The 57671-nt window shown below is 56.4% G+C and carries 45 protein-coding genes (2 of these 45 running past the window's edge); 32 read left to right on the plus strand and 13 right to left on the minus strand.

Features of this window, described 5'->3' with window-relative positions; genetic code table 11:
- The 3 genes from nuoL to nuoN all read left to right on the plus strand — a co-directional run.
- Positions 1-1403: the 3' portion of an NADH-quinone oxidoreductase subunit L gene (gene nuoL, locus E3U32_RS04405; RefSeq protein WP_134347781.1), read on the plus strand. 439 nt of this gene lie to the left of the window's left edge; only the last 1403 of its 1842 coding nucleotides appear in the window; its start codon lies off the left edge, out of view; the stop codon is at positions 1401-1403.
- A 76-nt stretch (positions 1404-1479) separates the two neighbouring features.
- Complete coding sequence (gene nuoM, locus E3U32_RS04410; RefSeq protein ID WP_134347782.1) at positions 1480-3009, plus strand: NADH-quinone oxidoreductase subunit M; 1530 nt, start codon at positions 1480-1482, stop codon at positions 3007-3009.
- A 6-nt stretch (positions 3010-3015) separates the two neighbouring features.
- Positions 3016-4473, plus strand: coding sequence for an NADH-quinone oxidoreductase subunit NuoN (gene nuoN / locus E3U32_RS04415; protein WP_029740937.1), 1458 nt, complete (start codon positions 3016-3018; stop codon positions 4471-4473).
- 100 nt (positions 4474-4573) lie between these two features.
- On the opposite strand, the gene E3U32_RS04420 is transcribed toward nuoN, so the two are convergent.
- Both E3U32_RS04420 and rbn read right to left on the minus strand, forming a co-directional pair.
- A complete protein-coding gene (locus E3U32_RS04420; RefSeq protein ID WP_032643418.1) occupies positions 4574-5578 on the minus strand; it encodes a chemotaxis protein in 1005 nt (334 codons plus the stop codon).
- A gap of 64 nt (positions 5579-5642) precedes the next feature.
- Positions 5643-6560 (minus strand): ribonuclease BN, encoded by a 918-nt coding sequence (gene rbn, locus E3U32_RS04425; protein WP_134347783.1) that lies wholly within the window; start codon positions 6558-6560, stop codon positions 5643-5645.
- A 71-nt stretch (positions 6561-6631) separates the two neighbouring features.
- Here rbn and E3U32_RS04430 point away from each other — a divergent pair, with 71 nt between their 5' ends.
- The 10 genes from E3U32_RS04430 (at position 6632) to E3U32_RS04475 (ending at position 16506) form a co-directional block, all read left to right on the plus strand.
- Positions 6632-7093 carry a GNAT family N-acetyltransferase gene (locus tag E3U32_RS04430; protein WP_134347784.1) on the plus strand — a complete coding sequence of 154 codons (462 nt, stop codon included), beginning with the start codon at positions 6632-6634 and terminating at the stop codon, positions 7091-7093.
- Positions 7094-7146: 53 nt separating this feature from the next.
- Positions 7147-7452: a stress response protein ElaB gene (gene elaB / locus E3U32_RS04435; RefSeq protein WP_008500219.1), complete on the plus strand. Its 306-nt coding sequence runs from the start codon at positions 7147-7149 to the stop codon at positions 7450-7452.
- Positions 7453-7547: 95 nt separating this feature from the next.
- Complete coding sequence (menF, locus tag E3U32_RS04440) at positions 7548-8843, plus strand: isochorismate synthase MenF (protein WP_134347785.1); 1296 nt, start codon at positions 7548-7550, stop codon at positions 8841-8843.
- 88 nt (positions 8844-8931) lie between these two features.
- A complete protein-coding gene (menD, locus tag E3U32_RS04445) occupies positions 8932-10602 on the plus strand; it encodes a 2-succinyl-5-enolpyruvyl-6-hydroxy-3-cyclohexene-1-carboxylic-acid synthase (protein ID WP_134347786.1) in 1671 nt (556 codons plus the stop codon).
- A complete protein-coding gene (gene menH, locus E3U32_RS04450; protein ID WP_134347787.1) occupies positions 10599-11375 on the plus strand; it encodes a 2-succinyl-6-hydroxy-2,4-cyclohexadiene-1-carboxylate synthase in 777 nt (258 codons plus the stop codon). Before menD ends, menH begins: the two co-directional genes overlap by 4 nt.
- Entirely contained in the window at positions 11372-12229 is an 858-nt protein-coding gene (menB, locus tag E3U32_RS04455) for a 1,4-dihydroxy-2-naphthoyl-CoA synthase (RefSeq protein ID WP_023312524.1), read from the plus strand. The genes menH and menB overlap by 4 nt, the downstream gene beginning before the upstream one ends.
- Positions 12229-13194: an o-succinylbenzoate synthase gene (gene menC, locus E3U32_RS04460; RefSeq protein WP_134347788.1), complete on the plus strand. Its 966-nt coding sequence runs from the start codon at positions 12229-12231 to the stop codon at positions 13192-13194. The genes menB and menC overlap by 1 nt, the downstream gene beginning before the upstream one ends.
- Positions 13191-14552 carry an o-succinylbenzoate--CoA ligase gene (menE, locus tag E3U32_RS04465; RefSeq protein WP_134347789.1) on the plus strand — a complete coding sequence of 454 codons (1362 nt, stop codon included), beginning with the start codon at positions 13191-13193 and terminating at the stop codon, positions 14550-14552. Before menC ends, menE begins: the two co-directional genes overlap by 4 nt.
- A 121-nt stretch (positions 14553-14673) precedes the next feature.
- Positions 14674-15213, plus strand: coding sequence for a YfaZ family outer membrane protein (locus E3U32_RS04470; RefSeq protein ID WP_134347790.1), 540 nt, complete (start codon positions 14674-14676; stop codon positions 15211-15213).
- Positions 15214-15306: 93 nt separating this feature from the next.
- Positions 15307-16506: a nicotinamide mononucleotide deamidase-related protein YfaY gene (locus E3U32_RS04475; RefSeq protein WP_134347791.1), complete on the plus strand. Its 1200-nt coding sequence runs from the start codon at positions 15307-15309 to the stop codon at positions 16504-16506.
- Positions 16507-16539: 33 nt separating this feature from the next.
- Here the strand turns inward: E3U32_RS04475 and glpC are convergent, their stop codons facing one another.
- Genes glpC through glpA form a run of 3 tightly spaced genes read right to left on the minus strand, consistent with a single transcriptional unit; the run spans position 16540 to position 20562 of the window.
- The gene (gene glpC, locus E3U32_RS04480) at positions 16540-17730 is read right to left on the minus strand and encodes an anaerobic glycerol-3-phosphate dehydrogenase subunit GlpC (protein WP_134347792.1); all 1191 of its coding nucleotides are present in this window, start codon (positions 17728-17730) and stop codon (positions 16540-16542) included.
- Complete coding sequence (gene glpB / locus E3U32_RS04485; protein ID WP_134347793.1) at positions 17727-18944, minus strand: glycerol-3-phosphate dehydrogenase subunit GlpB; 1218 nt, start codon at positions 18942-18944, stop codon at positions 17727-17729. The genes glpC and glpB overlap by 4 nt, the downstream gene beginning before the upstream one ends.
- Positions 18934-20562, minus strand: coding sequence for an anaerobic glycerol-3-phosphate dehydrogenase subunit A (gene glpA, locus E3U32_RS04490; RefSeq protein ID WP_134347794.1), 1629 nt, complete (start codon positions 20560-20562; stop codon positions 18934-18936). The genes glpB and glpA overlap by 11 nt, the downstream gene beginning before the upstream one ends.
- Before the next feature lie 251 nt (positions 20563-20813).
- Here glpA and glpT point away from each other — a divergent pair, with 251 nt between their 5' ends.
- Both glpT and glpQ read left to right on the plus strand, forming a co-directional pair.
- The gene (glpT, locus tag E3U32_RS04495; protein WP_134347795.1) at positions 20814-22166 is read left to right on the plus strand and encodes a glycerol-3-phosphate transporter; all 1353 of its coding nucleotides are present in this window, start codon (positions 20814-20816) and stop codon (positions 22164-22166) included.
- Positions 22167-22177: 11 nt separating this feature from the next.
- The gene (gene glpQ, locus E3U32_RS04500; RefSeq protein ID WP_134347796.1) at positions 22178-23239 is read left to right on the plus strand and encodes a glycerophosphodiester phosphodiesterase; all 1062 of its coding nucleotides are present in this window, start codon (positions 22178-22180) and stop codon (positions 23237-23239) included.
- Positions 23240-23322: 83 nt separating this feature from the next.
- Here the strand turns inward: glpQ and yfaE are convergent, their stop codons facing one another.
- The 4 genes from yfaE to ubiG all read right to left on the minus strand — a co-directional run bounded on the left by yfaE (position 23323) and on the right by ubiG (position 28170).
- Positions 23323-23577 (minus strand): class I ribonucleotide reductase maintenance protein YfaE, encoded by a 255-nt coding sequence (gene yfaE, locus E3U32_RS04505; RefSeq protein WP_025757202.1) that lies wholly within the window; start codon positions 23575-23577, stop codon positions 23323-23325.
- Positions 23577-24707 (minus strand): class Ia ribonucleoside-diphosphate reductase subunit beta, encoded by a 1131-nt coding sequence (nrdB, locus tag E3U32_RS04510; protein ID WP_134347797.1) that lies wholly within the window; start codon positions 24705-24707, stop codon positions 23577-23579. Before nrdB ends, yfaE begins: the two co-directional genes overlap by 1 nt.
- A gap of 100 nt (positions 24708-24807) precedes the next feature.
- Complete coding sequence (gene nrdA, locus E3U32_RS04515) at positions 24808-27093, minus strand: class 1a ribonucleoside-diphosphate reductase subunit alpha (RefSeq protein WP_063143748.1); 2286 nt, start codon at positions 27091-27093, stop codon at positions 24808-24810.
- Between the two features lie 348 nt (positions 27094-27441).
- Positions 27442-28170: a bifunctional 2-polyprenyl-6-hydroxyphenol methylase/3-demethylubiquinol 3-O-methyltransferase UbiG gene (gene ubiG / locus E3U32_RS04520; protein WP_134347798.1), complete on the minus strand. Its 729-nt coding sequence runs from the start codon at positions 28168-28170 to the stop codon at positions 27442-27444.
- A gap of 146 nt (positions 28171-28316) precedes the next feature.
- Here ubiG and gyrA point away from each other — a divergent pair, with 146 nt between their 5' ends.
- Positions 28317-30953: a DNA topoisomerase (ATP-hydrolyzing) subunit A gene (gyrA, locus tag E3U32_RS04525; RefSeq protein ID WP_134347799.1), complete on the plus strand. Its 2637-nt coding sequence runs from the start codon at positions 28317-28319 to the stop codon at positions 30951-30953.
- A 135-nt stretch (positions 30954-31088) separates the two neighbouring features.
- Positions 31089-33935, plus strand: a complete 2847-nt coding sequence (gene rcsC, locus E3U32_RS04530; protein WP_134347800.1) for a two-component system sensor histidine kinase RcsC — start codon at positions 31089-31091, stop codon at positions 33933-33935.
- 112 nt (positions 33936-34047) lie between these two features.
- Here rcsC and rcsB read toward each other — a convergent pair whose 3' ends face one another.
- Complete coding sequence (gene rcsB, locus E3U32_RS04535; RefSeq protein WP_003859405.1) at positions 34048-34698, minus strand: response regulator transcription factor RcsB; 651 nt, start codon at positions 34696-34698, stop codon at positions 34048-34050.
- Positions 34699-34714: 16 nt separating this feature from the next.
- On the minus strand, positions 34715-37387 hold the full coding sequence (rcsD, locus tag E3U32_RS04540) for a phosphotransferase RcsD (RefSeq protein ID WP_134347801.1): 2673 nt from the start codon (positions 37385-37387) through the stop codon (positions 34715-34717).
- Positions 37388-38130: 743 nt separating this feature from the next.
- On the opposite strand from rcsD, the gene E3U32_RS04545 reads away from it, so the two are divergent.
- The 6 genes from E3U32_RS04545 (at position 38131) to mgtE (ending at position 45546) form a co-directional block, all read left to right on the plus strand.
- Positions 38131-39246, plus strand: coding sequence for a porin OmpC (locus E3U32_RS04545; protein WP_047346595.1), 1116 nt, complete (start codon positions 38131-38133; stop codon positions 39244-39246).
- Positions 39247-39361: 115 nt separating this feature from the next.
- Positions 39362-40417, plus strand: a complete 1056-nt coding sequence (gene apbE, locus E3U32_RS04550) for an FAD:protein FMN transferase ApbE (protein ID WP_134347802.1) — start codon at positions 39362-39364, stop codon at positions 40415-40417.
- Positions 40418-40489: 72 nt separating this feature from the next.
- Entirely contained in the window at positions 40490-41548 is a 1059-nt protein-coding gene (ada, locus tag E3U32_RS04555) for a bifunctional DNA-binding transcriptional regulator/O6-methylguanine-DNA methyltransferase Ada (protein WP_134347803.1), read from the plus strand.
- Positions 41548-42204, plus strand: coding sequence for a DNA oxidative demethylase AlkB (gene alkB / locus E3U32_RS04560; protein ID WP_134347804.1), 657 nt, complete (start codon positions 41548-41550; stop codon positions 42202-42204). The genes ada and alkB overlap by 1 nt, the downstream gene beginning before the upstream one ends.
- A gap of 69 nt (positions 42205-42273) precedes the next feature.
- On the plus strand, positions 42274-43917 hold the full coding sequence (locus tag E3U32_RS04565; protein ID WP_134347805.1) for a multidrug ABC transporter permease/ATP-binding protein: 1644 nt from the start codon (positions 42274-42276) through the stop codon (positions 43915-43917).
- 192 nt (positions 43918-44109) lie between these two features.
- Positions 44110-45546: a magnesium transporter gene (gene mgtE / locus E3U32_RS04570; RefSeq protein WP_134347806.1), complete on the plus strand. Its 1437-nt coding sequence runs from the start codon at positions 44110-44112 to the stop codon at positions 45544-45546.
- Here mgtE and E3U32_RS04575 read toward each other — a convergent pair.
- Positions 45509-46798: a SulP family inorganic anion transporter gene (locus tag E3U32_RS04575; RefSeq protein ID WP_134347807.1), complete on the minus strand. Its 1290-nt coding sequence runs from the start codon at positions 46796-46798 to the stop codon at positions 45509-45511. The two genes, mgtE and E3U32_RS04575, sit on opposite strands and share 38 nt — an antisense overlap.
- A gap of 187 nt (positions 46799-46985) precedes the next feature.
- Between E3U32_RS04575 and mqo the strand changes: the two genes are divergently transcribed.
- A complete protein-coding gene (gene mqo, locus E3U32_RS04580) occupies positions 46986-48635 on the plus strand; it encodes a malate dehydrogenase (quinone) (RefSeq protein WP_134347808.1) in 1650 nt (549 codons plus the stop codon).
- 93 nt (positions 48636-48728) lie between these two features.
- Here mqo and eco read toward each other — a convergent pair whose 3' ends face one another.
- Positions 48729-49232, minus strand: coding sequence for a serine protease inhibitor ecotin (gene eco / locus E3U32_RS04585; RefSeq protein WP_134347809.1), 504 nt, complete (start codon positions 49230-49232; stop codon positions 48729-48731).
- A gap of 209 nt (positions 49233-49441) precedes the next feature.
- On the opposite strand from eco, the gene E3U32_RS04590 reads away from it, so the two are divergent.
- The 8 genes from E3U32_RS04590 to hcp form a co-directional block, all read left to right on the plus strand.
- Complete coding sequence (locus tag E3U32_RS04590; protein WP_008500962.1) at positions 49442-49702, plus strand: DUF2534 family protein; 261 nt, start codon at positions 49442-49444, stop codon at positions 49700-49702.
- 125 nt (positions 49703-49827) lie between these two features.
- Positions 49828-51015 (plus strand): MFS transporter, encoded by a 1188-nt coding sequence (locus tag E3U32_RS04595; RefSeq protein WP_134347810.1) that lies wholly within the window; start codon positions 49828-49830, stop codon positions 51013-51015.
- A gap of 537 nt (positions 51016-51552) precedes the next feature.
- Positions 51553-52044, plus strand: a complete 492-nt coding sequence (gene tssB / locus E3U32_RS04600; RefSeq protein WP_063428854.1) for a type VI secretion system contractile sheath small subunit — start codon at positions 51553-51555, stop codon at positions 52042-52044.
- 40 nt (positions 52045-52084) lie between these two features.
- A complete protein-coding gene (tssC, locus tag E3U32_RS04605) occupies positions 52085-53620 on the plus strand; it encodes a type VI secretion system contractile sheath large subunit (RefSeq protein WP_134347811.1) in 1536 nt (511 codons plus the stop codon).
- Positions 53621-53633: 13 nt separating this feature from the next.
- Positions 53634-54974, plus strand: coding sequence for a type VI secretion system baseplate subunit TssK (gene tssK, locus E3U32_RS04610; RefSeq protein WP_134347812.1), 1341 nt, complete (start codon positions 53634-53636; stop codon positions 54972-54974).
- Complete coding sequence (gene tssL, locus E3U32_RS04615) at positions 54971-55624, plus strand: type VI secretion system protein TssL, short form (protein WP_134347813.1); 654 nt, start codon at positions 54971-54973, stop codon at positions 55622-55624. Before tssK ends, tssL begins: the two co-directional genes overlap by 4 nt.
- A 3-nt stretch (positions 55625-55627) precedes the next feature.
- Entirely contained in the window at positions 55628-57346 is a 1719-nt protein-coding gene (locus E3U32_RS04620; RefSeq protein ID WP_134347814.1) for an OmpA family protein, read from the plus strand.
- A 5-nt stretch (positions 57347-57351) separates the two neighbouring features.
- Positions 57352-57671, plus strand: partial view of a type VI secretion system effector Hcp gene (hcp, locus tag E3U32_RS04625; protein WP_029883904.1) — the 5' portion only. It continues 172 nt past the right edge of the window; the window shows 320 of its 492 coding nt (coding positions 1-320); it begins with the start codon at positions 57352-57354; its stop codon lies off the right edge, out of view.

Raw genomic sequence — 57671 nt, forward strand, 5'->3', positions numbered from 1 at the left:
GTCTGTGTTCTTACCTGCTGATCGGTTTCTACTATACCGATCCGAAGAATGGCGCAGCGGCCATGAAAGCGTTCGTCGTCACCCGCGTGGGTGACGTGTTCCTCGCTTTTGCGCTGTTCATTCTTTACAACGAACTGGGCACGCTGAACTTCCGCGAAATGGTGGAACTGGCGCCGGCGCACTTCGCCGCAGGCAACAACATGCTGTGGTGGGCAACGCTGATGCTGCTGGGTGGTGCCGTGGGTAAATCCGCGCAGCTGCCGTTGCAGACCTGGCTGGCCGACGCGATGGCGGGTCCTACGCCTGTCTCCGCGCTGATCCACGCCGCGACCATGGTAACCGCAGGTGTCTACCTGATTGCGCGTACCCATGGCCTGTTCCTGATGACGCCGGAAATTCTGCATCTGGTGGGTATCGTTGGTGCGGTTACGCTGGTGCTGGCAGGCTTTGCCGCGCTGGTGCAGACCGACATCAAACGCGTTCTCGCGTATTCCACCATGAGCCAGATTGGTTACATGTTCCTCGCGCTGGGCGTTCAGGCGTGGGACGCGGCCATTTTCCACCTGATGACGCACGCGTTCTTTAAAGCGCTGCTGTTCCTCTCATCCGGTTCTGTGATCCTGGCCTGCCATCACGAGCAGAACATCTTCAAGATGGGCGGACTGCGTAAGTCTATCCCGCTGGTGTATGTCTGCTTCCTGGTGGGCGGCGCGGCGCTGGCGGCACTGCCGCTGATTACCGCGGGCTTCTTCAGTAAGGACGAAATCCTTGCGGGTGCCATGGCGAATGGCCATATCAATCTGATGGTTGCGGGTCTGGTCGGTGCGTTCATGACCTCCCTGTATACCTTCCGTATGATTTTCATCGTATTCCACGGTAAAGAACAAATTCACGCTCACGCAGGGAAGGGGATTACCCACCACCTGCCGCTGATTGTGCTGCTGGTACTGTCCACCTTCGTTGGCGCGATGATTGTGCCACCGCTGCAGGGCGTACTGCCAGACACCACCGAGCTTGAGCACGGTCGCGTTCTGACGCTTGAAATCACCTCCGGTGTGGTCGCTATCGCGGGCATCCTGATTGCTGCATGGCTGTGGCTGGGTAAACGTACGCTGGTGACTGCCGTTGCCAACAGTGCGCCAGGCCGTCTGCTGGGCACCTGGTGGTACAACGCGTGGGGCTTCGACTGGCTGTACGACATGATCTTCGTTAAGCCGTTCTTGGGCATTGCGTGGCTGGTGAAGCGCGACCCACTGAACAGCCTGATGAATATCCCGGCGATCCTTTCCCGCTTTGCAGGTAAAGGCCTGCTGTACAGCGAGAACGGTTATCTGCGCTGGTATGTGGCGTCCATGAGCATCGGTGCGGTTGTCGTGCTGGCGCTGCTGATGGTGTTGCGTTGATCGTTAAGTGAATTTTATTCGAATTCGTTGAAAATCAGGCCCCTGCTGGGGGCCTTAAAAAGGAATGTAAATCGCCATGTTACTACCCTGGCTAATATTAATTCCCTTCATCGGCGGCTTCCTGTGCTGGCAGACTGAACGCTTTGGCGTGAAGATGCCGCGCTGGATCGCGCTGATCACCATGGGATTGACGCTCGCGCTTGGTCTGCAACTCTGGTTGCAGGGTGGCTACTCTCTGACCCAGTCTGCGGGCATTCCGCAGTGGCAGTCTGAGTTTATCCTGCCGTGGATCCCGCGTTTCGGCATTACGATCCACCTGGCGATTGACGGTCTGTCGCTGCTGATGGTGGTGCTGACCGGTCTGCTCGGCGTTCTGGCGGTACTTTGCTCCTGGCGAGAAATCGAAAAATACCAGGGCTTCTTCCACCTGAACCTGATGTGGATCCTGGGCGGCGTTATCGGCGTGTTCCTTGCCATCGACATGTTCCTGTTCTTCTTCTTCTGGGAGATGATGCTGGTGCCGATGTACTTCCTGATCGCGCTGTGGGGCCACAAGGCGTCCGACGGTAAAACGCGTATCACGGCGGCAACCAAGTTCTTCATCTATACCCAGGCGAGTGGTCTGGTGATGCTGATTGCCATTCTGGCGCTGGTTTTTGTTCACCACAGTGCGACCGGCACCTGGACCTTCAACTACGAAGACCTGCTGAAGACCCCGATGTCGCACGGCGTTGAATACCTGCTGATGCTGGGCTTCTTCATCGCGTTCGCGGTGAAAATGCCGGTGGTTCCGCTGCACGGCTGGCTGCCTGACGCGCACTCTCAGGCGCCAACGGCGGGTTCCGTTGACCTGGCGGGCATCTTGCTGAAAACGGCGGCCTATGGTCTGCTGCGTTTCGCACTGCCGCTGTTCCCGAATGCCTCCGCTGAGTTCGCACCGATTGCCATGTGGCTGGGTGTCATTGGTATCTTCTACGGTGCCTGGATGGCCTTCACGCAGTACGACATCAAACGTCTGATTGCGTACACCTCCGTTTCCCACATGGGCTTCGTGCTGATTGCTATCTACACCGGCAGCCAGCTGGCGTACCAGGGCGCGGTGATCCAGATGATTGCGCACGGTCTGTCCGCAGCCGGCCTCTTCATCCTGTGCGGACAGCTATACGAACGTCTGCATACCCGCGACATGCGTATGATGGGCGGCCTGTGGGGCAAAATGAAATGGTTGCCAGCGCTGTCCATGTTCTTCGCGGTTGCCACCCTGGGGATGCCAGGTACCGGTAACTTCGTCGGCGAATTTATGATTCTGTTCGGCAGCTTCAAAGTGGTACCGGTGATTACCGTGATCTCCACCTTTGGTCTGGTGTTCGCTTCCGTGTACTCGCTGGCGATGCTGCACCGCGCTTACTTCGGTAAAGCGAAGAGCGAAATTGCTGCACAAGAACTGCCGGGGATGTCGCTGCGTGAGCTGTTCATCATCCTGCTGCTGGTCGTACTGCTGGTGCTGCTGGGCTTCTTCCCGCAGCCGATTCTGGATACCTCGCATAGCGCGATGGGTAACATCCAGCAGTGGTTTGTTAATTCTGCTTCTACTACAAGGCCGTAATTCGCCATGACAATAACTCCACAACAACTGATCGCGCTGCTACCGCTGCTGATCGTCGGATTGACGGTGGTGGTTGTGATGCTCTCCATTGCGTGGCGACGCAATCACTTCCTGAATGCCACGCTGTCGGTCATCGGCCTGAACGCCGCGTTAGTCTCTCTCTGGTTTGTTGGCCAGGGTGGGGCGATGGACGTCACCCCGCTGATGCGCGTTGACGGTTACGCCATGCTGTATACCGGTCTGGTTCTGCTGGCGAGCCTGGCAACCTGTACCTTTGCGTATCCTTGGCTCGAAGGCTACAACGACAATAAAGAAGAGTTTTACCTGCTGGTTCTGATTGCCGCGCTGGGCGGTATTCTGCTGGCGAACGCGAACCACCTGGCTGCGCTGTTCCTCGGCATTGAGCTGATCTCTCTGCCGCTGTTCGGTCTGATTGGTTACGCCTTCCGTCAGAAGCGCTCTCTGGAAGCAAGCATCAAGTACACCATCCTGTCTGCGGCGGCGTCCTCGTTCCTGCTGTTTGGTATTGCGCTGCTGTACGCACAGTCCGGTAATCTCTCCTTCATGGCGCTCGGCAAGAGCCTCGGTGACGGCATGCTGCATGAGCCGCTGCTGCTGGCGGGTCTGGGCATGATGATTGTTGGCCTTGGCTTCAAACTCTCTCTGGTTCCGTTCCACCTGTGGACGCCAGACGTATACCAGGGCGCTCCGGCTCCGGTTTCTACCTTCCTGGCGACGGCGAGCAAGATCGCTATCTTCGGGGTGGTGATGCGTCTGTTCCTGTACGCACCGGTGGGTGACAGCGAAGCGGTTCGCGTGGTGCTGGGCATCATCGCGTTCGTCTCCATCATCTTCGGTAACCTGATGGCGCTGAGCCAGACCAACATCAAACGTCTGCTGGGCTACTCGTCTATCTCTCATCTGGGCTACCTGATGGTGGCGCTGATTGCGCTGCAGAGCGGTGAGATGTCGATGGAAGCCGTAGGCGTGTATCTGGCCGGTTACCTGTTCAGCAGCCTCGGCGCGTTCGGCGTGGTGAGCCTGATGTCCAGCCCGTACCGTGGTCCGGATGCCGATTCACTGTTCTCCTACCGTGGTCTGTTCTGGCACCGTCCAATTCTGTCCGCGGTGATGACCGTGATGATGCTCTCTCTGGCGGGTATCCCGATGACGCTGGGCTTCATCGGCAAATTCTACGTGCTGGCCGTCGGTGTGCAGGCGCACCTGTGGTGGCTGACCGCGGGCGTGGTTATCGGCTCCGCGATTGGTCTGTACTACTACCTGCGTGTGGCAGTGAGTCTGTACCTGAGTGCGCCTCAGCAGCTCAACCGTGATGCCCCAACCAACTGGCAGTACAGCGCCGGCGGTATTGTGGTACTCATCTCCGCGCTGCTGGTGCTGATCTTCGGTATCTATCCGCAGCCGCTGATTGATATCGTGCAGCGCGCGATGCCGCTGATGTAAAAGCAAAAAACCCGCCTTGGCGGGTTTTTTTATTGTCCAGCGGCGCTACGCTTGCAGGGCCTACGGATTTTGTAGGTCGGGTAAGCGAAGCGCCACCCGACTAAGCCAACTGCTTGCGACTAATCAGTGGCCCGTCAATCTTCTTCATCGAGCGGTCCAGCACTTCCTCAATCACCGACGACAGCTCGTTCAGCTCAAACTTCGCCACGTAACCGTCCGCCTTCACCTTACGAATATGATCTTCGTTGGCGTTGCCGGAAAGGGAAGAGTGGATCACCACCGGAATGTCCTTCAGGAACGGGTCGGTTTTGATTTTGCGCGTCAGCGTAAAGCCGTCCATCTCCGGCATTTCCAGGTCGGTCAGCACCAGAGCGATCTTATCGGTGATGGGCACCCCTTCTGCCTGCGCCTGTGCTGCCAGCACGCCAATTTTTTCCCACGCCTCTTTACCGGTGATATGCAGCTGTGCGGGGATCTCCATCGCCTGCAGGCCTTTCTCCAGCATCGAACGCGCCACTTTGGAATCTTCTGCGACGATGGCGACAGCGCCTGGCTTGATATGGAATTTGGTGGTCTTCAGATTTGTGGCGTGAAGGTCGTGGTTGGCCGGGGTGATGTCATACAGGATCTGCTCAACGTCCAGCACCATCGCCAGATCGTTGGTATCGGTCTTCTCGTCCAGGCAGGCAATACTGGTGATGTAGCGTCCGCTGACGGCGGTTTCCGCCGCGTGAACCTGCTTCCAGTCCAGACGCATAATGTTCTCAACCGATTCCACGGCAAACGCCTGCACGCTACGCGCATACTCGGTGATCAGCAGGATGTTCAGGCCGGTTGTTGGCTTACAGCCCGCCACGGCGGCGAGGTCAATCACCGGAATCACCTGATCGCGAATGTTCACCATCCCCATCAGCGGTGATTTCATTCCTGCGGGTTTGGTGAACTCCGGCATTGGCACGATTTCACGCAGCTTAAAGACGTTAATGCCAAACAGCTCGGATTTATTTTCGTTCAGAGAGGTGCCAAGACGAAACAGCAACAGTTCAAAACGGTTCGACAGGGTGAGATTCGCCCTGTCATCAATATCTTTCTGGAAATTATCCATTCTACCCTCGAGAGAAATGCTGACCTTTTAATCGTTATCGGCATTCTGAGGGAAAAATGAAGGACTAAACGCTGACCTGAGCGAAATCTTCGGCCAGCTCACATTCCGGGAACAGCGCGCGGCACTCTGCCAGCAGGCTTGCACATCCCCGCGCATCGTAGCGCGAGCTGACATGGGTGATGATGAGCCTCCCGACGCCCGCGTCACGGGCAAGCTGCGCCGCCTGACGCGTGGAGCTATGGCCACGGCTGTTGGCTTTCTCTTCCATTGCCGTTTCAAGCGTGGCTTCATGCACCATCACGTTCACGCCCTGAGCCAGGCTCAATGCCGCCGGGCACGGGGCCGTGTCGCCAAAAATCGCCAGCTTCTTGCCGGGCTGCGGTGCAGCGAGATAATCCTGGCCGTTGATGACGCGCCCGTCCTCCAGCGTGACGGTCTCTCCGTGCTTCAGGCGCTGGAACAGCGGTCCGGGTTTTACGCCATCCGCCATTAGCGCGGCGGCATCCAGCGCGCCAGGTTTGTCATGCGCCTCAATGCGGTAGCCATAGCACTCCACGGGATGATTGAGCGGGTGGGCGGTGACGTTATAATCCCCGTCATCGAAAACCAGACCGTCGCTAATCTCAACGATCTCCAGCGGATAATCGGTCCACGACCCGCTCAGACGCAGCGTAGTGTTAACAAACTCACGCACACCCGCCGGCCCGTAAATCGTCAGCGGGTTGGCATTACCGGCCATTGAGCGGCTGCACAGCAGGCCGGGCAGGCCAAAAAGATGGTCGCCATGCAGGTGAGTGATAAAGATTTTATCCAGCTTGCCCGGGTGATATGAGGTATGTAGCAGCTGATGCTGCGTCCCTTCACCACAGTCAAACAGCCACAGCCCGCCGCGGGTTGGGTGTTTGAGATCCAGCAGAATCGCCGTCACATTTCGTGAGCGGGTTGGCACGCCAGCGGACGTACCCAGAAAAAACAGTTCCATAACGCAATCAGCCCTTTGCCGAACGGGGAGGGGTTTAGTATAACGTGATGAACCCCAGGAAGGAGACTGACATGATCCAGTGGCAAGATTTACACCATAGCGACCTCACCGTTCATTCGCTCTACGCGCTGCTTAAACTGCGCTGTGAAGTATTTGTGGTTGAGCAGACCTGCCCGTATCAGGACATCGATGGCGATGACCTTGTCGGCGAGAACCGTCATATTCTCGGCTGGCGCGATGACGAGCTGGTAGCGTATGCGAGGATTCTGAAAAGCGACGACGATTTTGAGCCTGTTGTGATTGGCCGCGTCATCATCAGCGGTAACGCACGGGGTGAAAAACTGGGCTATCAGCTGATGGAAAAAACGCTGGAGGCGTGCCAGAAACAGTGGCCGGATAAGGCGTTATACCTGGGCGCGCAGGCACACCTGCAGTCCTTCTATGGCCATTTTGGGTTTGCCCCGGTGACGGAGGTCTACGACGAAGATGGCATCCCACACATCGGCATGGCGCGGGAAGTGAAACAGGCGTAATGGCATCTCGTTGGCTATAGTTAGCGGACTGGTGTACTAACATGGAGAAAAATATGTCATTTCAATCCTGGGATACCCGTATCGACGACGACCTGGCCTTACTGAGCGAAACGCTGGAAGAGGTGTTACGTTCCTCGGGCGACCCTGCCGATCAGAAATATATTGAGCTGAAAGCCCGTGCCGAGCAGGCGCTGCATGAAGTGAAAAACCGCGTCAGTCATGCGTCTGATACTTACTACTACCGCGCCAAAAAAGCGGTGTATCGTGCCGATGATTACGTGCATGAAAAACCGTGGCAGGGTATTGGGGTGGGGGCAGCCGTGGGGCTGGTACTGGGGCTGCTCTTAGCCCGTCGTTAACAGCGTTTAAAACGGTTAACCACTCCCTATACGTGGGTACTGATATTTCTTATGGTACCCCGTATAATACGAGGTTTTAACAGGGAGAGGTTCGCGTGAATTCGATTTTCCTCGCGCTGGAGCATCTGCGTAGCCAGCTTACGCAAGCGTTACCCGCAGCACCCGGCATACGTCATTTCGACGTCGCTTTCCCGTTAAACGACGCCTTCGATCCCCTCGCCTGGCTGGGCGAGCAGCAGTGTTATCCTCAATTTTACTGGCAGCAGCGTAACGGCGATGAAGAGCTGGCGGCGCTGGGGGCGGTTACCCACTTTTCTTCTCTGGCGTTAGCCTCACAGTTTTTGCACGAGCAAAATGCGGCGAGTGATACCCGTATCTGCGGCCTGAACGCCTTTAATCCGGAGCAGGGCTGCCTCTTTTTACCACGCCTGCTCTGGCGGCGTACCGCCGGAAACGCCACGCTGCGCCTGCAGCTGTGGAGCGACCGCTCGCTTCAGGATGATGCCTTTGCCGCGCGGGATTTTTTACAGCAGCTTCAGCCAGCCAGGCCTATCCGTCCGCTGTCCGTTCAGGTTGAGCACGAAACCCATCAGCCACAACAGGCCGAATGGCTGAGACTTGTCCGCAGAGCGACAGAGACCATCGCGCGCGGTGATTTTGAAAAGGTCGTCCTCGCGAGGGCCACCGATCTTCAGTTTACACAGCGCGTTAGCCCTGTCGCGCTGATGGCGGCCAGCCGCGCCCTGAATTTACATTGCTACCATTTCTGCATGGTATTCGACGGCGGCAACGCCTTTCTCGGCTCAACGCCCGAGCGTCTCTGGCGGCGGCGCGGCAAGCTGCTGCGCACGGAAGCGCTGGCGGGCACGGTCGCCAGCCATACCGATGATAAACAGGCGCAGCATCTGGGCGAGTGGCTGCTGAATGACGATAAAAACCAGCGCGAAAATATGCTTGTCGTGGAAGATATCTGCCAGCGTCTTCAGCACCACACGCAGACGCTTGAGGTACTGCCAGCCCAGGTGGTGCGCCTGCGTAAAGTGCAGCATTTGCGCCGCTGTATCTGGACCGAACTTAAACAGGCCGATGATGAGCAGTGTCTTCACATGCTGCAGCCGACCGCGGCCGTTGCCGGATTACCGCGACAGCCTGCGCGCGAGTTTATCCAGAAGGTTGAGCCCTTTAACCGCGAGTGGTACGCCGGATCGGCCGGGTATTTATCGCCCGATCAAAGTGAGTTCTGCGTGGCGTTGCGCTCCGCTCGCGTGCTGGAGGATTCCCTGCGGCTCTACGCCGGCGCCGGCATTGTCAGCGGGTCTGACCCGGAGCAGGAGTGGCAGGAGATTGAAAATAAAGCCGCCGGGTTGCGCTCTCTGCTCCTAAGGGATTAATACATATTCGCGCAATCCCGATTCACATCAAAATTCCAATTTTTTCTATTATTTATACTGTGTCGCATTCTTGATACCGGACAATCTCATGTCAGTAAGTTCTTTTAACCGACGCTGGGCGGCGGTGATCCTTGAAGCCCTGACGCGCCATGGCGTCAGGCACGTGTGTATTGCACCGGGTTCTCGCTCAACGCCGCTAACGCTGGCGGCCGCCGAAAACCGGGCGTTGATTCACCACACCCACTTTGATGAACGCGGCCTGGGCCACCTGGCGCTGGGTCTGGCGAAAGTCAGCAAAGAACCTGTGGCGGTGATTGTCACCTCCGGTACCGCGGTGGCAAACCTCTATCCAGCGCTGATTGAAGCCGGGTTAACCGGTGAAAAGCTGATCCTGCTCACCGCCGATCGCCCCCCTGAGCTTATTGACTGCGGCGCCAATCAGGCTATTCGCCAGCCGGGACTCTTTTCTTCGCATCCTTCGCAGACGGTGTCGCTCCCTCGTCCCACCCAGGATATTCCGGCAAGCTGGCTGGTCTCTACTCTCGATCACGCCATGGAGACGTTGCGCGGCGGGGCGTTGCACATCAACTGCCCGTTTGCCGAGCCGCTGTACGGTGAGCTGGACGACACGGGTCTTGAATGGCAGCAGTCTCTGGGTGGCTGGTGGGAGAGCGAAAAACCGTGGCTGCGCGAGCAGACGCATCTTGAGAGCGCGAAACAGCGCGACTGGTTCTTCTGGCGGCAGAAGCGCGGCGTGGTCATCGCCGGGCGCATGAGCGCCGCTGAAGGCAAGCTGGTCGCGGAATGGGCGCAAACGCTCGGCTGGCCGCTGATTGGCGACGTGCTTTCCCAGACCGGTCAGCCGCTGCCGTGCGCCGACCTCTGGCTGGGTAATGCGAAAGCGGTCACCGAGCTGTCGCAGGCGCAAATTGTGGTTCAGCTCGGGTCGAGTTTGACCGGCAAACGGTTACTGCAGTGGCAGGCTACCTGCACGCCGGAAGAGTACTGGCTGGTGGACGTGCTGGAGGGGCGGCTCGACCCGGCGCACCATCGCGGTCGTCGGCTGGTCAGCAATATTGACGCCTGGCTGACGCTCCATCCGGCAGAAAAGCGCAAACCCTGGGCGGTTACCCTCCCGGACCTTTCGCGCCAGGCGTGGGAACTGACTAAAGCGCACTGTGACACGTTTAGCGAGGCCGGGCTGGCGCACCGTATTCGCCAGCTCCTGCCTGAGCAGGGGCAGCTGTTTGTTGGCAACAGTCTGGTCGTGCGCCTGATTGACGCCTTTTCGAAGCTGCCTGCCGGCTACCCGGTTTACAGCAACCGTGGTGCCAGCGGCATTGACGGACTGATCTCAACGGCGGCGGGCGTGCAGCGTGCCAGCGCGAAATCGACGCTGGCGATCGTGGGCGATCTCTCCGCGCTCTACGATCTCAACGCGCTGGCGCTGCTGCGTCAGGCGTCAGCCCCGTTCGTGCTGATTGTGGTTAACAACAACGGCGGACAGATTTTCTCTCTCTTGCCCACACCGCAGAGCGAGCGCGAGCGCTTCTATCTGATGCCGCAGAACGTGCAGTTCGAACATGCTGCGGCGATGTTTAGCCTGAAATACCATCGCCCGGAAAGCTGGGAACAGCTGGATGCCGCGCTACGTACCGCCTGGAAGCAGCCGGGTGCGACGCTGATTGAGCTGGTGGTGAACGATGCTGACGGCGCGCAGATGCTGCAAAACCTGCTGGCGCAGGTGAGCCAGCTGTGATCCTCGCGGGCGTGCAGCGGGCCGGCAAGCCAGGCTATCCCTGGCTGGTCTTTTTGCACGGCTTTTCCGGCGACTGCCGCGAGTGGCAGAGAGTCGGTGATAAACTCAGCGACTACCCCCGGCTGTATCTGGATCTGCCGGGTCACGGCGGCTCCCGTCGTTTTGGCGTAGCGGGGTTTGAGGAGATGAGCACATTACTCACCCGAACCTTACTTAGTTACAACATACTGAACTTCTGGCTCATCGGGTACTCCCTCGGCGGCCGCATTGCGATGTTCCATGCCTGCCAGCAGCCTGAGGGGCTGTTAGGCGTGATGGTGGAGGGCGGACATCCTGGCCTGCAGGATGCCGAAGCGCGTCTTACGCGGCTGGCCTCTGACCGCAGCTGGGCGAGACGTTTTCGCACTGAACCGCTGGGTAAGGTTTTCGCTGACTGGTATCAACAGCCCGTTTTTGCCTCCCTTACGGATGCTCAGCGAGACGCGCTGATTACCCTGCGCAGCCAAAATAACGGCGCGGCGCTGGCGATGATGCTAGAGGCAACATCGCTGGCCGTACAGCCCGATTTGCGGGCCGCGCTTAGGGCACGCCATTTCTCTTTTGATTATCTCTATGGCGAACGCGATGAGAAGTTTGCGGCCCTTGCCGCTGAGCTGAACGCCGTTCGCCATGCAATTCCCAACGCCGGACACAACGCCCACCGGGAAAATCCCGATGCGGTTACCGCGAGTCTGGCTCAGATACTGCGTCTTCGAATAAAGGACATTCTATGATCTACCCTGATGAAAACATGCTCTATGCACCGGTTGAATGGCAAGACTGCTCCGAAGGCTACACCGACATTCGCTACCACAAATCCACCGACGGCATTGCCAAAATCACCATTAACCGTCCGCAGGTGCGTAATGCCTTCCGTCCGCTGACTGTAAAAGAGATGATTCAGGCCCTGGCTGATGCGCGCTACGACGACAATATCGGCGTGATTGTCCTGACCGGCGAAGGCGATAAAGCGTTCTGCTCGGGTGGCGATCAGAAAGTGCGTGGTGACTACGGTGGATACCAGGACGATGCGGGTACGCACCACCTGAACGTGCTCGATTTCCAGCGTCAGATCCGTACCTGTCCAAAACCGGTAGTGGCGATGGTGGCGGGCTACTCCATCGGTGGCGGTCACGTGCTGCACATGATGTGCGACCTGACCATTGCCGCAGAGAACGCCATCTTCGGCCAGACGGGCCCGAAAGTAGGATCCTTCGACGGCGGCTGGGGTGCCTCCTACATGGCACGCATCGTCGGACAGAAAAAAGCCCGTGAAATCTGGTTCCTGTGCCGTCAGTACAACGCCCAGGAAGCGCTGGATATGGGTCTGGTGAATACCGTGGTACCGATTGCCGATCTCGAAAAAGAGACCGTACGCTGGTGTCGCGAAATGCTGCAGAACAGCCCAATGGCGCTGCGCTGTCTGAAAGCGGCACTCAACGCCGACTGTGACGGTCAGGCGGGTCTGCAGGAGCTGGCGGGTAACGCCACCATGCTGTTCTACATGACCGAAGAGGGCCAGGAAGGGCGCAACGCGTTTAACGAAAAACGCCAGCCAGATTTCAGCAAATACAAACGGAATCCGTAATGCGTCGCGCGCAGGTTTACCGCTGGCAGATACCGATGGACGCGGGTGTGGTGCTGCGTGAACGGCGGTTAAAAACCCGTGACGGCTTCTTCGTGCATCTGCAGCAGGGCGAGCGGGAAGGCTGGGGCGAGATTTCGCCTCTGCCGGGCTTTAGCCTCGAGTCGCTGGAGGACGCGCAGGCTGCATTGCTGGCGTGGGCAGAAGCGTGGCGTGAGGGCGAGAATCCGGCGTTGCCGGACATTCCTTCCGCCGCCTTTGGTATCAGCTGCGCGCTGGCGGAGCTGGACGGCAGCCTGCCTGAAGAGGCTAACTACCGCGCGGCACCGCTCTGCACGGGGGATCCGGACGAACTCTTCGCGCTGCTCTCTGCCATGCCGGGAGAGAAGGTCGCGAAAATCAAAGTCGGCCTCTACGAAGCGGTACGTGACGGCATGGTTGCTAACCTGTTGCTGGAAGCGATCCCCGACCTTCATCTGCGTCTGGATGCTAACCGCGCCTGGACGCCGCTGAAGGCGCAGCAGTTTGCGAAATACGTCAACCCGGCGTACCGCAGCCGCATTGCCTTCCTGGAAGAGCCGTGTAAAACCCGCGATGATTCGCGCGCGTTTGCCCGCGAAACGGGGATTGCCATCGCCTGGGATGAAAGCCTGCGTGAAGCGGATTTTGCCTTCGTTGCCGAGCCCGGCGTCAGTGCGGTAGTGATTAAACCGACGCTGACCGGCAGTCTGGCGAAAGTGCGCGAACAGGTCGCGGCGGCGCACGCCGCAGGGCTGACGGCGGTGATCAGCTCGTCGATTGAATCCAGCCTGGGGCTAACCCAGCTGGCGCGTATTGCCGCCTGGTTAACGCCGGACACGGTTCCTGGCCTCGATACGCTGAACCTGATGCAGGCTCAGCTTATCCGCACGTGGCCGGACAGCACGCTGCCGTGCCTGGGTAACGAGGCTCTGGAGCCGTTGCGATGAGTTTTACCGACTGGCCCTGGCGGCACTGGTGTGCGCAGTTTGCCGATAAACCGGCCCTGAGGCTCAACGACGAGGCGCTCAGCTGGCAACAGCTGTGCGCGCGCGTCGACAGCCTTGCGGCGGGGTTTCACCAGCAGGGCGTGGAGGAGGGCGACGGCGTGCTGCTTCTCGCCCATAACCACCCGCAAACTTTGCTGGCGTGGCTGGCGCTGCTCCAGTGCGGGGCGCGTATCCTTCCCGTTAATCCGCAACTGCCGCGTCCGCTGCTGGACGTGTTACTTCCCCAGATGACGCTGCGCTTTGCGCTGGTGCTGGACGGTCTCTACAACGGTCTTCCTGCTTTGAGTATGCGCGCGAGCGCGGATGCATATCGCGTCGCGTGGCAACCTGCGCGACTGGCCTCCATGACGCTGACCTCCGGCTCTACCGGGCTGCCAAAAGCCGCGGTGCATACCTGCGAGGCCCATCTTGCCAGCGCGCGCGGCGTGCTGGCGCTGATGCCCTATGGTGAAGACGACGACTGGCTGCTTTCGCTGCCGCTGTTTCACGTTTCCGGTCAGGGCATTTTATGGCGCTGGCTGCAGGCTGGCGCGCGGCTAACCGTACGCGAGAAACAGCCGCTGATGCAGGCTTTGCATGGCTGCACGCACGCCTCGCTGGTACCGACCCAGCTCTGGCGTCTTTTGAATACCGAAAGCAATATTGCCCTGAAAGCCGTTTTGCTTGGCGGGGCGGCCATTCCGGTGGAGCTGACACAAAAAGCGCGAGAGCAGGGGATTTGCACCTTCTGCGGTTACGGCCTGACCGAGTTTGCCTCTACCGTCTGCGCGAAAGCGGCGGACGGCGAGCCGGACGTGGGCAGTGCGCTGCCGGGCAGAGAGGTGCAGGTCGTTAACGGTGAAGTCTGGATCAGGGCGCAAAGCATGGCCTCAGGCTACTGGCGCGACGGCGCGCTGATTCCGCTGACCAATGCGCAGGGATGGTTCGCCACGCGCGATCGCGGTGAATGGCATGACGGCCGCCTGACGATTCTGGGCCGCATGGACAATCTCTTTTTTAGCGGCGGAGAAGGGATCCAGCCGGAGAGCCTTGAGCGGGTTATCGCTCGCCATCCGCAGATCAACCAGGTGTTTATCGTTCCGCTGGACGACGCCGAGTTTGGGCAACGTCCGGTGGCGGTGGTGGAGTGTGAGCCGGGAACGGATATCAGCCGTTTACCTGACTGGGTCAGGGATAAGCTGGCGCGTTTTGAGCAACCCGTCCGCTGGCTGCTGCTGCCGACTGAACTCAAAAATGGCGGCATTAAAGTCTCGCGTCGCGCGCTGCAGCAGTGGGTGAATGCATCGCTGAAGGGATAATAGCCGTTTCAAATAGTTACAATCTACCGACCTGCCGCACGCAGAGTGCTTGATCCCCGGAAGAGTCAGGTTAAAATCTCGCGGTTTTGGAACTTCTTATAAAATGTGCGGGATCGCAACAATGAAAAAAGTGGCATTAATGGGCTTCGGCCTGATGGTTGTTTCTGCGGCGGCTAACGCTATTAGCATTAATGGTTCGGCGGGTCAGGATTACACCCACCTGGGCTTTGGCATGGGTACAGAGACCTCCGGTCTGGCGATGACCGGTGGCTGGACGCATAACGATGACGACGGCGACGCGGCGAGCCTCGGCCTGGGTCTTAACATTCCTCTTGGCCCGTTCCTGGCGACCGTTGGCGGTAAAGGTATCTATACCAACCCAAATGACGGTGACGAAGGGTACGCGGCGGCAGTGGGCGGCGGCCTGCAGTGGAAAATTGGCGACAGCTTTGGCCTGTTCGGTGAGTACTACTATTCGCCGGACTCCCTCTCAAGCGGTATCGAAAGCTATGAAGAGGCCAACGCCGGCGCGCGCTGGACCATCATGCGTCCGATTACCATCGAAGCTGGCTATCGTTATCTGAACCTGGCCGGCAAAGACGGCAATCGCGACAACGCGCTGGCCGACGGCCCGTACGTGGGCGTTAGCGCAGGCTTCTAATCACTCCGGCGCGGCATTCTGTCGCGCCAGTTTCTCTCTTCTCCACCCCGCGTTTGCGCTATAGTGTTTTGACCAAATAAGCGGGAGAACATAATGATTAACGTGGAGATGTTATCCACCGGCGATGAAGTGCTGCATGGACAAATTATTGATACCAATGCTGCCTGGCTTGCCGATCTTTTCTTTGAGCAAGGATTACCGTTAACGCGCCGCAATACGGTGGGCGACAATCTTGAGTCACTGGTCAGCGTTCTGCGCGAGCGCAGCGAACACTGTGACGTGCTGATTGTGAACGGTGGGCTCGGCCCCACCAGTGACGATCTCAGCGCCCTGGCCGCTGCGACTGCCAAAGGCGAAGGGCTGGTGCTGCACGAGGCGTGGCTTTCGCAGATGGAGCGCTTTTTCTCCGAACGTGGCCGCATCATGGCCCCCAGCAACCGCAAGCAGGCTGAAATCCCCGCCAGCGCGGAGCTGGTCGATAATCCGGTCGGTACCGCGTGCGGGTTTGCCATGCAGCTGAACCGCTGCCTAATGTTCTTCACGCCGGGCGTGCCCTCAGAATTTAAAGTGATGGTCGAGCAGCAGATCCTGCCGCGCCTTCGCGATCGTTTTACCCTGCCTGAACCCCCGCTTTGCCTGCGTCTGACCACCTTTGGCCGCTCTGAAAGCGATCTGGCCCAGAGCCTCGATCACCTCTCACTGCCGCCGGGTGTGTCCATGGGCTATCGCTCCTCCATGCCGATCATTGAACTCAAGCTTACAGGCCCGGCCGAGCAGAAAGAGGCGATGCTGGCCCTCTGGCCTGAGGTGCAGCGCGTGGCGGGCGAAAGCCTGATCTTTGAAGGCACGGAAGGGCTACCGGCACAGATTGCGAAGCATTTGCAGTCGCGTCAGCTGAGCGTGACCTTAAGCGAGCAGTTCACGGGTGGCCTGCTGGCGCTGCAGCTGTCGCGCGTCAACGCGCCGCTGCTGGCCAGCGAAGTGGTACCGTTCCAGCAGGAGACGCTGGCGCAGACTGCCCGCTGGGCCTCTGAAAGAAGGGTGAAGCATTTTGCCGGTCTGGCGCTGTTTGTCGGGGGGCTGGACGAGGAATACCTTAACTTTGCGCTGGCCACGCCGGAAGGCACCTGGGCGCTGCGGGTAAAAATGAGCATCACCCGCCACAGCCTGGCGGTGCGTCAGGAGGTTTGCGCCATGATGGCGTTGAACATGCTGCGCCGCTGGTTGAATGGCAAAGAGGTTGCCAGCGAGCACGGCTGGATCCAGGTTGTCGAGTCGCTGTTTATTGAGTAAAACCCGTGCCGGGGCTTTTCACCCCGGCACTGTTCAGCCCAGCGCCTTCGCCAGCAGGGTAATTGGATGTTCACAGCGCTTGCTGGTGGACATCTCAATCTGCCACTTGCAGGTTTCGCAGTCGGTCACCACGATATCCGCGCCGCTCTCTTCAATCTGGCGGAACAGCGGGGCGCCAATCGCCTGTGACGTTTCGTAGTTCTCACGCTTGAAGCCATAGGTTCCTGCAATCCCGCAGCAGCGCGAATCCAGCACCGTCAGCTCAAGGCCTGGAATCAACCGCAGCAGTTCAAGCGTATAGATCGACCAGCCCATTTTCTCCATATGACACGGCGTGTGGTACACCACTTTCAGCGGTAATGTACCCAGCGGCAACGTTTGCCCGCTATCCAGTTTGCGCCACAGGAAGCGCGTCGCCAGCTCGATGTGCTCGCGCAGGCCGGTATTATCCACGTCCAGCAGATGCGGGTACTCGTCGCGCAGGGTAAAGGTGCAGGTGGACGAGGTCGCCAGCACCGGAATACCCTTGTCGACAATGGCTTCCCGCAGCGACGTGACGTTGCTTTTTGCCTGCCTGCGCGCTTTATCGGTAAACCCGTTGGCAATCAGCGGTACGCCGCAGCACTTCTCCTTGTTCAGTAGCTGAACGCCCGTTCCCATGGCGTTGAGCACCTTCAGCAGATCTTTGCCCAGCTGCGGGTGGTTGTAGTTCACATAGCAGCCGTGGAAAAAGGCTACCTGATCGGCAAACTGTGCCTGCTCTGCCGCGACGGACTTGTACCAGCGGCGGAAGGTGCCGTGAGAATATTTGGGCAGGCTGCGGTGATGGTCAATCTTGAGCGTGGCATCCAGCAGCTGGCGCACCGGTTTGAGAGAGGTCGCGGCATTCACCAGCGGGGCAAACGGCGTCGACAGGCTGCCCATCAGATCGGTGTGGCTCAGGATCGCGTCCCGCAGCGTCGGCTTTTGCGTGCTATAGCGCGCCCGGGCGCGCTGGATGATATCGCCAATGTTGACATCAGACGGACAGGCCACCTCGCAGCGTTTACAGTTGATGCAGTATTTCAGCGCCTCGTCGTACAGCTTGCCGTCCTTCAGGCGCAGACGCTCGCCGTCCGGCCCGGCCTGTTTCGGGCCTGGATAGCTTGGATTGACGCCGCTGACCGGGCAGACGGTGGTACACACCGTGCATTTAATGCAGCTTTCAAAACGGGTATCGTTCATTGTTCAGCCTCCGTGCGCTGGCTAATCTGTTCTGCCACATACAGCGCCGTGACGGCGCAGACGCCGCCCCCGCATCCCTGGGAGATCGGGTCGTATCCGCCCAGCAGCGAGCCGATGGCAAAGAGATTGCTGACGGGCTTACCGGAAAGCTGCGGGTGTAGCTGGTTATCGACAATCACGCCGAACTGTTGCCAGGGCTGCGGCGAGAAGAAATCGCTCTGATACCAGTCCGCGCGGGAGGCGCTTTGCCGGACATCCAGCCCCATAATGGCTTCCCGAATGCCCTCCCGGCTGCTCAGCAGTCCATTACTGAAGAAACTGCCGCTTGCCAGCACCGTATAGCGTGCGCGAAGTGGAATATCATCGTGGTTGCGCGTCCATACTTCGCTTACCGCGCCGTCCGTCAGGGTGATTTTTTTCACCTCGTCACCCGCCATCCACACGCCGCCCTGCGCAACAAACTGGCGCTGCAGCTGGGTATGCAGGCGAATACCCGGTACGGAAGGCGGCAGCGTTGGCAGCAGGCCGAGCGAGCAGGGCAGACGATCCGAGAGCCAGCGCCAGAGCCGGTTGTCGCGTAAGCCAAAGCAGGCGGGCATCAACAGCGTGTCGCAGGTTTCGCCGATCGGCCTGAGCGCGTCATACAGCAGCGGCCATTTGTCCTCGTTATCAAGGAAGCGGGCGATATTCACCGCGCGAAACTCGCTCGGGTTGTCGCGCAGGACATCAAGCTCGGGCAGCTCTATCTCTGCCGTTTCGGCATTAACGCCCTGGCGACAAAGTGACGCCGCCGCGAGATGGGGCTGAAAATCAAGAAAACCGCTAATACCTACTACCCGCACGCGCGCGGCACTGAACGGGGCAACGGGCACCTCCTCCGGGCTGAGCCAGGCGGAACGCAGGGTACCGAGCGGCGTGACGCGCTGATGATTCTGCCGGGCGCTCCCCTTCAGACGTGCGCCGCAGTCCGCCAGTAGCGCTTCGGTTTCGAGGGCAAAGCGGTCAATATGCTGCGCGCCGATCAGGTGATACGGGTGCTCCGGCGGCAGTTTATCGCGGTATGTATCGTCCACCAGATCCAGCGAGCCCGACGAGAAGTGCAGGGCGCTCTGACCCCGGGTGATAATGGCGCAGCGCAGCCCCTGCTTTGTGAGTTTGATTCCACAAAGCAGGCCTGCCAGCCCGCCGCCGACAATCACGGTATCAAATTTCATCGTGTTGCTCCTTCTCAAGACCGCAAAGTCCCTGGTAGACCCAGCGGGTAAACTCGCTTTCACGCAGGGCATCACCCCAGGCAACAGGCTGAATGCCTTTCCAGCGCTCGTTTAAAAACGCGCTGAGCTGATCGAGCGACTGGGTGGCGGTGGTAGTATGAAAACGTTGCAGCAGCCCGGCGGCACGGCAGGCGCACAGCTCGCCCTGGCAGGTCCCCATTCCGACGCGGGTGCGGCGGCGGAGATCGAGCAGGCTATTGACCGTCAGATTCTCCACAGCGTATTGCACTTCACCGGCGGTCACGGCTTCGCATTCGCATACCAGGCTGCGGCTCAGCCGGCCTTCGCCCAGCCAGACCGGCGTCCTGTCGCCATGGCGATAGATGGCCGACCCGCGCAGAGGGGCGGGGAGGGAGATAATTTTTTGTAGCGTCTTCTCGGTGGACTGCCGCGATCCGGGCAGGGGTTGCTCCGCCGTTACGCACGGTTCGGTATTGCCCAGCTTGCGGCAGACGGCATCCGTTGCCCACTCCGCCATCAGGCGATAGGTCATCAGCTTGCCGCCGGTGATGGTGATAAACCCGTCCAGGCCGTCACGCGCGGCATGGTCGAGCAGCACAATGCCGCGGCTGACGTTACGCCCGCTCGGGTCGTTATCGCTGGCGACCAGCGGACGTACGCCCGCATAAGCGCGAAGGATCCGGGTTTGCGCCATCACCGGAGCCAGTTTTTCCCCTTCGCGCAGCAGGATATCCACCTCTTCGGCGGTCACGCGGTTGTAATCAATCTCGCTGTAGTCCACGTGCGTTGAGGTCGTACCGATTAACGAAATGGTATCACCGGGGACGAGGATATCGGCATCAGACGGTTTTCGGCAGCGGTTGATCACATGGTTATTAATGCGGTGATCGAGGATCAGCAGGGAGCCTTTCGCCGGGAACATGCGAACCGACAGGTCGGCGTATTCCGCAATGCGCTGTCCCCAGATCCCCGCGGCATTGACGACGACGGAGGCGAACAGCTCGCCGTGCTCGTGGTATTGCGTGTCAAATACCCGTACGCCGCAAATGCGATGGCCTTCGCGGATAAGCCCGGTCACTTCGTGCCCGGTCAGAATGTGCGCGCCATGCTCGCGGGCGTCCAGCATATTGGCGGCCGTCAGGCGAAAAGGATCAACCGTACCGTCAGGCACTTTTACCGCGCCCGTCAGGGCCGGGTTGACAGAGGGCTCAATGCGACGCGCAAGGGCCGGGTCGATGGCCTCGGCCTGAATCCCCGCCGCAAGGCAGGCGCTAATAAAGGTTGACTGAAAGGCAAGATCGTCTTCGGGAAGCGTAATAAACAGACCGTCGGTCGGTTCAATGCAGTGGCGGGCAATACGCCGAAGGATCTGATTTTCGGCGATACATTCGCGCGCGGATTCGCCATCCGTCACGGCGTAGCGGGCGCCGCTGTGAAGCAGTCCATGATTGCGGCCGGTAGCGCCTGTCGCGATGTCATGGCGCTCCAGAAGCGTGACGCTTAATCCCCGCAGGGCGCAATCGCGTGCGATGCCGGCGCCGGTTGCGCCACCGCCAATGATAATCACATCGCTATAGCGTGGATCGTGAATTGTCATTGTCATCCCTCTGTGTTCGTTTTTTATCATTTAGCCACATGAAAACTATGGTTTGTTTGATTTCGAACACAAACGAGCGAAATTCGAAAGTGAAACGTGATTTCATGCGCTTTTTTGCGCATTCTGTCATATTTCTGTAACAATCTGTGCGTTGATTCACAGTAACAATCACCGTGATTTCTTAACATCCCCGCCTCTGGAATTCAGGTGCGAGCCACCTGCTCATTCAATTCAAGGCCACGGAGGCTGTCATGCTCAGTATCTTCAAACCTGCGCCGCATCGGGCGCGTCTGCCAGAGGCAGAAATTGATCCGCTATACCGCCGTCTGCGCTGGCAAATTTTCCTGGGGATCTTCTTCGGGTACGCGGCGTACTACCTTGTTCGTAAAAACTTTGCGCTCGCTATGCCGTATCTGGTGGAGCAGGGCTTTTCGCGTGGCGATCTGGGGTTCGCGCTATCGGGTATTTCCATCGCCTACGGTTTTTCCAAATTCATTATGGGTTCAGTGTCCGATCGCTCGAATCCACGCGTGTTCCTGCCGGCCGGTCTGATCCTGGCGGCAGCGGTTATGCTGTTTATGGGCTTTGTGCCGTGGGCAACCTCCAGCATTGCCGTCATGTTCGTGCTGCTGTTCCTTTGCGGCTGGTTCCAGGGAATGGGGTGGCCACCGTGCGGACGCACCATGGTGCACTGGTGGTCGCAGAAAGAGCGTGGCGGTATCGTGTCGGTGTGGAACTGCGCGCATAACGTGGGCGGCGGTATTCCGCCTCTGCTGTTCCTGCTGGGGATGGCCTGGTTCAACGACTGGCACGCGGCGCTGTATATGCCTGCCTTTGGCGCAATCGTGGTGGCGATTATTGCTTTTGCGCTGATGCGCGACACGCCACAGTCCTGCGGTCTGCCGCCGATCGAAGAGTACAAAAACGACTATCCGGATGATTACAGCAAGGAGCATGAAGAAGAGCTGACCGCAAAACAGATCTTCATGAAGTACGTCCTGCCGAACAAGCTGCTGTGGTACATCGCGGTGGCGAACGTGTTCGTTTACCTGCTGCGCTACGGCATTCTGGACTGGTCACCGACTTACCTGAAAGAGGTGAAGCACTTCGCGCTGGATAAATCGTCCTGGGCCTACTTCCTGTATGAATATGCGGGGATCCCGGGCACGCTGCTTTGTGGCTGGATGTCGGACAAAGTGTTCAGGGGTAACCGCGGTGCGACGGGCGTGTTCTTTATGACCCTGGTCACCATCGCGACCGTCGTTTACTGGCTCAACCCGCCGGGCAACCCATCAGTAGACATGGCCTGTATGATCGTCATCGGCTTCCTGATTTATGGTCCGGTTATGCTGATCGGTCTGCATGCGCTGGAACTGGCACCGAAGAAAGCAGCAGGCACGGCGGCAGGCTTTACCGGTCTGTTTGGCTACCTGGGTGGGTCGGTCGCGGCGAGCGCCATCGTGGGTTATACCGTTGATTACTTCGGCTGGGACGGCGGCTTTATGGTGATGATCGGCGGTAGCGTGCTGGCGGTACTGTTGCTGATTGTCGTGATGATCGGCGAGAAACGTCACCATGCGGAAGTGCTGGCACGTCGTCAATAAGGAGCATTGCCATGAAATTATCTTACTTAACAACCGGCCTGCTGCTGGCGGGCCTGATGACAGGTTCTGCACTGGCGGCAGATAAAATCGTTATCGCCCACCGCGGCGCGAGCGGCTATCTGCCGGAGCATACGCTGCCGGCAAAAGCGATGGCCTATGCGCAGGGCGCGGATTACCTGGAGCAGGATCTGGTAATGACGAAGGACGACCAGTTGGTCGTTCTGCACGATCACTATCTTGACCGCGTGACGGACGTGGCGGAGCGTTTCCCAAACCGCGCCCGCAAAGATGGTCGTTTCTACGCCATTGATTTTACCCTGGCGGAGATCCGCTCCCTGAAGTTTACCGAAGGCTTCGAGATTGAAAACGGCAAGAAGGTGCAGGTCTATCCGGGACGTTTCCCGATGGGCAAATCTGACTTCCGGATCCACACCTTCCAGGAAGAGATTGAGTTTGTTCAGGGGCTGAACCACTCAACCGGTAAAAATATCGGTATCTACCCGGAAATTAAAGCGCCGTGGTTCCACCACCAGGAAGGGAAAGACATTGCGGCGAAAACGCTGGACGTGCTGAAGCAGTACGGCTACACCAGCAAGAAGGACAAGGTTTATCTACAGTGTTTTGACGCCGCTGAGCTGAAGCGCATCAAAACCGAGCTGGAGCCGAAGAGGGAGATGAACCTCAATCTGGTACAGCTGATTGCCTATACCGACTGGAATGAAACCCAGGAGAAGCAGCCGGACGGCAAGTGGGTGAACTACAGCTACGACTGGATGTTTAAGCCGGGTGCGATGAAGCAGATTGCGCAGTACGCCGACGGCATCGGGCCGGATTACCACATGCTGGTGGCGGAGGGTTCCACGCCGGGCCACGTGAAGCTGACGGCGATGGTGCAAGAGGCACATGCCAGCAAGATGCAGGTCCATCCGTACACGGTGCGTGCAGACCAGCTGCCGCCGTATGCCACGGACGTGAATCAGCTTTATGAGGTGTTGTACAACCAGGCGGACGTGGACGGACTGTTTACGGATTTCCCGGATAAAGCGGTGAGCTTTTTGAAGGATAAACGCTGAAATTGCCGGGTGGCGGCTGCACCTTACCCGGCCTACGAACTGCGGTTTTGTAGGTCGGGTAAGCGAAGCGCCACCCGACGTAATCACATCTCGATCTCAATATCGCCTTTTGCCCTGCAGCAGCAGGGCAAAATTTCCCCTTCGTTGATAAAGGCCAGCGGTTCGGTCAGCCAGTCCACCTGGCCTGCGACCAGGCGGCAGCGACAGGAGCCGCAATAGCCTTCACGACACTGGTACTCTACCTCCACCTGATGCGCTTCAAGCGCCACCAGCAGGGAAGGGTGCTCTTCCTGGCACAATACTTCGGTACCCGAAAGGCTCAGCGTTACGCGGGTCATCAGAGCTGGAAGTCGCTCAGGTCGTCAGTATTGACTTCAGAATCAATCTGACCAACCAGGTACGAACTCACTTCCACTTCCTGTGGCGCCACCTGCACGTTATCGGACACCAGCCAGGTGTTGATCCACGGGATAGGGTTAGAGCGCGTCTGGAACGGCAGCTCGAGGCCAACAGCCTGCATGCGGATGTTGGTGATGTACTCAACGTACTGGCACAGAATGTCTTTGTTCAGGCCAATCATGGAGCCGTCGCGGAACAGATAATCTGCCCACTCTTTCTCCTGCTGAGCGGCCAGCACGAACAGGTCATAGCACTCCTGTTTGCACTCTTCGGCGATTTCCGCCATTTCCGGGTCGTCCGTGCCGCTGCGCAGCAGGTTCAGCATGTGCTGGGTGCCGGTCAGGTGCAGGGCTTCATCGCGGGCAATCAGACGGATGATTTTAGCGTTGCCCTCCATCAGCTTGCGCTCGGCAAAGGCGAAGGAGCAGGCGAAGCTGACGTAGAAGCGGATCGCTTCCAGCGCGTTGACGCTCATCAGGCACAGGTACAGCTGCTTTTTCAGCGCGCGCAGGTTCACGGTGATGGTTTTGCCGCTCACGTTGTGCGTACCTTCACCCAGCAGATGCCAGTAGCTGGTCATCTCGATCAGCTCGTCGTAGTAATGGGCAATGCCCTCCGCGCGCTTCTGGATCTGCTCGTTGGTGACGATATCGTCAAACACCACCGCCGGATCGTTCACGATATTGCGGATGATATGGGTGTAAGAACGGGAGTGGATCGTCTCCGAGAACGCCCATGTTTCCACCCAGGTTTCCAGCTCAGGAATCGAAATCAGCGGCAACAGCGCCACGTTCGGGCTACGGCCCTGAATGGAGTCCAGCAGCGTCTGGTACTTCAGGTTGCTGAGGAAGATATGCTTTTCGTGATCCGGCAATGCCTGAAAATCGATGCGATCGCGGGATACGTCCACTTCTTCCGGGCGCCAGAAGAAGGAGAGTTGCTTTTCAATCAGCTTTTCGAAGATGTCATATTTTTGCTGATCGTAGCGTGCCACGTTGACCGGCTGGCCGAAGAACATCGGCTCTTTGAGCTGGTCGTTTTTCGTCTGTGAAAAGGTGGTATATGCCATTGAGGTGAGTCCTGTTGAGATTTTATTGCCCGGCGGCACTGCGTTTGCCGGGCCTACAAAACCGTAGGCCGGGTAAGCGTAGCGCCACCCGGCGAAGTGCTTAGATCTTACATGCGCCGCTTTCGCAGCCATCGTCCTGAATTGACGGTACCATGTCGTCCTGGGCGTCTTCCGCACCATCACGGGTGTTGTGATAGTACAGGGTTTTCACGCCAAATTTATAAGCGGTCAGCAGGTCTTTCAGCAACTGCTGCATTGGAACCTTGCCGGACGGGAAGCGCGTCGGGTCGTAGTTGGTATTGGCAGAGATCGACTGGTCGATAAACTTCTGCATGATACCCACCAGCTGCAGGTAACCGTCGTTGTTAGGCATTTCCCACAGCAGCTCGTAGTTGTTGCCCAGCGTTTCGTAATCTGGCACCACCTGACGCAGCACGCCGTCTTTCGATGCTTTAATGCTGACGTGACCGCGCGGTGGCTCAATACCGTTGGTGGCGTTAGAGATCTGCGAAGAGGTCTCGGACGGCATCAGGGCCGAGAGCGTGGAGTTACGCAGGCCGTGAGTCTTAATGGACTCGCGCAGGCCTTCCCAGTCGAGGTGCAGCGGCTCGTTGACAATCGCATCCAGGTCTTTCTTGTAGGTGTCGATTGGCAGAATGCCTTTCGCGTAGGTGGTTTCGTTGAACCACGGGCACGCGCCTTGCTCTTTCGCCAGCTCGTTGGAGGCTTTCATCAGGTAGTACTGAATGGCTTCGAACGTCTGGTGAGTCAGGTTGTTGGCGCTGCCGTCAGAGTAACGCTTGCCGTTTTTCGCCAGCCAGTAAGCGAAGTTGATCACGCCGATACCCAGGGTACGGCGGCCCATCGCACCGCGTTTGGCTGCCGGGATTGGGTAATCCTGGTAATCCAGCAGGGCGTCGAGGGCACGTACGGCCAGCACGGCCAGCTCTTCCAGCTCGTCCAGGCTCTTAATCGCACCCAGGTTGAACGCGGACAGCGTACACAGCGCGATTTCACCGTTTTCGTCGTTCACGTCTTCCAGCGGTTTGGTCGGCAGGGCGATCTCCAGGCACAGGTTAGACTGGCGCACTGGCGCAACAACCGGGTCAAACGGGCTGTGGGTGTTGCAGTGGTCAACGTTCTGGATGTAGATACGACCGGTAGAGGCACGTTCCTGCATCATCAGGGAGAACAGGTCTACCGCTTTCACGCGCTGTTTGCGGATGCTGTCGTCTTTTTCGTATTTGGTGTACAGACGTTCGAACTCGTCCTGATCGGCGAAGAACGCGTCATACAGGCCCGGGACATCGGACGGGCTGAACAGGGTGATGTCTTCACCTTTTAGCAGACGGGTGTACATCAGTTTGTTGATCTGCACGCCGTAGTCCATGTGACGCACGCGGTTACCTTCGACGCCGCGGTTGTTTTTCAGGACCAGCAGGCTTTCCACTTCCAGGTGCCACATTGGGTAGAACAGGGTTGCTGCACCACCGCGCACGCCGCCCTGAGAGCAGGATTTTACTGCCGTCTGGAAATGCTTATAGAACGGGATACAGCCGGTGTGGAACGCTTCGCCGCCGCGAATCGGGCTGCCCAGCGCACGGATACGACCGGCGTTGATACCGATACCGGCACGCTGGGAAACGTATTTCACAATGGCGCTGGAGGTGGCGTTGATGGAATCCAGGCTGTCACCACACTCGATCAGTACACAGGAGCTGAACTGACGTGTTGGGGTGCGCACGCCAGACATGATTGGCGTAGGCAGAGAAATCTTGAACGTCGATACCGCATCGTAGAAACGCTTCACGTATTCCAGACGGGTGTCGCGCGGATAGTTAGAGAACAGGCAGGCAGCCACCAGAATATAGAGGAACTGGGCGCTTTCGTAGATCTCACCGGTTACGCGGTTCTGAACCAGGTATTTGCCTTCGAGCTGCTTCACCGCCGCATAGGAGAAGTTCATGTCGCGCCAGTGATCGATAAACCCGTTCATCTGCTCGAACTCTTCTTCCGTATAGTCTTCCAGCAGATGCGTGTCGTATTTGCCCAGCTCGACCATTTTCACCACGTGATCGTACAGCTTAGGCGGCTCAAACTGGCCGTAGGCTTTTTTACGCAGGTGGAAAATCGCCAGACGTGCAGCGAGGTACTGATAATCCGGTGCTTCGCGGGAGATGAGGTCCGCCGCCGCTTTAATGATCGTTTCGTGAATATCAGACGTTTTGATGCCGTCGTAGAACTGGATGTGGGAACGCAGTTCAACCTGGGAGATAGATACGTTGTTCAGTCCTTCTGCTGCCCAGTCGAGAACTCGATGGATTTTGTCCAGATTGATACGCTCGGTGGTACCGTCGCGCTTTGTCACCAGCAGACTCTGATTCATGTGGGGTTTACCTGTCCGTGAAATAAAAAAATATCCCCCGCTTATCCACAGATCCGTCTTGTGACTAACTCTGTGGATAAATACTACATATAGGGGGTTTGCGATAAGAAAAACGCTATATGGTGAGTATTCTAGTATCGAATCTTTTCAGCACAAGGGTTGATTTTGACGTTAAATTGAGGTTGTGAAAGGGTAAAAAAGGCTAAGTCCTCGTACCGTAAGGCCTGGAAGACATGTCAATAATTAAGAAAAAAAATTCAAAATTTGATCGAGTGCTGATTTCTTCAACGGGAGGTCAGAATTGCGCAACATGATGTCGCGCAATCTTTATAAGAATAACGAATGACGTTAGTCGTTTTTGGCGGTGGTATGCAACATATAGTTAACATCTACGCCCGGTGCGAGTTTGAATTTATCGGTCAGCGGATTGTAGTGCAGGCCGGTGATGTGTTGCTCTTTGAGCCACGTCTGGTCAACCCAGCTTAACAGCTCCGCAGGCTTGATGAATTTCTTCACGTCATGCGTCCCTTTCGGCACCATGCGCAGTACATACTCCGCGCCGACAACGGCCATCAGCCAGGCTTTACCGTTGCGGTTGATGGTCGAGAAGAAGACCTGTCCGCCCGGTTTCACCAGTTTTGCACAGGCGTGCACCACGGACTGCGGATCGGGAACGTGCTCCAGCATCTCCATGCAGGTTACCGCATCGTACTGATGGGCATGTTTTACCGCGTGTTCTTCGACAGTTTCCTGCACGTACTCCACCTGGATGCCAGACTCCAGCGCATGAAGGCGGGCAACCTGCAGCGGTTCAAAGCCCATATCCAGGCCAGTAACATTTGCCCCTTCGCGCGCCATGCTCTCAGCCAGGATACCGCCGCCGCAGCCGACATCGAGCACTTTCTTACCGAACAGACCGCCGGAACGCTCCGCGATATAGCCCAGACGCAGCGGGTTAATGCGGTGCAGAGGTTTGAACTCACCTTCGAGATCCCACCAGCGGGACGCCACCGCTTCAAATTTGGCAATCTCTTCGTGGTCAACGTTGTGAGCCACCGGGGATTTTTCGGCATTCATGGGCGCTTTTACTCCTTATTTAGCAAGACAAAGGAGTATATCAGGCAATCCCTGTGAATAAAGCGTATAGGTTTACCTCAATCACCTCGGCTGTGTTATAATTTGCGACCTTTGAATCCGGGATACAGTAGAGGGATAGCGGTTAGATGAGCGACCTTGCGAGAGAAATTACACCGGTTAACATCGAGGAAGAGCTGAAGAGCTCCTATCTGGACTATGCGATGTCGGTCATTGTTGGCCGTGCGCTGCCGGATGTCCGCGATGGCCTGAAGCCGGTACACCGTCGCGTACTATACGCCATGAACGTATTGGGCAATGACTGGAATAAAGCCTATAAAAAATCTGCCCGTGTCGTGGGTGACGTCATCGGTAAATATCACCCGCATGGTGATACCGCCGTGTACGACACCATCGTCCGTATGGCGCAGCCATTCTCCTTGCGTTACATGCTGGTAGATGGTCAGGGTAACTTTGGTTCTGTTGACGGCGACTCCGCAGCGGCGATGCGTTATACGGAAATCCGTATGTCGAAAATCGCCCACGAGCTGATGGCCGACCTGGAAAAAGAGACCGTTGATTTCGTCGATAACTACGACGGCACCGAGCGCATCCCAGATGTGATGCCAACCAAGATCCCGAACCTGTTAGTGAACGGTTCGTCCGGTATCGCGGTCGGTATGGCAACCAACATTCCGCCGCACAACATTACCGAAGTGATCAACGGCTGCCTGGCCTATATCGACGATGAAGACATCAGCATTGAAGGGCTGATGGAACACATCCCGGGTCCGGATTTCCCGACGGCGGCGATCATCAACGGTCGTCGTGGTATTGAAGAAGCTTACCGCACCGGTCGCGGCAAGATTTACATCCGTGCCCGCGCCGAAGTGGAAGCGGACGCCAAAACGGGTCGTGAAACCATTATTGTTCACGAGATCCCGTATCAGGTGAACAAAGCGCGTCTGATTGAAAAAATCGCCGAGCTGGTAAAAGAAAAACGTGTTGAAGGTATCAGCGCGCTGCGTGACGAGTCTGATAAAGACGGGATGCGCATCGTGATTGAGATTAAACGCGACGCGGTGGGTGAGGTTGTGCTGAACAACCTGTATTCCCAGACTCAGCTTCAGGTTTCCTTCGGTATCAACATGGTTGCGCTGCACCATGGTCAGCCGAAGATCATGAACCTTAAAGAGATCCTGAGCGCGTTCGTGCGTCACCGCCGTGAAGTGGTGACCCGTCGTACTATCTTCGAACTGCGCAAAGCGCGCGACCGTGCACACATTCTCGAAGCACTGGCCGTTGCACTGGCTAACATCGACCCGATTATCGAACTGATTCGCCGTGCACCAACCCCTGCGGAAGCGAAAGCAGCGTTAGTGGCTCGGCCATGGGCGCTGGGTAACGTCTCTGCGATGCTCGAACGTGCGGGCGATGATGCTGCGCGTCCTGAGTGGCTGGAACCTGAATTTGGCGTGCGTGACGGTCAGTACTACCTGACTGAGCAGCAGGCACAGGCGATTCTGGATCTGCGTCTGCAGAAACTGACCGGCCTTGAGCACGAAAAACTGCTCGACGAATACAAAGAACTGCTGGAACAGATTGCCGAGCTGCTGCATATCCTGGGTAGCGCAGATCGCCTGATGGAAGTGATCCGTGAAGAGCTGGAACTGGTCCGCGATCAGTTCGGCGATGAGCGTCGCACCGAAATCACCGCAAACAGCTCTGATATCAACATTGAAGACTTGATCAACCGCGAAGACGTGGTGGTTACCCTGTCTCACCAGGGCTATGTGAAGTATCAGCCGCTGACCGACTACGAAGCACAGCGTCGTGGCGGTAAAGGCAAATCGGCAGCACGTATTAAAGAAGAAGACTTTATTGACCGCCTGCTGGTGGCAAACACCCATGACACGATCCTCTGCTTCTCCAGCCGGGGTCGTCTGTACTGGATGAAAGTCTATCAGCTGCCGGAAGCGAGCCGTGGTGCGCGTGGTCGTCCAATCGTTAACCTGCTGCCGCTGGAAGCGAACGAACGTATCACCGCCATTCTGCCGGTACGCGAATACGAAGAAGGCGTGAACGTCTTTATGGCGACCGCCAGCGGTACCGTGAAGAAAACTGCACTGACTGAATTCAGCCGTCCACGTTCTGCGGGGATCATCGCGGTGAACCTGAATGAAGGCGATGAGCTGATTGGCGTTGACCTGACTTCCGGTTCTGATGAAGTCATGCTCTTCTCCGCTGCCGGTAAAGTGGTGCGCTTTAAAGAGAACGCCGTCCGTGCAATGGGCCGTACCGCTACGGGCGTTCGTGGTATCAAACTGGCAGGCGAAGACAGCGTCGTTTCTCTGATTATTCCGCGCGGTGAAGGGGCAATCCTGACCGTGACGCAGAATGGTTACGGTAAACGTACGGCGGAAGGGGAGTACCCAACCAAGTCTCGCGGCACGCAGGGCGTTATCTCTATCAAGGTTACCGAGCGCAACGGTTCCGTTGTTGGTGCGGTACAGGTGGACGATGCCGACCAGATCATGATGATCACAGATGCTGGTACGCTGGTGCGTACCCGCGTTTCTGAGATAAGCGTGGTGGGTCGTAACACCCAGGGCGTTATTCTCATCCGTACTGCGGAAGATGAAAACGTGGTGGGCCTGCAGCGTGTTGCTGAGCCAGTGGATGACGAAGAGCTCGACTCCATCGACGGTAGCGTCGCGGAAGGTGATGATGAAATCGCACCGGAAGCCGACACCGACGATGACGCAGCGGATGACGCTGACGAGTAATGTCTCCTGATACAAAAAAGGGCCGGATTCCGGCCCTTTTCTTTTGCAGAAGCAGATAAGTCAACGTTGCGACCTGGCGCGTTTACCGCTACCTTAACCACATTCTTTTGACCCCGACGGCGGAGCCTCGCCCCTTTGAAATACCTCGTCTCCTTTCGTACTACGCTGAAAGTTTCTCGCTATCTGTTTCGGGCGCTGGCGCTCTTGCTTTGGCTGCTGGTGGCATTGTTCTCCGTGTTTTACATCGTTAACGCGCTGCACCAGAAAGAAGCGGAGATCCGCCAGGAGTTTAATTTAAGCTCCGACCAGGCCCAGCGCTACATTCAGCGAACGTCAGACGTGATGAAGGAACTGAAGTATATTGCTGAAAATCGCCTGACGGCGGAAAACGGTATCCTTGCGCTTCGCGGCCGTAATGACAAAACCGAAGTCCCGGATTTCCAGCCGCTGTTCCCGGACTCCGACTGCTCCACCATGAGCAATACCTGGCGCGGATCGCTGGAATCTCTTGCCTGGTTTATGCGCTACTGGCGCGACAATTTCTCCGCCGCCTATGACCTGAACCGCGTATTCCTGATTGGCAGTGAAAATCTCTGCATGGCTGACTTTGGCCTGCGCGATGTGCCCGTTGAGCGTGATGACGCGCTGAAAAGCCTGCATGAACGTATTGTGAAATATCGCAATGCACCGCAGGACGAGCGTGGGAATAACATCTTCTGGGTAAGCCAGGGTCCGCGCACGGGCGTCGGCTATTTCTACGCCCTGACGCCGGTCTATCTGGGCAATCGGCTACAGGCACTGCTGGGGATTGAGCAGACCATCCGCATGGAAAACTTCTTCACCCCAGGCAGCCTGCCAATGGGGGTGACCATTCTTGATGAAAATGGCCATCAGCTGATCTCGCTTGCCGGGCCCGATAACCGTTTGAACGTCGAACCGCACTGGATGCAGGAGCGGTCGTGGTTTGGTTATACCTCGGGGTTCCGCGAACTGGTGCTGAAGAAGAGCCTGCCGCCTTCGTCGCTGAGTATTGTCTATTCGCTGCCGGTGGATATGGTGCTTGAGCGGATTCGCATTCTTATAATGAATGCCATTCTGCTGAACCTGATCGCGGGTGGGGCGCTATTCACCCTGGCGCGCATGTATGAGCGGAAAATCTTTATTCCTGCCGAAAGCGACGCCCAGCGGCTGGAGGAACACGAGCAGTTTAACCGCAAGATTGTCGCGTCGGCACCGGTGGGGATCTGTATTCTGCGTACCCAGGACGGGACAAATATCCTGAGTAACGAACTGGCGCATAACTACCTGAACATGCTGACGCATGAGGACCGGCAAAGGCTGACGCAAATTATCTGTGGTCAGCAGGTTAACTTTGTCGACGTGCTCACCAGCACCCACACCAACCTGCAGATTAGCTTTGTCCATTCCCGCTATCGCAATGAAAACGTGGCGATTTGCGTGCTGGTGGATGTCTCCGCACGCGTGAAGATGGAAGAGTCGTTGCAGGAGATGGCGCAGGCCGCGGAGCAGGCCAGTCAGTCGAAATCCATGTTCCTCGCGACCGTCAGCCACGAGCTGCGTACGCCGCTGTATGGGATTATCGGTAACCTCGATCTGCTACAGACGAAAGAATTGCCGAAAGGGGTCGACAGGCTGGTGACGGCGATGAACAACTCCTCCAGTCTGCTGCTGAAAATCATTAGCGATATTCTCGACTTCTCCAAAATTGAGTCTGAGCAGTTGAAAATCGAACCGCGGGAGTTCTCACCGCGCGAGGTGATGAACCATATCAGCGCCAACTATCTGCCGCTGGTCGTGCGTAAACAGCTGGGGCTTTACTGCTTTATCGAGCCGGATGTGCCGCTGACGCTGCACGGCGATCCGATGCGCCTGCAGCAGGTCATCTCTAACCTGCTCAGCAACGCCATTAAATTCACTGATATCGGCTGTATTGTGTTGCACGTTTGCCGGGCGGGGGATTACCTGAGCATTCGCGTGCGCGACACCGGGGTAGGTATCCCGGCGAAGGAGGTGGTTCGTCTGTTCGACCCGTTCTTCCAGGTCGGGACCGGCGTGCAGCGTAATTTCCAGGGTACCGGTCTGGGGCTGGCGATTTGTGAGAAGCTCATCAGCATGATGGACGGTGACATCTCGGTTGATACCGAGCCCGGCATGGGCAGCCAGTTCACCATCCGCATTCCGCTCTATTCAGCGCAGTATCCGGCTAAAGCGACGGTTGACGGGCTGAGTAATAAGCGCTGCTGGCTGGCGGTGCATAATGCTTCACTGAATGACTACCTGACGGCTCTGCTCACCCACAGCGGTGTGAGGGTGTGTCGCTATGAGGGCCAAACGCCGGACGTGGACGATGTGCTGATTGCCGACGAGATGCTGGAACAGCCGTGGCAGGGGAGAGGAACGGTGCGCTTCTGTCGTCGCCACATTGGCATTCCGGTTGAGCGTGAGCCGGGGGAATGGGTACACAGCGTTGCAACGCCGCATGAGCTGTTGAGCCTGCTGGCGCGCATCTACAAAGTGGAACTGGAAGAGAGCGACAGCGCGGGCGGATTGCCATCACCGGATTCTCTGGCGTCGGTGAATGACGATATGATGATTCTGGTGGTGGATGACCATCCGATTAACCGCCGCCTGCTGGCTGACCAGCTTGGATCGCTTGGCTACCAGTGCAAAACCGCTAATGACGGCGTGGATGCGCTGAATGTGCTGAGTAAAAATCATATTGATATCGTGCTTAGCGACGTCAACATGCCTAACATGGATGGTTACCGTCTGACGCAGCGCATCCGGCAGCTTGGCCTGACGCTACCGGTTGTGGGCGTAACGGCGAACGCGCTGGCGGAAGAGAAACAGCGTTGTCTGGAGTCAGGAATGGACAGCTGTCTGTCGAAACCGGTGACGCTGGACGTGCTGAAGCAGACATTGTCGATTTACGCAGACCGCGTGAGAAAAACCAGAATATAAAAAAAGGCCCGTAAGGGCCTTTTTTATTTGCCCGGCGGCGCTGCGCTTGCGCGGGCCTGCGGGTTCTGTAGGCCGGGTAAGCGCGAGCGCCACCCGGCATTTACAGTGGGGATCAATCCTTATCCGTTGCGCTCAGCGTAACGGAGGAGAGATAGTTCAGCAGAGCAATATCGTTGTCCACGCCCAGTTTCATCATCGCTGACTTCTTCTGGCTGCTGATGGTTTTAATACTGCGGTTCAGCTTCTTGGCAATCTCGGTGACCAGGAAACCTTCTGCGAACAGGCGCAGAACTTCGCTCTCTTTCGGCGACAGGCGTTTGTCACCGTAGCCACCCGCGCTGATTTTCTCCAGCAGACGAGAGACGCTCTCAGGCGTGAACTTCTTGCCTTTCTGCAGCGCAGCAAGCGCTTTTGGCAGATCGGTCGGTGCGCCTTGTTTCAGCACAATCCCTTCGATATCCAGATCCAGTACGGCGCTCAGGATCGCCGGGTTGTTGTTCATGGTCAGAACAATGATCGAGATGTCCGGGAAGTGACGTTTAATGTACTTGATGAGCGTGATCCCATCACCGTACTTGTCCCCAGGCATGGAGAGATCGGTAATGAGCACGTGTGCATCAAGTTTTGGGAGGTTATTGATCAGTGCTGTAGAGTCTTCAAATTCACCGACTACATTCACCCACTCGATCTGTTCAAGTGATTTGCGAATACCGAACAGTACAATCGGATGGTCATCGGCAATAATTACGTTCATATTGTTCATGTATAAGGCTACCTTGCTACAGCAAGCTTTTGACGTAGGCGTCAATGTCGCTGATGTATTTTTCAATGCCAGAGGCATCTTTCTCACGAATTAGATGTTCCAGCGTTTCACATAACTGCTTGCCGGGAACCAGATTAAGCATGGCAAACACCCCTTTAAGCCGGTGTGCTGTCTGTGCCAGCGCTGCAAAATCATTCGCAGCGGACTCAGTATACAACCGCTTAACATCATCTGGTACTGTATCAACAAAGAGTGAATAGTATCCGCTGGCGTGAAGCTCGGCGTTTTCATTGCCGCCTAACGGTGATTCCGCTATCTCTTCCTGCGCCAGCTGCTCTTCTATTAGTTGTAGTACAGCTTCCTGCATCGCATTGCTTATATTAAAGTTGACGCGCAGCTGGCCAGGGCCGATTTTCCGCACGCCTGACTCATCATCGCTTAAAAGCAAGCCGGAGGCAGTAAGATTAGACGGATTATCAGTTAAAAACAGATCATATTCTTGACTTGCAAGTCTTTCATCCGGCGTGATGCAGGCCGCACCCCAGTTTTCTAACTGACGAACGACAATATTGCGGATCTCATTCGAGGTCACATCAACCATCACCACGACATCATCCAGCAGACGTTCTTCATCTTCTTCCTGCGGATTGGCGGGCATTTTGACGTGCAGGGAATAACGGGTGCCGAGGGATTCACGGGCTTTGATATTCAGATGGCCGCCGAGCTTACGCGCCAGCTGATCGCACAGCCAGAATGTCAGGGCATTGGCCTTACCGTAGCGATCGCTTTGCGTGTCATTCAGGAACGGGAAGTGCAGATTATCAATTTCACTTGTCGTTACCCCTTCCCCGGTGTCCAGAATGCGGAACGTCAGGCGATCTTCTGCCGATTCGTCCGTACTGACTTCGAGGGTGATCTTACCGATCTGCGTGGTGGTCACGGCATACTGAATAATCATCAACAGAATGCGACGCAGCGCTTCACGATCGCCGTGGCGCTCGTCATTCGCGGACAAACGGTTATTGATCAACAGCTGCAGCCCTTTACGCTTAATCACGGGCAGGACTTCCGGAACCACTTCATCGATCAGATCCTGAATGGAGAAGAGGGTTGGCGTCCCCTTCCAGAAGTCATTCTCCAGCATGTTCGCCAGCTGGATCTCATCAACCATACGCACCAGCGAGTCAGCCTGGCAGGCAAGCTGGTGGCTTTCCGACGTGTTCAACGCCGCCGCCTGGGTCGCCAGCGTTTTTAACGGCTGCTTGAAGGCATCGCCAATATTTTGCATAAATGCGGCGCGCCCCTGCTGGTTTTTCTCATACAGCCTTTGCGCCTGTTTGAGCTTTTTATTCACCAGCACTTCGCGATCCTGATCGCGGATTATGAAAATTTGCGTGCGTGAGGCGACCTGGCTGCGGAACTGACGGATCTCGTACAGCTCATTGTTAATGGTGGCCTGAATGACCCCCTGGTGTTGATCTGCCATAGTAGTGATGTTCTGCAGGTTAAGATGCGGCAGCAGATGGTCAGCAATTTTGTTGCTCATCACCGTACGATTCGCTTCCTGGTCGTGAACTAACACCCCAAGCGGCAGCACGGAAACAATCTCTTCATTCAGCGCACGTAATACGCGCAGCTCATTGCTGGTTCCGGCCGGAACCGCAGAGGCGTCGCTCGGACGCCCCGTCTGGAAACGGAACGTGCTGTAGCCAAACAGCGCCAGCGCCAGCAGGCCGATATTCAACAACAGAGGCAGCAGGATATTTTGCAGGGTGTCGAGTAACAGCGTGCCAAACGGAACCTGCCACACCAGACGCATACCGGTCGAGTTGAGCGACGAGGCAATTTCGATTTTCGAGCCGTTAAAGGAGATCGATACGCTCTCTGCGGCCTCTTTGTCAGGTGCCGAACGCATATTCTGGGTGCTGCTGTCTGGTTCCAGACGGAAGCTGTCGAGCGGCATGTCCGGCGGGATGAGATCATTAATCGGTAAATCAAAGGCCACGACCGTTGCCAGATGACCCGGCTGGTTAAAGGTGGTGCGCAGGGTAAAATAATGACCATTTTGCCAGGCCAGCCGGCGCAGTGATGAGAAGCTCTCACGCTCATCAAGGGCGTTCGCCTGCTGCAGCATCTCTGCCCGGCGGGAATCGACAATGCTGCCCACGGTCGTCTCTTTAAAGCCTGAAGAGAGATCTTTTAACGGCAGCGTAGAGATCAGGATCATGCTGTTGTCCTGACCGTTCAGATAGTACATCGACCACGGTACCGTTTCTGCACCCCAGAGGGTATCCAGATAGGTCGAAATACGCTGCGTCATCTCAAGCGTCGCGCTGTCATGAGAGCCAAAGATGAGCGCCTCAGTCTTGCGTTGCGGTTTTTCGAGATAATAGACATCCTGCTTAAGCCGCGTCTCCTGAAGACCATCCCCGGATGATGATGCCGGGGCTGCCGCGATGTTGTCGTATATCTGCCAGGTGGCGTAGCGCCAGGTATCTATGCGCTTGTGCACGGCGTGGGTGATATCAACAACCTGGTAGCTCTTATCCTTCAGCCAGGCGTTAACCGCGCTCTGCACCATAACGCCCATTGTGACTAACAGCACAACGATCAAAAGAAGAAAGAAACGGGTGATGCTCCCGGGGAGGAGGGAAAATTTGCTCGGGGCGGTAGTTTCAGTCTGACTCATTGATATCTTTAACCCGTTATGGTCGTGCTCTGTGGCGATAGGGCAGTATAAAGGGTAATAACTGAATTTCCAGCGCCACGGTCCTGGAACAGGCGACTTTTTCAACCGACAATATCGGCGGCGAGGAGTGCGGTAAACGTGTACAAACTTGCCCTGTGCGTACAGATATAACGCGTTATCAGCTGATAAATAGCACGAATTAACAAGAAATTAAGTTTTGCATCAATTTCCTGATTTCGGCGGAAACCCGATTCGAATTTAGTTAATAGTCGTTACAATTACGGTGCGGTAGCACAAAAAAAGAAAGATTACGTAAAGAAAGGTAAAAAAAAACCGAATGCGATGCATTCGGTTGAATTAGGGATAAACAGACATTCAAAGCTGAATGACGGTAATAAATAAAGTTAATGATGATAGCGAGAGTTATTTTAGAGATTAGGGGCGATCTTGTTTTGTCATTCAGTGCTGTAACGTATTTTATTGTAACTCATTGATATTTTTGTGGTGATTTATCTGTTTGATTATAAGTGCTAAATTTCTAAGCTATTTGTGCTTTGTAAAAGTTCCTTGATATTTACATTTTGAAACATGTTCATGGACAAATGAAACATCTTCAAAGTTTTCGTATCATATTCGCATTGGATTATTCTGTAATTTTGCGGAGAATGAAATTGCCGACTGGTTAATGAGGGTTAACCAGTAAGCAGTGGCAATTATAAGGCATATAACAGAGGGTTAATAAAATGAAAGTTAAAGTACTGTCCCTCCTGGTACCAGCACTCCTGGTAGCAGGCGCAGCAAATGCGGCCGAAATTTATAACAAAGATGGCAACAAATTAGATCTGTACGGTAAAGTTGATGGTCTGCACTATTTCTCTGACGACAAGAGTGCCGACGGCGACCAGACCTACATGCGTCTTGGCTTCAAAGGCGAAACTCAGGTTAACGATCAGCTGACCGGTTACGGCCAGTGGGAATACCAAATCCAGGGCAACACCTCTGAAAGCGACAACCAGGCCTGGACGCGTGTGGCGTTCGCGGGTCTGAAATTCGCTGAAGCGGGTTCCTTCGATTACGGTCGTAACTACGGTGTGATCTACGACGTAACCTCCTGGACCGACGTTCTGCCAGAATTTGGCGGCGATACATACGGCGCGGACAACTTCCTGCAGTCCCGTGCTAACGGCGTGGCGACCTACCGTAACCAGGACTTCTTTGGTCTGGTGGATGGCCTGAACTTTGCTCTGCAGTATCAGGGCAAAAACGGCAGCGTAAGCGGTGAAAACGAGACCGGTCGCAGCACTCTGAAACAGAACGGCGACGGCTACGGTGCGTCCCTGACCTATAACCTGGGCGAAGGCTTCAGCATCGGTGGTGCAATGTCTTCTTCTAAGCGTACTGCTGACCAGAACAACACCGCTAACCCGGCGCTGAAAGGTGAAGGCGACCACGCTGAAGTGTATACCGGTGGCCTGAAATATGACGCCAACAACATCTACCTGGCGGCGCAATACTCCCAGACCTACAACGCAACGCGTTTCGGCAACTCTCAGAGCAGCAGCGACATTTACGGTTTTGCTAACAAAGCGCAGAACTTCGAAGTGGTTGCTCAGTACCAGTTCGACTTTGGCCTGCGTCCATCCGTGGCTTACCTGCAGTCTAAAGGTAAGGACATCGAAGGTTACGGCGACCAGGATCTGCTGAAATATGTTGATGTGGGTGCGACTTACTACTTCAACAAAAACATGTCTACCTACGTGGATTACAAAATCAACCTGGTTGATGAAAATGAATTCACCCGTCAGGCGGGTATCGGTACCGACGATATCGTCGCGCTGGGCCTGGTTTACCAGTTCTAATCGCTTCACCGTATGACACAGGGGCCTGATGGCCCCTTTTTTGTGCTTTTTTTAGGATCTCACAATTCACCCGTTTTGGTGTACTCTTGCCGCCCTGGCATGAGGATAATAACGAATGGACATGACTTTTTTACGCGCCAGCTTTCTGGCAACCCTTTTTTTCCTGACCGCTTGTGACTCTTCCACGCCAGTGGCAACCACCGACGCACCCGCTGCGACGGTGCTTGAAGGCAAAACGATGGGCACCTTCTGGCGCGTCAGCGTGATGAATCTTGATAAGACACGCGCAGATGAACTGCGTGGAAAAATTCAGTCGCAGCTGGACGCTGACGATCAGCTGCTGTCGACATATAAAAATGACTCAGCGCTGATGCGCTTTAATCTTTCAAGCAGTACCTCCCTGTGGCCGGTGAGCGAGGCGATGGCCGATATCGTGACCGAGGCAATGCGCGTGGGTTACAAAACCAACGGGGCGATGGATGTGACCGTCGGACCGCTGGTAAACCTCTGGGGATTTGGCCCTAACAAGCAGCCGGTGACCACGCCTGAACAGGCGGCCATTGATGACGCCCGCGCCCGGACAGGGCTACAGCATCTGACGGTGATCAATCAGTACGGGCAACAGTACCTGCAAAAAGACATCCCCGATCTGTTTGTCGATCTGTCGACGGTCGGGGAAGGCTATGCGGCGGATCATCTGGCTGCACTGATGGCCCAGGAAGGGATTTCTCGCTATCTGGTCTCCGTGGGCGGCGCGTTAGTCAGCCGGGGCATGAATGCCAGCGGTAAACCGTGGCGCGTAGCGATTCAACAGCCGACCGATCGGCAAAATGCCGTGCAGGCGATGGTGGATATCAACGGACATGGCATTAGCACCTCCGGGAGCTACCGTAACTATTACGAGCTTGACGGGAAGCGTATTTCGCACGTTATTGACCCGCAGACCGGACGTCCAATTACGCATAACCTGGTGTCGGTGACGGTGATTGCCCCCACTGCGCTGGAAGCGGATGCCTGGGATACCGGGCTAATGGTACTCGGTCCGGAGAAAGCCAAAGAGGTGGTTCGTCAGGAAGGGCTGGCGGTTTATATGATCGTTAAAGAGGGTGACGGGTTCAAAACCTGGCATTCGCCGCAGTTCAACAGCTTCCTGGTGAGCGACAAAAATTAAAAAGCAAGGTTGCGGGTTTTTAATCAGTGGCACTCAGGCACGCTGTATATATGCTTATAAGAGGAGCCGACAATGAGAAACCCGACCTTAATGACCGATGAAGATCGCTGGCTGGCCGTGCTGGCCCGCGATCCGCGCGCTGACGCTCAGTTTGTCTTTGCCGTGCAGACGACGGGAATTTTCTGCCGCCCGTCATGCCGTGCCCGTCACGCGCTGCGTAAAAATGTCCGCTTTTATCCTGATGCCCACCATGCCATTCAGGCAGGGTTTCGTCCGTGCAAGCGTTGCATGCCGGACAAACGCGATCCGCAGGAACAAAAACTGGCAAAAGTGGAACTCGCCTGCCGTCTTCTGGAGCAGGATGCCTCGTTAACTCTGGAGAAGCTGGCGCAGCAGGTTGCCATGAGTCCTTTCCATTTCCACCGTCTGTTTAAGTCCATAACCGGTATGACGCCAAAAGCCTGGCAGCAGGCGGCGCGAAGTCAGCGACTGCGCACCGCGCTTGCGCAGGGAGACAAAATTACCGATGCCGTTCTGGCGGCCGGGTTTCCTGACAGCAGCAGCTATTATCGTAAAGCTAACGATGCGTTGGGCATGACGGCGAAGCAGTACCGTAAAGGGGACGCGGCTGTGCGTTATGCTATTGATGACTGTTCGCTAGGACGCTGTCTGGTTGCAGAAAGTGAGCGGGGGATCTGCGCGATCCTGCTGGGTGACAACGATGCAGAATTAGCCGAAGAGCTGGCGACGGTATTTCCAAAAGCAGAGCACGCGCCGCTGGACGATGCCTTCGCGCAGCGGATCCATCAGGTGATTGCCAGTATTGATAACCGCGCTGTACCGCTTGCGCTGCCGCTGGATATTCGCGGAACCGCATTCCAGCAGCGGGTATGGCAGGCCCTGCGTAATATTCCCTGCGGTGAAACGGCAAGTTACCAGCAGGTGGCGCAGGCGATTGGTCAACCCAATGCGGTGCGCGCCGTTGCCGGTGCCTGTGCCGCAAACACGCTGGCGATTGTGATCCCCTGTCATCGCGTTGTTCGTAATGACGGGGCGCTGTCAGGTTATCGCTGGGGGACGGAGCGGAAAGCGCTATTACTGAAACGTGAGGCAAAACGCCAGGAGGGATAATGCTCGATCTTTTTGCAGATGCTGAACCCTGGCAGGAGCCGCTTGCTCCGGGGGCGGTGATCCTGCGCCGCTTTGCACTCTCTCGTGCGGCGGCGCTGCTTGCCGGTATTGAAGAGGTGACGGCTGTTTCACCGTTTCGCCATATGGTGACGCCGGGCGGCTACACCATGTCGGTGGCCATGGCCAACTGCGGCGAATTAGGTTGGGCGACAAACGAACGGGGCTATCTGTATGCGCCGAACGATCCCACCACCGGCCAGCCGTGGCCCCCAATGCCTGCGGTTTTTCAGGCTCTTTGTCACGACGCCGCGGTTGCAGCGGATTACGCCGACTTCCGTCCGGATGCCTGCCTGATTAACCGTTACGCCGTTGGCGCGAAGCTCTCGCTGCATCAGGACAAGGATGAACCCGATTTACGTGCGCCTATCGTCTCGGTATCGTTAGGTCTGCCCGCTGTGTTCCAGTTTGGGGGATTACGTCGCAACGATCCGCTCAAGCGCATCATGCTGGAACATGGCGATGTGGTGGTGTGGGGCAGGGAGTCGCGGCTTTATTATCATGGTATTCAGCCGCTGAAACCCGGGGTCCATCCACTCACGGGCGAGTACCGTTTTAACCTGACCTTCCGTCAGGCGGGGCACAGTAAACTAAAATAAGAATTATTCTTGATGTCCACGCAGGGCAGTTTACACTGCTGGCTGATTTTTATTGTCCGGATTGCCTGCATGCAACTACTTCTCCTCGTCTGGCGTCAGTATCGCTGGCCATTCATCGCCGTAATGGCGTTAAGTCTCGCCAGCGCCGCGCTGGGTATTGGCCTGATCGCGTTTATCAACGTGCGGTTGATTGAAATGGTCGACACCTCACTCTCCGTATTACCGGAGTTTCTTGGCCTTCTCCTGCTGTTGATGGCGGTAACGCTCGGCTCTCAGCTGGCGCTGACCGCGCTCGGCCACCATTTCGTTTTCCGTTTGCGCAGTGAGTTTATCAAGCGGATTCTGGACACCCAGGTAGAACGCGTTGAACAACTCGGCAGCGCTTCTCTGCTCGCGGGGCTGACCAGCGATGTGCGCGCCATTACCATCGCGTTCGTTCGTCTGCCGGAGCTGGTTCAGGGGATCATTCTGACCTTTGGCTCTGCGGCTTATCTCGCCTGGCTCTCCAGCAAAATGCTGGCGGTGACCGCGCTGTGGATTGCCATCACCATCTGGGGCGGTTTTGTGCTGGTGTCCCGCGTCTATAAACACATGGCGGTACTGCGCGAAACCGAAGATAAGCTCTATAACGATTACCAGACGGTACTGGAAGGGCGCAAAGAGCTGACCCTGAACCGCGAGCGGGCCGAGTATATCTTCAACAATCTCTATATCCCGGACGCACGCGAATACCGACACCATATTATCCGTGCCGATACGTTCCACCTGAGCGCGGTGAACTGGTCAAATATCATGATGCTGGGGGCTATTGGCCTGGTATTCTGGATGGCGAACAGCCTGGGCTGGGCGGATACGAACGTCGCGGCAACCTACTCGCTGACGCTGCTGTTTTTGCGCACGCCGCTGCTCTCGGCCGTCGGTGCTTTGCCCACCCTGCTGAGTGCGCAGGTGGCGTTTAATAAGCTCAAAAAATTCGATCTCGCGCCGTTTAAAGCCGAGTTCCCGCGCCCTGAGACTTTCCCGAACTGGCAGACGCTGGAGCTGCGTAACGTTACGTTCCGCTATCAGGACAACGCTTTCGCCGTGGGGCCGATCAATCTGACGATTCACCGTGGCGAGCTGTTGTTCCTGATTGGCGGCAACGGCAGTGGAAAATCGACCCTGGCGATGTTGCTCACCGGGCTTTATCTGCCGCAGTCTGGCGAAATTTTGCTGGATGGCAAGGCGCTGAGCGCGGAGAAACCCGAGGATTACCGCAAGCTCTTCTCGGCGGTCTTCACCGACGTCTGGCTGTTCGATCGGCTGCTGGGGCCGGAAGGGCAACAGGCTAATCCTGCGCTGGTGGAGAAATGGCTGGCGCAGCTGCAGATGTCGCACAAGCTGGAGCTGCAGGACGGAAAGATCCTCAACCTGAAGCTCTCCAAAGGGCAAAAAAAACGTGTGGCGCTGCTGCTGGCGCTGGCGGAAGAACGCGACATCATTCTGCTGGACGAGTGGGCGGCCGATCAGGATCCGCATTTCCGCCGCGAATTTTATCAGGTGCTGCTGCCGCTGATGCAGGAGATGGGCAAAACCATTTTCGCCATCAGCCATGACGATCATTACTTTATTCATGCCGATCGTCTGCTGGAGATGCGCGACGGCAAGCTGAGCGAGCTGACCGGCGAAGAGCGCGATGCGGCGTCTCGCGATGCGGTAGCGCGCACGGCCTGAGAATTAGTGTGCCGGGTGGCGGCTTCGCCTTACCCGGCCTAGGAATTTGTAGGCCCGTGCAAGCGTAGCGCCGCCGGGCGCAATGATTTGCACAATATGCCGCTTTTTTCTCCATCCCACCCCGTTGTTTATTCTTATTTACATATCCCCGCGCTATGCTTAATACCAACTTATTTCATGGATTTATGATTAATGTCGGTATTAAAGAAAAACAGCGCCAGGCAGCGTGACCAGGAACGTGCGCGACTTATCTGGCTTCTTACGACCGATAAAGCGGTTACCTCTTCATTATTAGGCAAACTCACCCTGGCTGAGCAATATGATGTCGGCACCTTAGCCGACGATATTGCTGAGGTAGGTGCGCTGGTTGCTCACTTACCGCCACCTGACCTGGCGGATACCCTTGAAGCGCTCCCCTCGGAAGAACGCCACGCCCTGTGGCGGCTGGTGCAGGATCACGAGCGCGGGCAGGTGCTGCTTGAGGCCTCCGAAAACGTCTGGGATGACCTTATCGACGAGATGAGCGACCGGGATATTCTCGACGCTCTGCAAACCCTGGATATCGACGAGCAGATTTACCTCGTTCAGCACCTGCCGCGAAACCTGACCGGTCGCCTGCTGGCTTCCCTGCCTGCGGATGAACGCGCGCGCGTGCGCCAGGTGATGCACTATGAGAAAAACAGCGTCGGCGCGATTATGGAGTTCGGCGTTATCACGGTGCGCCCGGACGTCACGCTCGGTACCGTGCAGCGCTACCTGCGTCGCCTGGGCAGAATGCCGGACAACACCGATAAACTGTTTGTCACCTCGCGGGATAAAACCCTGCTCGGCGAGCTGGAGCTGAAAACCATCCTGCTGAACAGCACCCAGCGGAAGGTGAGCGAGGTGATGGAAAACGAACCGATGGTCTTTTCCCCGGAAGACGATGCGGAAAAAGCGGCGCGTACCTTCGAACGTGACGACCTCGTGAGTGCGGCGGTCGTGGATTCCGTCGGCAAACTGATGGGGCGTCTGACCATCGATGAGATCGTTGATGTCGTCTATGAAGAAACCGATAACGACCTGCGTGCGCTTGGGGGGATCAGCGCCGAAGATGACGTCCATGCCTCCGTCGGCAAGGCCGTTAAAACGCGCTGGGCCTGGCTTGCCATTAATTTGTGTACCGCGTTTATCGCCTCCCGGGTGATTGACGGCTTTGAACATACCATTTCGCAGCTGGTGGCTTTAGCCTCGCTGATGCCGATTGTGGCCGGAATTGGCGGTAACACCGGAAACCAGACCATCACCATGATCGTTCGCGCGCTGGCGCTGGAAAATATTCAACCCGGCAACTTCGCCTTTCTGATCTTCAGAGAGATGGGCGTGGCGTTGATTAACGGCCTGGTGTGGGGCGGCATTATGGGCGGCATCACCTGGTGGCTGTATGACGATATGGCATTAGGCGGGGTAATGATGCTGGCGATGGTGCTGAATTTGCTGGTGGCATCAATGATGGGGGTTATTATTCCGTTAGTGATGACCAAACTGGGGCACGACCCCGCGGTGGGGTCGAGCGTGATGATCACCGCGATAACCGATACCGGCGGCTTCTTTATTTTTCTTGGGCTGGCGACGATTTTTCTTCTTTAAGCCGACGCTTAGCGCGGGCGGGAAGCAGCGCCATGACGATGATCCCGCCCAGAACGCCAATCGCCAGGTTGCCGGTTGATACCGTTGCGGCCACGGTGACCAGCATCACCACCGTTTCCGCAATCGGGGCATTTTTTACCGTGGCTGGCTGAAGGCTGTGCCAGCTGAACGTTTTAATGGCGACAATCGCCATGATCCCGGCCAGCACGGCCATCGGGATTTTGGCCATCACTTCGCTGAGCGCCGTCACCAGGATCAGCAGCACGATACCCGCCGCGATGGTTGAAATGCGGCTTCGTCCTTTCCCCATCTCGACGTTAACGATGGTTTGTCCGATCATCGCGCAGCCCGCAATACCACCATAAAAACCAGACAGAATATTACCCACGCCCAGCCCGATGCTCTCACGCCGCTTGCTCGACGGCGTTGCGGTCAGCTCATCCACCAGCTTTGCCGTGAGCAGGGATTCCAGCAGGCCGACAAACGCGATACTCAGCGCGCACGGCCAGATGATGCTCAGCGTCTGTAAATTAAGCGGAACCAACAGTTCAGTAAGCCCCGGCAAACCGCCGCTTATCGCGCCTTCATCACCCACGGTCGGCAGGATTTGACCGGTGGTCACGGTATACAGCGTCAACACGACAATGGCAATCAGCGGCGAGGGGACACTTTTGATATAGCGTGGTACCCAGAGCACAATCAGCACCGTCAGCACGAACAGGCCTACAATCAGCGGGCTTCGGCTCCAGAAGTGGGGAACCTGGGCGAAGAAAATCAATATACCGAGCGCGTTAACAAACCCGGTCATTACGGCCTGAGGGATAAAGCGCATCAGACGCGCCATGCCCGATACCCCAAACAGGATCTGAATCATGCCAGCCATCAGCACCGCCGGCAGAATGTACTGCACGCCGTGCTGATGCACCATCGGGCCAATGACCAGCGCGACGGAACCGGCCGCTGCCGTGACCATCGCCGGGCGACCGCCCAGCACGGACAGGGCGAGACACAGCACCACGGAGGCAAACAGGCTGACCTTCGGGTCAACCCCCGCGACCACGGAAAATGAAATAACTTCGGGGATCAGCGCCAGAGCGGTAATCACGCCCGCCAGCGTTTCACGCATCAGAAGTTTGGGCGAGCTGAGGACCTCGGTGACGTGGCCTTCACGGGGCAGAGCAGAATGGGGTAAGGACATAACAATTCGCTGGTTAGGGCAGGCTTCCGTGCGCGCGATCACAAAGTGCAGGATAGTAGCCAGAAAATCCTGCTATTGCCAGTCACCAGCGTAATCCCCCACAAACAATCCATCATTAAATTTCACAATTACAATAATTTCGTAACCTTTAAACAATATTTAAAAGTTGTTACCGTGCCCCCGCAGCTTTTTTCACCTGCAATTTCCACGCATCAAGCACTTTTACACTAAGGCATAAATTATGAAAAAAATGACTGCCATGCTCTTTTCTCTGGCCGTGGGGCTTAACACCGTCTCTATGGCGGCGAAAGCTGACGCACCAAAAGAGCAGGAAACGGACGTCCTTTTAATTGGTGGCGGTATCATGAGCGCCACGCTGGGAACCTATCTGCAAGAACTGCAGCCGGACTGGTCTATGACCATGGTCGAGCGCCTCGATGGCGTGGCGCAGGAGAGTTCGAACGGCTGGAATAACGCCGGTACCGGACATTCGGCACTCATGGAACTGAACTATACCCCGCAGAAAAAGGACGGTTCCATTAGTATCGAGAAGGCGGTAGAGATCAACGAAGCCTTCCAGGTTTCTCGCCAGTTCTGGTCTCACCAGGTCAACAGCGGCGTGATGCACGACCCGCACTCCTTCATCAATACCGTACCGCACATGAGCTTTGTGTGGGGCGAACAGAACGTTAATTTCCTGCGCGCGCGCTATGCGGCTCTGCAGCAGAGCACGCTGTTCCGCGGTATGAAATACTCAGAAGACCACGCACAGATTAAAGAGTGGGCTCCGCTGGTCATGGAAGGTCGTGACCCGAACCAGAAAGTGGCGGCGACCCGTACCGAAATTGGTACCGACGTTAACTACGGTGAAATTACCCGTCAGCTGGTGACGTCTCTGAAGAAGAAAGAGAACTTCAACCTGCAGCTCAGCACCGAAGTGCGCGGTTTCAAGCGCAACGCGGATAACAGCTGGAGCGTGACCGTTGCCGATCTGAAAAACAACGAAGCCGAACACGTCATCAAGGCGAAGTTTGTCTTTATCGGTGCGGGCGGCGCGGCGCTGAAGCTGCTGCAGGAGTCCGGTATTCCGGAAGCTGACGACTACGCAGGCTTCCCGGTGGGCGGCCAGTTCCTGGTGTCCGATAACCCGGAAGTGGTGAATCGTCATCTGGCAAAAGTGTACGGTCAGGCTTCTGTTGGTGCGCCGCCAATGTCTGTTCCGCACATCGACACCCGTATGCTTGACGGTAAACGCGTGGTGCTGTTTGGACCGTTCGCGACCTTCTCCACCAAGTTCCTGAAAAATGGCTCCCTGTGGGATCTGCTGAGCGCCACGACCACCTCTAACGTCAAGCCGATGATGGACGTGGGTCTGGATAACTTCGACCTGGTGAAATACCTGATTAGCCAGGTGATGCTCTCTGACGACGACCGTTTTGAGGCGCTGAAAGAGTACTATCCGCAGGCGAAGAAAGAAGACTGGCGTTTGTGGCAGGCGGGTCAGCGCGTACAGATCATCAAGCGCGATCCGAAAGAAGGCGGCGTGCTGCGTCTGGGTACCGAAGTGGTAAGCGACAAGGATGGCACCATCGCCGCGCTGCTGGGGGCATCACCGGGTGCGTCTACTGCTGCGCCAATCATGCTGCACCTGATGGAAAAAGTGTTTAAAGATAAAGTCTCCAGCCCGGAATGGCAGGCGAAGCTGAAAACCATTATTCCATCCTACGGCACGAAGCTGAACGGTAACGTGGATGCGACGGAGCAGGAGCTGGAATACACCAGCCGCGTACTGCAGCTGCAATATGTTAAGCCGCAGGCTGCGGATGCTGCGCCAAAAGCGGAGCTGAAGCCTCAGCCGGAAAACAAACCGGTTGCGGATATCGCGCTGTAAGGTAAAAAAGCCGGGTGGCGCTGACGCCTACCCGGCCTACGTTCGGTGTTGTTTTGTAGGTCGGGTAAGGCGAAGCCGTCACCCGACTTATTCTTAACGTACTACCGCTTGGCCGACATTCTCATCTGCCTTCCACACGCGATACTTCACTTCCACGTTTTCAGGCGTATACACCACGATCGGCAACTTGCTGTTGTAGCGCAGCAGACTGTTGTCGCCCAGATACGCCGTCACAAATTTCTTCTCTTTCTTGCCGTCCGGGCAGGCCATCATGGTGGAGACAGGAGAGGTGACTTTATCAAAGACGTAATAGTCATAACCCCAGCCTTCCAGCGTTTTGCTTTCAAGTTGACCGCCCAGACGGTGCTGGTTGCAGTCCACTTCCAGCGTCTTGCCAATTAACAGTTCCACTTTGAAGTTCGCTTCATCCTGCTGAACCGGCAGCTGAATCACCTGACGCTTCATCCCTTTGTCCGCTTTCGGATACGGAGCCACTTTTTCCAGCGGCTGCTCTTTTGGGGTTTCGCTGGCGAAAGCGCTGGTGCTGACGCACGCGGCGGCGATGAGGGCGATGGCAAATTTAGGTGCGTTTTTCATTGTCATTCCTTTATGTCAAAACGATGCTGCGCAGGTTAACATAACAACTATGAATGATTGGTGTTATTTACTTACATTTTCACTATGCATAGCGTTATACACTTTTAAATCTCTTGTTTAGCGGTTGTTTATGCTGGCGTGAAGTCAGGTGCCAGTTCGTGTTATTTTAGACTGTATATAATGTTATTCATCTGTAAAAGGGAAGAGAGATGGTTCGTGCAAAACTGAAAACACCTGAAGGCCGCAAATTCCTCCTGGCGCTGCTGGTCGTGTTTATGATTGCTGCCGCGTGCGTGGGGCGGGCAACCATTGTTGGCGTGATCGAACAGTACAATATTCCCCTCTCTGCCTGGACAACCAGCATGTATGTCCTGCAGTCGGCAATGATCTTTGTCTACAGCCTGGTGTTCACCGTTCTGCTGGCCATCCCGCTGGGCATTTTCTTCCTGGGCGGTCGCGAAAAGCACTAAGCATTCACCTTAGAAAACGAAGCCAGCCTGCGGGCTGGCTTTTTTTATATCAGATGATTTTTATTCGCATTTCCAGGATATTCTGTTTCGAACAAGATTGTTCGACATAAAGCAGGAGATGCGCGATGTTATCCCGGTTTGCAACGCTCAGCCGGATCCCGAAAGGAGTCTGGGTTGTGGGTGGCGTCAGTATGTTGATGGATATCTCCTCGGAGATCATTCACAGCCTGCTGCCACTATTTATGGTGACGACGCTCGGAGCCAGCGTGCTCTTCATTGGTTTGATTGAAGGTCTGGCTGAGGCCACTGCGCTGTTTATCAAAGTGTTTTCCGGCGCAATCAGTGACTATCTGGGCAAACGTAAAGGGCTGGCGGTTCTGGGCTACGGTCTTGGCGCGTTGAGTAAACCGTTGTTTGCTATTGCCTCTTCCTCGGGCATGATTCTGGGGGCACGCTTAATCGACCGGGTAGGGAAGGGGATCCGTGGTGCACCGCGCGATGCGCTGGTCGCTGACGTTACGCCCCCCGAGTTGCGCGGTGCAGCGTTCGGTCTACGTCAGTCTATGGACACCGTCGGCGCATTTCTCGGCCCGCTACTGGCCGTTGGCCTGATGCTGCTGTGGAACGATGATTTTCGTACTATTTTCTGGATTGCAGTCATCCCGGGCGTGCTCGCCGTTGCATTGCTTTTCTTCGGTCTGCATGAGCCGAAAAAACCTGTTGAACATAAGCGCACAAATCCCATAAAAAAAGAGAACCTCAGGCGTCTGGGTAAAGGCTGCTGGTGGGTGATTGGCCTGGGGGCCGTTTTCACACTCGCACGTTTCAGTGAGGCATTTCTTGTCCTCCGCGCCCAGCAGTCGGGTGTGCCGCTGGCGTTGATCCCGCTGGTGATGGTGGCGATGAATCTGCTCTACTTCCTCTCTGCCTATCCGTTTGGCAAGTTATCTGACGTTATGAGCCACACTCGTCTGCTGCAGTGGGGGCTGGTGGTGCTGATAGGTGCGGACATTGTGCTGGCGCTGAGCACCCACTGGGCGGGTATTATTTTAGGCGTTGCTCTGTGGGGCGTGCATATGGGGATGACGCAGGGATTGCTGGCGGCAATGATCGCTAAAACCGCGCCAGCGGATTTGCGCGGCACGGCTTTCGGTATTTTTAGCCTGGTCAGCGGCGTAGGATTATTAATAGCCAGCGTGGGAGCAGGAGCGATATGGGAAGCGTTTGGCGCGGAATATACTTTTTATACCGGAGCGGCGATTTGTCTGGTCGCGCTGGTATATCTGCGTAAAACCCCAGAAGCGGCAAGATGATTTTTCTCAGAATGCCATAATGTAGAAGTAATGGTTTCTGGTTGACCTTTTTTTCTATGAGTTATCATATTTTATGCATAAGAGATTTTAGGGGGTAATGATAATTCCGAGTGATGTAATTTTCTGATGCATTGACTCTCGCTATGGAACTTGTCCTTTTCTGGACTCTGCATCTTTATTTTTTATTCATGTATCAGCCAATTATCTTAAACGATAGTTTTTTGTGCTCTCTTTATAAGAATTTTCCAATGAAATTGATGCCCATCAATAAAATACATTAACCATACAATAAATCTGTTGTTTCTCATTGCCGCCGAATTTAAAACTACCTTGTCGGCTAAATATGGTTTAATTACTCCATGGTTAAGTCGTTAAGTAGTGCTTTAATTACTCCTATTTAGCATAAAACACTTACGAAAGTTCCTATAGTAGATCTTTGATCTGTAAAGTTGATCTTGGTCGGTTCATTGCTCTATTATGCTTGCGTAAACAAAACGTCGTTCACTCAACAATCATTCCTCAAGGAAAGGGACTGCTATGGCTGATACGTTCCAGAATGAAGTACCCAAGGCGCGCATTAATTTAAAATTATCCCTGCATACGGGTGGTGCTCAGAAGAAAGTCGAACTGCCACTTAAACTTCTCACCGTCGGTGATTTCAGTAATGGCAAAGAGAACCGACCATTATCCGAAAGAGAAAAAATCAACGTCAATAAAAACAACTTCAATAGCGTACTTTCGGAATTTAACCCGGAAGTAAATCTGAGTGTGAAGAATACGCTGACGGACGATGGTTCTGAGGAAGCTATTAAACTGAATTTTTCCGATATTAAAGACTTCGAACCGGAGCAGGTCGCCCGCCAGATCCCCCAGCTTCGCGCCATGCTTGCCATGCGTAACTTATTACGGGATCTCAAATCCAACCTTCTTGATAACGCCACTTTCAGAAAAGAACTAGAGAAAATTCTTAAAGACCCGGCGCTGTCTCAGGAATTACGCGACGAAATGAGTGCTCTGGCACCGAAATAAGCGGTGCTCGTCTTTTAATGGATTAATCGGGAATATGCTGATGTCTGTAAATACTGAAAATGCCTCCGTTCAGGGGCAGACCACACTACGTGAAAAAGAGAGCGTATACGCCTCCCTGTTTGACAAAATCAACCTGACCCCGGCCTCAAGCCTGGGCGATATCAATTCGTTTCTGGATGATGCGGCGCTGTCCGATGCGCCGGCTGGTGAACGCCTCACGGCGGCGATGCAGGTGTTTATGGACTGCATCCGCAAATCCGGTCAGCAGGTAGAAAAGCTCGATAAGTCGCTGATTGATTACCATATCGCAGAGCTGGATTACCAGATCAGTCGCCAACTGGACGCGGTCATGCACCATGAAGCGTTTCAGAAAGTAGAATCCCTCTGGCGTGGCCTGAAGCAGCTGGTGGACAACACCGACTACCGCCAGAATGTGAAAACCGAAATTCTGGACGTGTCCAAAGATGACCTGCGCCAGGATTTTGAAGATGCGCCGGAGCTGGTACAAAGCGGCCTGTACTGGCATACCTACACCGCCGAGTACGACACCCCAGGCGGAGAGCCGATTGGTTCAGTGATCTCGGCCTATGAATTTGATGCCAGCCCGCAGGACATCTCGCTGCTGCGCAATATCTCGAAAGTCTCTGCCGCCGCGCATATGCCGTTTATCGGTGCTGTCGGTCCGGCCTTCTTCCTGAAGGAAAGTATGGAAGAGGTCGCCGCCATCAAGGACATCGGCAACTACTTCGATCGCGCTGAGTACATCAAATGGAAAGCGTTCCGTGACACCGACGACTCCCGCTATATCGGGCTGGTGATGCCGCGCGTGCTCGGACGTCTGCCATACGGTCCCGATACCGTACCGGTGCGCAGCTTCAACTACGTTGAGCAGGTGAAAGGCCCCGATCACGAGAAGTATCTGTGGACCAGCGCGTCGTTCTCTTTCGCTTCAAACATGGTTAAAAGCTTCATCAATAACGGCTGGTGCGTCCAGATCCGTGGCCCGCAGGCGGGTGGTGCGGTAAAAGATCTGCCGATCCATCTTTATGACCTGGGCACCGGCAACCAGGTGAAAATCCCGTCTGAGGTGATGATCCCCGAAACCCGCGAGTTTGAATTCGCTAATCTGGGCTTTATCCCGCTGTCGTACTACAAAAACCGCGATTATGCCTGTTTCTTCTCGGCCAACTCCGCCCAGAAACCGGCGCTGTACGACACGGCTGATGCAACCGCCAACAGCCGCATCAACGCGCGCCTGCCTTACATCTTCCTGCTGTCGCGTATTGCCCATTACCTGAAGCTCATTCAGCGTGAAAACATTGGTACCACCAAGGATCGCCGTCTGCTTGAGCTTGAACTCAACACCTGGGTACGCGGTCTGGTCACTGAAATGACCGATCCGGGCGACGAGCTGCAGGCATCGCATCCGCTGCGTGACGCCAAAGTAGTGGTGGAAGACATTGAGGATAACCCGGGCTTCTTCCGCGTGAAGCTCTTTGCCGTCCCGCACTTCCAGGTTGAAGGCATGGACGTGAATCTGTCTCTGGTGAGTCAGATGCCGAAAGCGAAAGCGTAAGGCAGGAGCAGGGATGAAAATTTATCGTCCGTTATGGAGTGACGGGGCTTTTCTGGCCCCGCAACAGTTCCAGCAGCAGGCTCGTTGGGATGCGCATGTTGCAGATAGCGTTGCTCGGATGACGATGGCGCACCCCTGGGGAGTGCTGTGCGCGGAGTTTGAGGACGGGGCACTGGCACTCTCAAGACTTAATGCCACCCGGCTGGCGGTACGCTTCGCTGACGGGACGCTGGTCGATACAGACCTTGCAGATAATCTGCCGCCGGTTTGCGATGTATCCACAGTGGGGCTGGAGAGTATTGAGGTGCTGCTGTGCCTGCCTTTGCTTAGCGCGAACGGCGGCAATCTTGATGACGGGCGTGACAGTGCCCGTCCATGTCGCTGGCAGTCTGAACGGGTAACGGTGCAGGAGCTTGCCGGTCATGAACGTAGCGAACTGGCGGTGCTGCGTCATTCGCTGACGCTGCGTCTGGCGACACAGGAAAACAGTGCTTACTTGACTTGCCCGGTAGCGAGGCTTGTCCGTAACGCTCAGGGGCAGTGGAGCCGGGATGCCGGCTTTATTCCCCCGCTGCTGTCGTTGAGCGCCAGCCCCGTCATGCTCGTTGAACTCAGAGAGTTGCTGCATCGCCTGTCGGCACGGCGTAAGAGACTGATGTCGATGCGACGTGAAAGCAACGAGCGGATGGCGGACTTTGCCGTGGCCGACGTCTCCTTGTTCTGGCTGCTAAGTGCCCTGAACAGCGCTGAGCCTGTGCTGACCGAACTGTACCAGACGCCGTCACGTCATCCTGAACTGTTGTACCGCGAGCTGGCAAGGCTTGCCGGCAGCCTGTTGACATTCTCCCTTGAACACAACGTCGACGACATTCCCGCTTACCGGCATGAGATGCCGGAACAGGTGTTTCCGCCGCTGTTTGCCCTGCTGGACCAGCTTCTGGAGGCCAGTCTGCCGTCGCGGGTTATCGCTATTGCCCTGGAACAGGGCGAAGACCGGGAGATCTGGCGCGGAAAACTGCACGATGCGCGGCTGCGTGAAGGGGCGGACTTCTATCTCTCCGTGCGCTCTTCCATGCCAAACCATGAACTGCAGACACGCTTCCCGCTGCTGTGTAAAGCCGGCAGCCATGATGATGTGTCTGAAGTGGTGAATATCGCTCTGAGCGGGATGGTGATTAAGCCGTTGAGCCATGTCCCTGCGGCCATCCCACTGCGTCTGGAGAACCAGTATTTTGCGCTGGATCTGTCCACCGATGCTGCCCGCGCCATGCTGGAGGCAGGAAACTGTACTTTTTACACGCCGGAATCGCTTGGCGAAGTCAAACTTGAACTGTTTGCGGTGCTGCGCTCATGAAGACTCCTGATATTGACCTGATAAACAGAACGTTCTATCCAGGCTGGCTGATGGTCAGCCAACTACGCAGTGGTCAGGAAATAGAAGATGGCGAGGCGCTGTACCGTCGGGCCTGCCGGTGGGTGGGTGATGCACGGGCTTCTCTTACTCAGGCCGGGTACAGTGAAATGAGCTGTGAACGGATGCTGTATGCCTACTGTGCCCTGATGGATGAGAGTGTGCTCAACCGCGATAAACAGGATGATGGCTATCGCAAATGGCGTAAGGACCCGCTGCAGGCGCGGTTTTTCAGCACCCTGAATGCTGGGGAAGAACTGTGGGAGCGTATCCGCACCATCCTGCGTGAGCCTGCACCGGATGTGGCGGTACTGACCTGCCTGTACCGCACCCTGCAGCTGGGTTTTGTCGGACAGTACCGGGCGCAGGATGACGAGCGGCGTGAGGATGTGGTCCGTGCGCTCAGCGAGCGGGTACCGCCGTTTACCCTGACACAGGATTCGCCTGTGGTGGTCAGAGCACCCGGACTGCGCAGCGGACGCCGGATGTACTGGCTCGGCTGGGTGGCAGGTATCGTGGTGCTTGCGGCGCTATGGTTGACCTTCTCCTCTGTGCTGGCGCAGATGGTGTCGCAAATAGCCGGGCGGGGATAAGGGATGCGTGAATTTCCCCGTGTTGTGTTGATTGCCCTGGCCACGGTTCTGTCACTGTGGCTGGTACTGGGTTACTGGCCGCTCTCCGGCGGAAGCCGGTTTGCGCTCTGCCTCTGTATTTCACTGATTTGTGGCGCAGTGCTGTGGAAACAGTGGCGCCGTTTTCAGCGCGGCTGTGCAGTCAGCGTAAAGCTTGAAGGGAGCAATCTGCCCCCTGAAACATTTCAGGGGGCAGTGGTGCTGGTCTGCGGTGATACCGCATCTCTGTTTGCTCAAGGGACGATGCATCGTGAAACGCGTCAGGGCTGGTATCTTCGAGCAGAAAATGCTGAGCAACTGCCGTTGCTGGCACAGCATCTGGCGAGCGTTCGCCCGGCCCTGGTGCCGCAGGTCTCTGTGCTGCTGGCGGTGATGCCTGAACAGCATGATTCGGACGAATTGCTGGCCCAGTCTCTGCGTGCATGGCGGCGGAGTATCACGCAGTGCCGCGCGTGGCTGAATGGCCAACCGCCTCTCTGGAGTGGAATCTGGGTATCGCCGCCGGACAGAGAACGTCAGGAGGAAACTCGCTGGTTTACCGTGACGCCAGACTTGCCGGGTATTCAGGTGCGGCAGAGCAGCCATGTTCCGCTCCCGGTTGATGACTGGCAGCGTGAGGCGGCTGGCAACGCCTCACGCCTTTACCACGCGCTGTGGCTGGAAAGCGTACTGGCGCTGATTGAGCGTTATGTTCTCCGGCCGCTCAGTACCCGACAGGGAGAACTTCCGGCCCTGAAATTTTGCGCCAGCGGCATCTGCCTGACGCCGGTCACGGCCGTTGCGGATAATCTCTGGCAGCAGCAGATAGCGGAAACCACCACGCTATTCCCCGCTGGCACCGCTGCGCAGGAGATGCCATCCCTCCCGGACGTTCTTCTTCCATATCTCCCGCGTCGCCAGGGCGTCAGCCGCCGGATGCAGGATACACGGCTGGCAGCGGGCATCTGCTTTCTGTTCCTTGCACTGGCCATGCTGGCGTCCTTTATCAACAACCAGCGCCTGGTGCGCAGCATCGGGGACCACCTCGCCGTATACCACCGGCTCAGCGGCACGCCTCCGACGCCGAAGCAGCAGGCGCAGCAGCGTCTTCGCGCCGACAGCCGTCTGCTGGATGACTGGCAGCGTCGTGGTGAACCGCTGCGCTACGGTCTCGGGCTGTACCAGGGAATGCACCTGATCCCGCCCGTGGAAGCGGCAATCAATGACTGGACGCCCCCTCCGCCGCCCCGCCCGGTCGTTAAGAAAATCGTGCAGGGGCCACAGACTATCCGCCTCGACAGCATGTCGCTGTTCGACACCGGCAAATGGGCGCTGAAACCCACCTCGACGAAGCTGCTGGTGAACTCGCTGGTCGGCATTAAGGCGAAGCCCGGCTGGCTGATTGTAGTGGCGGGCCATACCGACAGTACGGGGGATGACAAATCCAATCAGGTGCTGTCCCTGAAGCGCGCGGAGTCCGTTCGCGACTGGATGCGCGACACCGGCGACGTGCCGGAGAGTTGTTTTGCGGTGCAGGGCTATGGCGAAAGCCGTCCTGTCGCCACTAACGACACGGCGGAAGGCCGGGCGCTGAACCGCCGTGTCGAAATCAGCCTGGTGCCGCAGGCAAATGCCTGTCAGCTGCCGGGCAACACCCCCGCGCCATCGCAGGATGATGGCGCGTCAAAAAATGAAATGGAGTAATTAACATGGCAATTCCAGTCTATCTGTGGCTGAAGGACGACGGCGGCGCGGACATCAAAGGTTCCGTAGACGTGAAGGATCGTGAAGGCAGCATCGAAGTGGTGGCGCAGGAGCATAACCTGTACATCCCGACCGACAACAACACCGGAAAGCTGACCGGCACGCGTATTCACACGCCGTTCCTGTTCACCAAGGAAATCGACTCCTCCAGCCCGTATCTGTACAAGGCGGTGACCACAGGTCAGACCCTGAAATCCGCGGAATTCAAGTGGTACAAAATTAACGATGCGGGTCAGGAAGTGGAGTACTTCAACACGAAGCTTGA

The organism is Lelliottia nimipressuralis (assembly GCF_004402045.1).
GTDB classification, from domain to species: Bacteria; Pseudomonadota; Gammaproteobacteria; order Enterobacterales; family Enterobacteriaceae; genus Enterobacter; species Enterobacter chinensis.

Excerpts from the sequence above, each read along its gene's own strand:
- mqo (WP_134347808.1), top strand. The coding sequence starts at position 46,986 with ATGAAAAAAATGACTGCCATGCTCTTTTCTCTGGCCGTGGGGCTTAAC.
- glpC (WP_134347792.1), bottom strand. The coding sequence starts at position 17,730 with ATGAACGATACCCGTTTTGAAAGCTGCATTAAATGCACGGTGTGTACC.
- menC (WP_134347788.1), top strand. The coding sequence starts at position 12,229 with ATGCGTCGCGCGCAGGTTTACCGCTGGCAGATACCGATGGACGCGGGT.
- tssB (WP_063428854.1), top strand. The coding sequence starts at position 51,553 with ATGGCTGATACGTTCCAGAATGAAGTACCCAAGGCGCGCATTAATTTA.
- E3U32_RS04420 (WP_032643418.1), bottom strand. The coding sequence starts at position 5,578 with ATGGATAATTTCCAGAAAGATATTGATGACAGGGCGAATCTCACCCTG.
- rcsD (WP_134347801.1), bottom strand. The coding sequence starts at position 37,387 with ATGAGTCAGACTGAAACTACCGCCCCGAGCAAATTTTCCCTCCTCCCC.
- glpT (WP_134347795.1), top strand. The coding sequence starts at position 20,814 with ATGCTCAGTATCTTCAAACCTGCGCCGCATCGGGCGCGTCTGCCAGAG.
- menD (WP_134347786.1), top strand. The coding sequence starts at position 8,932 with ATGTCAGTAAGTTCTTTTAACCGACGCTGGGCGGCGGTGATCCTTGAA.
- E3U32_RS04565 (WP_134347805.1), top strand. The coding sequence starts at position 42,274 with ATGCAACTACTTCTCCTCGTCTGGCGTCAGTATCGCTGGCCATTCATC.
- nuoN (WP_029740937.1), top strand. The coding sequence starts at position 3,016 with ATGACAATAACTCCACAACAACTGATCGCGCTGCTACCGCTGCTGATC.
- rcsB (WP_003859405.1), bottom strand. The coding sequence starts at position 34,698 with ATGAACAATATGAACGTAATTATTGCCGATGACCATCCGATTGTACTG.
- E3U32_RS04475 (WP_134347791.1), top strand. The coding sequence starts at position 15,307 with ATGATTAACGTGGAGATGTTATCCACCGGCGATGAAGTGCTGCATGGA.
- tssK (WP_134347812.1), top strand. The coding sequence starts at position 53,634 with ATGAAAATTTATCGTCCGTTATGGAGTGACGGGGCTTTTCTGGCCCCG.
- yfaE (WP_025757202.1), bottom strand. The coding sequence starts at position 23,577 with ATGACCCGCGTAACGCTGAGCCTTTCGGGTACCGAAGTATTGTGCCAG.
- mgtE (WP_134347806.1), top strand. The coding sequence starts at position 44,110 with ATGTCGGTATTAAAGAAAAACAGCGCCAGGCAGCGTGACCAGGAACGT.
- E3U32_RS04595 (WP_134347810.1), top strand. The coding sequence starts at position 49,828 with ATGTTATCCCGGTTTGCAACGCTCAGCCGGATCCCGAAAGGAGTCTGG.
- nuoM (WP_134347782.1), top strand. The coding sequence starts at position 1,480 with ATGTTACTACCCTGGCTAATATTAATTCCCTTCATCGGCGGCTTCCTG.
- ubiG (WP_134347798.1), bottom strand. The coding sequence starts at position 28,170 with ATGAATGCCGAAAAATCCCCGGTGGCTCACAACGTTGACCACGAAGAG.
- E3U32_RS04430 (WP_134347784.1), top strand. The coding sequence starts at position 6,632 with ATGATCCAGTGGCAAGATTTACACCATAGCGACCTCACCGTTCATTCG.
- glpB (WP_134347793.1), bottom strand. The coding sequence starts at position 18,944 with ATGAAATTTGATACCGTGATTGTCGGCGGCGGGCTGGCAGGCCTGCTT.
- E3U32_RS04590 (WP_008500962.1), top strand. The coding sequence starts at position 49,442 with ATGGTTCGTGCAAAACTGAAAACACCTGAAGGCCGCAAATTCCTCCTG.
- apbE (WP_134347802.1), top strand. The coding sequence starts at position 39,362 with ATGGACATGACTTTTTTACGCGCCAGCTTTCTGGCAACCCTTTTTTTC.
- E3U32_RS04545 (WP_047346595.1), top strand. The coding sequence starts at position 38,131 with ATGAAAGTTAAAGTACTGTCCCTCCTGGTACCAGCACTCCTGGTAGCA.
- E3U32_RS04620 (WP_134347814.1), top strand. The coding sequence starts at position 55,628 with ATGCGTGAATTTCCCCGTGTTGTGTTGATTGCCCTGGCCACGGTTCTG.
- elaB (WP_008500219.1), top strand. The coding sequence starts at position 7,147 with ATGTCATTTCAATCCTGGGATACCCGTATCGACGACGACCTGGCCTTA.
- glpQ (WP_134347796.1), top strand. The coding sequence starts at position 22,178 with ATGAAATTATCTTACTTAACAACCGGCCTGCTGCTGGCGGGCCTGATG.
- eco (WP_134347809.1), bottom strand. The coding sequence starts at position 49,232 with ATGAAAAACGCACCTAAATTTGCCATCGCCCTCATCGCCGCCGCGTGC.
- ada (WP_134347803.1), top strand. The coding sequence starts at position 40,490 with ATGAGAAACCCGACCTTAATGACCGATGAAGATCGCTGGCTGGCCGTG.
- menB (WP_023312524.1), top strand. The coding sequence starts at position 11,372 with ATGATCTACCCTGATGAAAACATGCTCTATGCACCGGTTGAATGGCAA.
- gyrA (WP_134347799.1), top strand. The coding sequence starts at position 28,317 with ATGAGCGACCTTGCGAGAGAAATTACACCGGTTAACATCGAGGAAGAG.
- glpA (WP_134347794.1), bottom strand. The coding sequence starts at position 20,562 with ATGACAATTCACGATCCACGCTATAGCGATGTGATTATCATTGGCGGT.
- nrdA (WP_063143748.1), bottom strand. The coding sequence starts at position 27,093 with ATGAATCAGAGTCTGCTGGTGACAAAGCGCGACGGTACCACCGAGCGT.
- menE (WP_134347789.1), top strand. The coding sequence starts at position 13,191 with ATGAGTTTTACCGACTGGCCCTGGCGGCACTGGTGTGCGCAGTTTGCC.
- rbn (WP_134347783.1), bottom strand. The coding sequence starts at position 6,560 with ATGGAACTGTTTTTTCTGGGTACGTCCGCTGGCGTGCCAACCCGCTCA.
- E3U32_RS04470 (WP_134347790.1), top strand. The coding sequence starts at position 14,674 with ATGAAAAAAGTGGCATTAATGGGCTTCGGCCTGATGGTTGTTTCTGCG.
- tssC (WP_134347811.1), top strand. The coding sequence starts at position 52,085 with ATGTCTGTAAATACTGAAAATGCCTCCGTTCAGGGGCAGACCACACTA.
- nrdB (WP_134347797.1), bottom strand. The coding sequence starts at position 24,707 with ATGGCATATACCACCTTTTCACAGACGAAAAACGACCAGCTCAAAGAG.
- alkB (WP_134347804.1), top strand. The coding sequence starts at position 41,548 with ATGCTCGATCTTTTTGCAGATGCTGAACCCTGGCAGGAGCCGCTTGCT.
- tssL (WP_134347813.1), top strand. The coding sequence starts at position 54,971 with ATGAAGACTCCTGATATTGACCTGATAAACAGAACGTTCTATCCAGGC.